Source organism: Mesorhizobium sp. YM1C-6-2 (assembly GCF_003666685.1).
GTDB lineage: Bacteria > Pseudomonadota > Alphaproteobacteria > Rhizobiales > Rhizobiaceae > Mesorhizobium_K.
Genome location: NZ_RCIZ01000009.1, coordinates 109,894 through 167,379, shown reverse-complemented (window position 1 = coordinate 167,379; position 57,486 = coordinate 109,894). Strand labels below are relative to the sequence as shown.

Annotated in this window: 51 protein-coding genes (2 of these 51 cut by a window edge); 13 read left to right on the top strand and 38 right to left on the bottom strand. The window is 65.4% G+C overall.

Annotation, left to right across the window (positions count from 1 at the left end):
- From D8676_RS20705 to dusB, 5 genes are all read right to left on the bottom strand, one after another.
- Positions 1–1,336 carry the 5' portion of a sigma-54 dependent transcriptional regulator gene (locus tag D8676_RS20705; protein ID WP_121582985.1) on the bottom strand. Its footprint begins 26 nt before the window's first position, so the window shows 1,336 of its 1,362 coding nt (coding positions 1–1,336); the start codon lies at positions 1,334–1,336; the stop codon falls past the left edge of the window.
- Positions 1,326–3,596: a PAS domain-containing sensor histidine kinase gene (locus tag D8676_RS20700; RefSeq protein WP_121582984.1), complete on the bottom strand. Its 2,271-nt coding sequence runs from the start codon at positions 3,594–3,596 to the stop codon at positions 1,326–1,328. Before D8676_RS20700 ends, D8676_RS20705 begins: the two co-directional genes overlap by 11 nt.
- Positions 3,597–3,741: 145 nt before the next feature.
- Entirely contained in the window at positions 3,742–5,202 is a 1,461-nt protein-coding gene (gene ntrC, locus D8676_RS20695) for a nitrogen regulation protein NR(I) (RefSeq protein ID WP_121582983.1), read from the bottom strand.
- Positions 5,199–6,341 (bottom strand): nitrogen regulation protein NR(II), encoded by a 1,143-nt coding sequence (locus D8676_RS20690; protein WP_121582982.1) that lies wholly within the window; start codon positions 6,339–6,341, stop codon positions 5,199–5,201. The genes ntrC and D8676_RS20690 overlap by 4 nt, the downstream gene beginning before the upstream one ends.
- Positions 6,338–7,366 carry a tRNA dihydrouridine synthase DusB gene (gene dusB, locus D8676_RS20685; RefSeq protein ID WP_121582981.1) on the bottom strand — a complete coding sequence of 343 codons (1,029 nt, stop codon included), beginning with the start codon at positions 7,364–7,366 and terminating at the stop codon, positions 6,338–6,340. The genes D8676_RS20690 and dusB overlap by 4 nt, the downstream gene beginning before the upstream one ends.
- 141 nt (positions 7,367–7,507) lie before the next feature.
- Between dusB and D8676_RS20680 the strand changes: the two genes are divergently transcribed.
- Both D8676_RS20680 and D8676_RS20675 read left to right on the top strand, forming a co-directional pair.
- The gene (locus D8676_RS20680) at positions 7,508–8,728 is read left to right on the top strand and encodes a bifunctional 2-C-methyl-D-erythritol 4-phosphate cytidylyltransferase/2-C-methyl-D-erythritol 2,4-cyclodiphosphate synthase (RefSeq protein WP_121582980.1); all 1,221 of its coding nucleotides are present in this window, start codon (positions 7,508–7,510) and stop codon (positions 8,726–8,728) included.
- A complete protein-coding gene (locus D8676_RS20675; RefSeq protein WP_121582979.1) occupies positions 8,725–9,234 on the top strand; it encodes a CinA family protein in 510 nt (169 codons plus the stop codon). Before D8676_RS20680 ends, D8676_RS20675 begins: the two co-directional genes overlap by 4 nt.
- Here D8676_RS20675 and D8676_RS20670 read toward each other — a convergent pair.
- The 13 genes from D8676_RS20670 to kdsA all read right to left on the bottom strand — a co-directional run bounded on the left by D8676_RS20670 (position 9,210) and on the right by kdsA (position 21,145).
- Entirely contained in the window at positions 9,210–9,671 is a 462-nt protein-coding gene (locus D8676_RS20670) for a type II toxin-antitoxin system RatA family toxin (RefSeq protein WP_121582978.1), read from the bottom strand. The two genes, D8676_RS20675 and D8676_RS20670, sit on opposite strands and share 25 nt — an antisense overlap.
- A 3-nt stretch (positions 9,672–9,674) precedes the next feature.
- Complete coding sequence (locus D8676_RS20665) at positions 9,675–10,190, bottom strand: AAA family ATPase (RefSeq protein ID WP_245426981.1); 516 nt, start codon at positions 10,188–10,190, stop codon at positions 9,675–9,677.
- 44 nt (positions 10,191–10,234) lie between these two features.
- The gene (gene lipA, locus D8676_RS20660; protein ID WP_121582976.1) at positions 10,235–11,200 is read right to left on the bottom strand and encodes a lipoyl synthase; all 966 of its coding nucleotides are present in this window, start codon (positions 11,198–11,200) and stop codon (positions 10,235–10,237) included.
- Between the two features lie 5 nt (positions 11,201–11,205).
- Positions 11,206–11,490, bottom strand: coding sequence for a GlsB/YeaQ/YmgE family stress response membrane protein (locus tag D8676_RS20655; protein ID WP_121582975.1), 285 nt, complete (start codon positions 11,488–11,490; stop codon positions 11,206–11,208).
- An 85-nt stretch (positions 11,491–11,575) separates the two neighbouring features.
- On the bottom strand, positions 11,576–13,021 hold the full coding sequence (lpdA, locus tag D8676_RS20650; RefSeq protein ID WP_121582974.1) for a dihydrolipoyl dehydrogenase: 1,446 nt from the start codon (positions 13,019–13,021) through the stop codon (positions 11,576–11,578).
- A gap of 11 nt (positions 13,022–13,032) precedes the next feature.
- Positions 13,033–13,674: an SGNH/GDSL hydrolase family protein gene (locus tag D8676_RS20645; RefSeq protein WP_121582973.1), complete on the bottom strand. Its 642-nt coding sequence runs from the start codon at positions 13,672–13,674 to the stop codon at positions 13,033–13,035.
- A gap of 1 nt (position 13,675) precedes the next feature.
- Positions 13,676–15,031, bottom strand: coding sequence for a pyruvate dehydrogenase complex dihydrolipoamide acetyltransferase (locus D8676_RS20640; RefSeq protein WP_121582972.1), 1,356 nt, complete (start codon positions 15,029–15,031; stop codon positions 13,676–13,678).
- An 18-nt stretch (positions 15,032–15,049) separates the two neighbouring features.
- Positions 15,050–16,492, bottom strand: a complete 1,443-nt coding sequence (locus D8676_RS20635; protein ID WP_121582971.1) for a pyruvate dehydrogenase complex E1 component subunit beta — start codon at positions 16,490–16,492, stop codon at positions 15,050–15,052.
- 12 nt (positions 16,493–16,504) lie between these two features.
- Positions 16,505–17,548 (bottom strand): pyruvate dehydrogenase (acetyl-transferring) E1 component subunit alpha, encoded by a 1,044-nt coding sequence (gene pdhA / locus D8676_RS20630; RefSeq protein WP_121582970.1) that lies wholly within the window; start codon positions 17,546–17,548, stop codon positions 16,505–16,507.
- A gap of 169 nt (positions 17,549–17,717) precedes the next feature.
- Positions 17,718–18,044, bottom strand: a complete 327-nt coding sequence (locus D8676_RS20625; RefSeq protein ID WP_121583038.1) for a septum formation initiator family protein — start codon at positions 18,042–18,044, stop codon at positions 17,718–17,720.
- Positions 18,045–18,126: 82 nt separating this feature from the next.
- Positions 18,127–19,401, bottom strand: coding sequence for a phosphopyruvate hydratase (gene eno, locus D8676_RS20620; protein WP_121582969.1), 1,275 nt, complete (start codon positions 19,399–19,401; stop codon positions 18,127–18,129).
- A gap of 426 nt (positions 19,402–19,827) precedes the next feature.
- Positions 19,828–20,205, bottom strand: coding sequence for a PRC-barrel domain-containing protein (locus D8676_RS20615; RefSeq protein WP_121582968.1), 378 nt, complete (start codon positions 20,203–20,205; stop codon positions 19,828–19,830).
- 88 nt (positions 20,206–20,293) lie between these two features.
- Positions 20,294–21,145 carry a 3-deoxy-8-phosphooctulonate synthase gene (gene kdsA, locus D8676_RS20610; RefSeq protein ID WP_121582967.1) on the bottom strand — a complete coding sequence of 284 codons (852 nt, stop codon included), beginning with the start codon at positions 21,143–21,145 and terminating at the stop codon, positions 20,294–20,296.
- Between the two features lie 269 nt (positions 21,146–21,414).
- On the opposite strand from kdsA, the gene D8676_RS20605 reads away from it, so the two are divergent.
- Both D8676_RS20605 and D8676_RS20600 read left to right on the top strand, forming a co-directional pair.
- The gene (locus D8676_RS20605; protein WP_121582966.1) at positions 21,415–22,065 is read left to right on the top strand and encodes a glutathione S-transferase family protein; all 651 of its coding nucleotides are present in this window, start codon (positions 21,415–21,417) and stop codon (positions 22,063–22,065) included.
- Positions 22,066–22,162: 97 nt separating this feature from the next.
- Positions 22,163–23,917, top strand: a complete 1,755-nt coding sequence (locus D8676_RS20600) for a radical SAM protein (RefSeq protein WP_121582965.1) — start codon at positions 22,163–22,165, stop codon at positions 23,915–23,917.
- A 27-nt stretch (positions 23,918–23,944) separates the two neighbouring features.
- Here the strand turns inward: D8676_RS20600 and D8676_RS20595 are convergent, their stop codons facing one another.
- The 7 genes from D8676_RS20595 to secG form a co-directional block, all read right to left on the bottom strand.
- Positions 23,945–26,002 carry an adenylate/guanylate cyclase domain-containing protein gene (locus D8676_RS20595; protein ID WP_245426978.1) on the bottom strand — a complete coding sequence of 686 codons (2,058 nt, stop codon included), beginning with the start codon at positions 26,000–26,002 and terminating at the stop codon, positions 23,945–23,947.
- A 79-nt stretch (positions 26,003–26,081) separates the two neighbouring features.
- Entirely contained in the window at positions 26,082–26,948 is an 867-nt protein-coding gene (locus D8676_RS20590; RefSeq protein WP_348629028.1) for a VOC family protein, read from the bottom strand.
- Complete coding sequence (locus tag D8676_RS20585; protein ID WP_121582962.1) at positions 26,948–28,066, bottom strand: glycosyltransferase family 2 protein; 1,119 nt, start codon at positions 28,064–28,066, stop codon at positions 26,948–26,950. The genes D8676_RS20590 and D8676_RS20585 overlap by 1 nt, the downstream gene beginning before the upstream one ends.
- Positions 28,060–28,629, bottom strand: coding sequence for a dTDP-4-dehydrorhamnose 3,5-epimerase family protein (locus tag D8676_RS20580; RefSeq protein WP_121582961.1), 570 nt, complete (start codon positions 28,627–28,629; stop codon positions 28,060–28,062). Before D8676_RS20580 ends, D8676_RS20585 begins: the two co-directional genes overlap by 7 nt.
- A gap of 49 nt (positions 28,630–28,678) precedes the next feature.
- Complete coding sequence (locus D8676_RS20575) at positions 28,679–30,307, bottom strand: CTP synthase (protein WP_121582960.1); 1,629 nt, start codon at positions 30,305–30,307, stop codon at positions 28,679–28,681.
- Between the two features lie 153 nt (positions 30,308–30,460).
- Positions 30,461–31,825 (bottom strand): L,D-transpeptidase, encoded by a 1,365-nt coding sequence (locus D8676_RS20570; RefSeq protein ID WP_245426972.1) that lies wholly within the window; start codon positions 31,823–31,825, stop codon positions 30,461–30,463.
- Positions 31,826–32,086: 261 nt separating this feature from the next.
- Positions 32,087–32,605 carry a preprotein translocase subunit SecG gene (gene secG, locus D8676_RS20565; protein ID WP_121582958.1) on the bottom strand — a complete coding sequence of 173 codons (519 nt, stop codon included), beginning with the start codon at positions 32,603–32,605 and terminating at the stop codon, positions 32,087–32,089.
- Positions 32,606–32,847: 242 nt separating this feature from the next.
- Between secG and D8676_RS20560 the strand changes: the two genes are divergently transcribed.
- Positions 32,848–33,735: a DMT family transporter gene (locus tag D8676_RS20560; protein ID WP_121582957.1), complete on the top strand. Its 888-nt coding sequence runs from the start codon at positions 32,848–32,850 to the stop codon at positions 33,733–33,735.
- Positions 33,736–33,744: 9 nt separating this feature from the next.
- Here D8676_RS20560 and arsC read toward each other — a convergent pair whose 3' ends face one another.
- Together arsC and tpiA are read right to left on the bottom strand one after the other, a co-directional pair.
- Complete coding sequence (gene arsC / locus D8676_RS20555; RefSeq protein ID WP_121582956.1) at positions 33,745–34,155, bottom strand: arsenate reductase (glutaredoxin); 411 nt, start codon at positions 34,153–34,155, stop codon at positions 33,745–33,747.
- 48 nt (positions 34,156–34,203) lie between these two features.
- Positions 34,204–34,968, bottom strand: coding sequence for a triose-phosphate isomerase (tpiA, locus tag D8676_RS20550; RefSeq protein ID WP_121582955.1), 765 nt, complete (start codon positions 34,966–34,968; stop codon positions 34,204–34,206).
- Between the two features lie 163 nt (positions 34,969–35,131).
- Here tpiA and D8676_RS20545 point away from each other — a divergent pair, with 163 nt between their 5' ends.
- The 6 genes from D8676_RS20545 (at position 35,132) to lexA (ending at position 41,396) form a co-directional block, all read left to right on the top strand.
- Complete coding sequence (locus D8676_RS20545; RefSeq protein WP_121582954.1) at positions 35,132–37,021, top strand: peptidylprolyl isomerase; 1,890 nt, start codon at positions 35,132–35,134, stop codon at positions 37,019–37,021.
- A 19-nt stretch (positions 37,022–37,040) separates the two neighbouring features.
- On the top strand, positions 37,041–38,051 hold the full coding sequence (trpD, locus tag D8676_RS20540) for an anthranilate phosphoribosyltransferase (RefSeq protein WP_121582953.1): 1,011 nt from the start codon (positions 37,041–37,043) through the stop codon (positions 38,049–38,051).
- A gap of 3 nt (positions 38,052–38,054) precedes the next feature.
- Entirely contained in the window at positions 38,055–38,867 is an 813-nt protein-coding gene (trpC, locus tag D8676_RS20535) for an indole-3-glycerol phosphate synthase TrpC (protein ID WP_121582952.1), read from the top strand.
- A gap of 5 nt (positions 38,868–38,872) precedes the next feature.
- A complete protein-coding gene (gene moaC / locus D8676_RS20530) occupies positions 38,873–39,364 on the top strand; it encodes a cyclic pyranopterin monophosphate synthase MoaC (protein WP_121582951.1) in 492 nt (163 codons plus the stop codon).
- 5 nt (positions 39,365–39,369) lie between these two features.
- The gene (gene glp, locus D8676_RS20525; protein ID WP_121583037.1) at positions 39,370–40,569 is read left to right on the top strand and encodes a gephyrin-like molybdotransferase Glp; all 1,200 of its coding nucleotides are present in this window, start codon (positions 39,370–39,372) and stop codon (positions 40,567–40,569) included.
- 107 nt (positions 40,570–40,676) lie between these two features.
- Entirely contained in the window at positions 40,677–41,396 is a 720-nt protein-coding gene (gene lexA / locus D8676_RS20520) for a transcriptional repressor LexA (protein WP_121582950.1), read from the top strand.
- Here the strand turns inward: lexA and D8676_RS20515 are convergent.
- Positions 41,390–44,095 carry a ComEC/Rec2 family competence protein gene (locus D8676_RS20515; protein WP_245426969.1) on the bottom strand — a complete coding sequence of 902 codons (2,706 nt, stop codon included), beginning with the start codon at positions 44,093–44,095 and terminating at the stop codon, positions 41,390–41,392. The genes lexA and D8676_RS20515 overlap by 7 nt on opposite strands.
- A 137-nt stretch (positions 44,096–44,232) precedes the next feature.
- On the opposite strand from D8676_RS20515, the gene gltX reads away from it, so the two are divergent.
- The gene (gene gltX, locus D8676_RS20510) at positions 44,233–45,654 is read left to right on the top strand and encodes a glutamate--tRNA ligase (protein ID WP_121582949.1); all 1,422 of its coding nucleotides are present in this window, start codon (positions 44,233–44,235) and stop codon (positions 45,652–45,654) included.
- A gap of 168 nt (positions 45,655–45,822) precedes the next feature.
- Positions 45,823–47,106, top strand: coding sequence for a citrate synthase (gene gltA, locus D8676_RS20505; RefSeq protein WP_245426966.1), 1,284 nt, complete (start codon positions 45,823–45,825; stop codon positions 47,104–47,106).
- A gap of 47 nt (positions 47,107–47,153) precedes the next feature.
- Here the strand turns inward: gltA and lpxB are convergent, their stop codons facing one another.
- The 10 genes from lpxB to frr all read right to left on the bottom strand — a co-directional run.
- Positions 47,154–48,326: a lipid-A-disaccharide synthase gene (gene lpxB, locus D8676_RS20500; protein WP_210210739.1), complete on the bottom strand. Its 1,173-nt coding sequence runs from the start codon at positions 48,324–48,326 to the stop codon at positions 47,154–47,156.
- On the bottom strand, positions 48,323–49,210 hold the full coding sequence (gene lpxI, locus D8676_RS20495) for a UDP-2,3-diacylglucosamine diphosphatase LpxI (RefSeq protein ID WP_121582947.1): 888 nt from the start codon (positions 49,208–49,210) through the stop codon (positions 48,323–48,325). Before lpxI ends, lpxB begins: the two co-directional genes overlap by 4 nt.
- Positions 49,197–50,024, bottom strand: a complete 828-nt coding sequence (lpxA, locus tag D8676_RS20490; RefSeq protein ID WP_121582946.1) for an acyl-ACP--UDP-N-acetylglucosamine O-acyltransferase — start codon at positions 50,022–50,024, stop codon at positions 49,197–49,199. The genes lpxI and lpxA overlap by 14 nt, the downstream gene beginning before the upstream one ends.
- Before the next feature lie 12 nt (positions 50,025–50,036).
- Positions 50,037–50,498 (bottom strand): 3-hydroxyacyl-ACP dehydratase FabZ, encoded by a 462-nt coding sequence (fabZ, locus tag D8676_RS20485; protein WP_121582945.1) that lies wholly within the window; start codon positions 50,496–50,498, stop codon positions 50,037–50,039.
- On the bottom strand, positions 50,491–51,549 hold the full coding sequence (gene lpxD / locus D8676_RS20480; RefSeq protein WP_121582944.1) for a UDP-3-O-(3-hydroxymyristoyl)glucosamine N-acyltransferase: 1,059 nt from the start codon (positions 51,547–51,549) through the stop codon (positions 50,491–50,493). Before lpxD ends, fabZ begins: the two co-directional genes overlap by 8 nt.
- A gap of 60 nt (positions 51,550–51,609) precedes the next feature.
- Entirely contained in the window at positions 51,610–53,985 is a 2,376-nt protein-coding gene (gene bamA, locus D8676_RS20475; protein WP_121582943.1) for an outer membrane protein assembly factor BamA, read from the bottom strand.
- A gap of 222 nt (positions 53,986–54,207) precedes the next feature.
- Positions 54,208–55,347 carry an RIP metalloprotease RseP gene (gene rseP / locus D8676_RS20470; RefSeq protein WP_121582942.1) on the bottom strand — a complete coding sequence of 380 codons (1,140 nt, stop codon included), beginning with the start codon at positions 55,345–55,347 and terminating at the stop codon, positions 54,208–54,210.
- Between the two features lie 78 nt (positions 55,348–55,425).
- Positions 55,426–56,241 carry a phosphatidate cytidylyltransferase gene (locus D8676_RS20465; protein WP_121583035.1) on the bottom strand — a complete coding sequence of 272 codons (816 nt, stop codon included), beginning with the start codon at positions 56,239–56,241 and terminating at the stop codon, positions 55,426–55,428.
- 26 nt (positions 56,242–56,267) lie between these two features.
- Complete coding sequence (locus tag D8676_RS20460) at positions 56,268–57,035, bottom strand: isoprenyl transferase (RefSeq protein ID WP_281034291.1); 768 nt, start codon at positions 57,033–57,035, stop codon at positions 56,268–56,270.
- 11 nt (positions 57,036–57,046) lie between these two features.
- Positions 57,047–57,486, bottom strand: the 3' portion of a protein-coding gene (frr, locus tag D8676_RS20455) for a ribosome recycling factor (RefSeq protein ID WP_121582940.1). 118 nt of this gene lie beyond the right edge of the window; only the last 440 of its 558 coding nucleotides appear in the window; its start codon lies beyond the right edge, outside the window; its stop codon occupies positions 57,047–57,049.

The following is a 57,486-nucleotide window of genomic DNA, read 5'->3' as shown; positions in this document are numbered from 1 at the left end:
GGTGCAGCGCCGAGCGCTCCATGCCGATGAACTCGGCCGTGCGCGAGATGTTGCCGCCGAAACGGTTGATCTGCGCGATCAGATATTCCTTCTCGAACATTTCGCGTGCCTCGCGCAGCGGCAGCGCCATGATGTGCTGGTCGGACTGGCTGGGCGCCCGCGGCATCACGTCGCCGATTTCGGCCGGCAGCAGGTCGGCGGTGATCGGCGCCTCGACATCGTCGCCGCGGACGAGGATCATCAGCCGCTCGATGTTGTTGCGGAGCTGTCGGACGTTGCCCGGCCAGTTGTGTGCCTGCAGCACGGCTAGCGCATCGTCGCCTATGCGGCGCGGCCTGATGCCGGCCTGGCGCGCCACCTGCTTCATGAAATGGTCGACCAGATAGGGAATGTCCTCGCGGCGTTCGGCCAACCCCGGCACCATGACGGGAACGACGGCAAGCCTGTGATAGAGGTCTTCCCTGAAGCGGCCCTCGGCGATCATGCCCTCGAGATTCTGCGCCGTGGAGGAGATGATGCGGACGTCGACCTTGACCCGCTTGGTGCCTCCTACCCGCTCGAACTGCTGATCGACCAGAACGCGCAGGATCTTGCTCTGCGTCTCGCGCGGCATGTCGGCCACCTCGTCGAGATAGAGGATGCCGCGATGCGCCTCCTCAAGCGCGCCGACCTTGCGTTCGCCGCCGTTCGATTCGGTGCCGAAGAGCTCAATCTCCATGCGCTCCGGCGTGATCGTCGCCGCGTTGACCGTGACGAACGGGCCACCCTTGCGCGACGACAGCGCATGGATCGCCCGCGCCGCCAGTTCCTTGCCCGACCCGGAAGGACCGACGATCATGATGCGGCTGTTGGTCGGCGCAACGCGCTCGATGGTCTGCCTGAGCTGGCTCATCGCCGACGACATGCCGATCAGGTCGAAGGTCTCGCCGCTCCTCAGCTTGAGATCGGAAACCTCGCGCTTGAGCTTCGAGGTCTCCAGCGCGCGTTCGGCGATCAGGATCAGGCGGTCGGCCTTGAACGGCTTCTCGATGAAGTCGTAGGCGCCGCGCCGGATCGCGGAGACGGCCGTCTCTATATTGCCGTGACCCGAGATCATCACCACCGGCAGGTTGGGATGCATGGTCTTGATCTGGTCGAGCAGGGCAAGCCCGTCGAGGCGCGATCCCTGCAGCCAGATGTCCAGGAAGACCAGCCGCGGAACGCGGTCGGCGATCGCCGCCAGCGCGCTATCGGCATCGTGCGCGGTGCGCGTCTCATGGCCCTCGTCGCTCAGAATGCCCGCGACGAGTTCGCGGATGTCCTCTTCGTCGTCGACGATAAGAATGTCAGATGCCATCACTTACCTTCTCGATTTCTCTATCGTTTCCCGCCGAGGCGCCCGCTGCGGCAGCGGGCAGGAACATGGTGACCATTGCGCCGCGCCCGCCATGGAAATCCGGCGGAGCGTCATGCAGTTCCAGCCGGCCGCCATGGTCCTCGACGATCTTCTTGACGATTGCGAGGCCGAGTCCGGTGCCCTTCTCGCGCGTCGTCATGTAAGGTTCGAGCAGCCTTTGCCGGTTCTCCCGAGGCAGGCCCTTTCCGTTGTCGATGACGTCGACACGGATCATGCCGTCGGCCATGTCCGCGCGGATGCGGATTGCGCCCGTATCGCCGATTTCCTTGTTGACCGCCTCGATCGCCTCCGCGGCGTTCTTGATGACGTTGCCGAATGCTTGCGCCATCAGGCGGCTGTCGAAGGTGCCCTTCAGCGGCTCGTTGCCGAACTCGCGCTCGAACTTGATGTCGGTGCGGCTGACCTCGATGAGGAACGACGCCTCCCGCAGCGCTTCGCGGATGTCGATCACCTTCATCTCCGGCTTCGGCATGCGCGCAAAAGCCGAGAACTCGTCCACCATGCGGCCGATATCTTCGACCTGGCGGATGATAGTGTCGGTGCACTGGTCGAAGACCTCGCGATCCTCGGTGATGACCTTACCGTAGCGGCGGCGGATGCGTTCCGCCGAGAGCTGAATCGGCGTCAGCGGGTTCTTGATCTCGTGGGCGATGCGCCGCGCGACGTCGGCCCAGGCCGACGACCGCTGCGCCTGCACGAGATCGGTGATGTCGTCGACGGTGACGACATAGGACATGTCGCCTTGCGGGTCGTCGCCGCCCTCGATCGTCACCTGGACGTTGAAGGTCCGCTCGGCCCCAGCACGGTAGAACGTCACCTGTTCGCGATAGACCGGCCGCCCCGACTTGCGGCCGATCTCGAAGACGCGGCCGACATGCGGCAGCAGCGTCGACAGATTCTGTCCGAGGGACTCCTCGGCCGGCAGCGCGAGCATCGTCTCGGCCGAACGGTTGACGATGGTGATCGTGCCATCGGGATCGACGCCAATGACGCCCGCTGTCACGCCGGCGAGCACCGCCTCGGAGAACCGTCGGCGTTCATCGACGAGATCCTTCGCGCGCAGGATTTCGTCGCGTTGCGACTTCAGTTGCAGAAGCATCTTATTGAAAGTATCGCCGAGCGAGGCGACGTCTCCGTCCGACGGGCGTACCGGCACGGATACGTCGAGATTGCCCGTCGCCACCTCGTCGGCTGCGCCGATCAGCTGGCGGATCGGCCGGACCAGCCGGTCGGCGACCGCGATGCCGGTCCAGATCGCCGACAGGACGATGATCAGCGTCAGGCCGAGATAGAGCAGTCCGAAGGCGATCTGCGTGGTCCGGCGGTTGGCCTCGAGCCCGCGATATTCGTTGGTGTTGGCGGTGACGATCTGGCGCGCCCGGATCACCTCGGGGTCTACAAGGCGGATCGTGTAGAGGTAGGCGTCCTCGATCTGGCGCAGCTTGATGATCGCGCCGACGATGTTGCTGGTGCGCGGCTCGATCAGCACGGGCTGGCCGTCAGCGGCTTCGGCGACGGCCTCGGCGGGCGGCTCCGGCATATCGAAGTCCGACCGCGTCTGCGCGTTCATGATGAAGGAGCCGTCGACGCGGATGAGCGCCGCATGCGCAAGCGCCCTACCGACGGCCTGCTTGCTCAGGAATTCGCGAAAACCGGTGCGATCGAGGCCGTAAAGCGAACGCGCATTGTCGAGGTCGTTCGCCATCGACAGCGTCGTGCCCTGCAGGTTACGCGCATTCTCGCGCACATAGGCTTCGGCGATGGACAGCGACGAGTTGATGATCGTCTTGGTGCGGATCTCGAACCAGCGGTCGAGGCCGATGTCGAGCGTGATCGATGCGATTATCGCCACCAGCAGCGCCGGCAGCACTGCGATCAACGAGAACATGGCGACGATGCGCACATGCAGGCGCGAGGCGGCCTTGCCGCGCCGCCGCGCCATGGCGATGCGATGGACCTCCCGGCCGATGAGCGCGATCAGGACGACGACGAAGAGCGCATTGATGATGATGAGCGCGATCGTCGTGGCTTCGTCCGGGGCGATCGGCGTGGCGCCGACGAGGATCGCAAAGGAGATCGCCGCGGTGACCAGCGCTCCGATGACCGCGACAACGCCCGGCAGCGCCAACAGCCGCCGGCCATCGGCAGTTGCAGCGCTGTCGAAATACCTGTCTGGAATCGCCGGTGCCTGGACTGACATTGCCCGCTTCGGTTGCACGTGAATTGTGGCGATCTATGCAGCGCATTGTGGCGATTCTGCAACAAGCGTGGCATCAGAGACACTATCAACGTGTTTTTAGGGCAACACCTAGGGCTGGCAACCGCAGGATTGCTTCAAAGCGGCCTCAATCCGACGATTTCGAAGCCCGATAGACGTTCACGCCAAGGTCGCGGATCTTCTTTCTCAGCGTGTTCCGGTTGAGGCCGAGCAGCTCCGCGGCCTTGATCTGGTTGCCGCGCGTCGCCGTCATGGAGGCAAGGACCAGCGGATATTCGACCTCGGTCAGGATGCGCTGATAAAGGCCGGGCGGCGGCAGCCTCCCGCCAAAACTCGCGAAATAACGCTGGAGATAGTGCTCGGCCGCCTGCCCGATCGTCATGTCCTCCGGAACCATGGCGGCCCCGGCAGCCGCCGGCTGCTCTCCGGTCTTGAGTTCCGATTCGATGATTTCGGACGAAATCTCGTCCTGCGGGTAGAGCGCGGCAAGCCGGCGGATCAGGTTTTCGAGCTCGCGGACATTGCCCGGCCAGGGATAACGCTTCATCAGCTCGACGCCGCCGCTCGATATGCGTTTGGTGCGCAGCCCCTCGCTTTCGCCCTGCTTGAAGAAATGCCTGACCAGGTCGGGCACGTCCTCGGCCCGCTCGCGCAAGGGCGGCAATCGCAGCGGCACGACGTTGAGGCGATAAAAAAGATCCTCGCGGAACAGCCCCTGGCTGATCAGTGTGCGCAGGTCCTTGTTGGTCGCGGCGACGATGCGCACATCGGTCTTGATCGGAGTCCGGCCGCCGACGGTCGTGTATTCGCCCTGCTGCAACACGCGCAGCAGACGCGTCTGCGCCTCCATCGGCATGTCGCCGATCTCGTCGAGGAAGAGCGTGCCTCCTTCCGCCTGCTCGAAGCGTCCGGTCGAGCGGTTCTGCGCGCCGGTGAAGGCGCCCTTCTCATGGCCGAAGAGTTCCGACTCGATCAGGTCGCGCGGGATCGCCGCCATGTTGATGGCCACGAACGGACCGCTGCGGCGGCGGCCGTATTCATGCAGCGCACGCGCCACCAGCTCCTTGCCGGTGCCGGACTCGCCCGAGATCATGACGGTCAGGTCGGTCTGCATCATGCGGGCGAGCATGCGGTAGATGTCCTGCATGGCCGCCGAACGGCCGACCAGCGGCATCGCCTCGGCCTGGTCTTCCGTCCGGTTGTCGAATTTCGGCCGCCGCGGCTCCGACAGGGCACGGTTGACGATGCTCAGGAGTTCGTTGAGGTCGAACGGCTTCGGCAGGTATTCATAGGCGCCCGTTTCCGACGCGCGGATCGCGGTCATGAACGTGTTCTGCGCGCTCATCACGACGACCGGCAGCTCCGGTCGCGCCTTCTTGATGCGCGGCAGCATGTCGAAGGCGTTCTCGTCGGGCATCACGACATCGGTGATGACCAGATCGCCCTCGCCCGCCGCGACCCAGCGCCAGAGTGTCGCCGCGTTGGAGGTCACCCGGACCTCGTGGCCGACGCGGGAGAGCGCCTGGTTGAGCACGGTGCGGATCGCCGCGTCGTCGTCGGCGACCAGGATATTGCCTTGAACGGTCACTCGCTGTCTCCTTCGGTCTCGCCTCCAGGGGCAGCCGAAACCTCTTTCCAGGCCGGCATCAGCACGCGGAAGGTCGTGCCGCGCGGTGTCGCGTCGCACTCGATGATGCCGCCGTGGTCGCCGACGATTTTCGCGACAAGGGCAAGCCCCAGCCCGGAACCGTTCGGCTTGGTGGTGATGAAGGGATCGAAGAGGATAGGTAGGATGTCCTCCGACACGCCCGGGCCGTTGTCGCGCACGCAGAATTCGAGCGGCAGCGAAACGCGGTCCTGCGTGCCCGGAAAAGAAACGCGAATGCCCGGACGAAACGCCGTCGACAGCGTGATCTCGCCTTCCGGATTGTTGCCGACCGCCTCGGCAGCGTTCTTCACGAGGTTGAGGAACACCTGGATGAGCTGGTCGCGATTGGCATAGACCGGCGGAAGCGACGGATCGTAATCCTCGACGATCCTGATCTGGCTGGCAAAACCGTTCCCGGCGATCGCCTTCACATGGTCGAGGACGACGTGGATGTTGACCGGATAGCGGTCGATCGGCCGCTCGTCGGAAAAGATCTCCATGCGGTCGACCAGCGACACGATGCGGTCCGTCTCGTCGGTGATGAGGCGCGTCAGCGCCCTGTCCTCATCGGAGACCGCTGTTTCCAGGAGCTGCGCGGCGCCGCGGATGCCCGACAGCGGATTCTTGATCTCATGCGCCAGCATCGCCGCCAGGCCGGTCACCGAGCGGGCGGCGCTGCGGTGCGTCATCTGACGGTCGATCTTGTCGGCCATCGACCGTTCCTGGAACATCACGACAACCGAGCCCGGAAACTCCGGCACGGGAGCAACGTAGAGGTCGACGATCTTCTCGATGCCGACGCGCGGCGAGGAAACGTCGACACGGTATTCGTTCACCGGCGCCTTTCGCGCCCGCACCTGATCGACCAGCGCCAGGATCGGGCTACCGAAGGGCATGAAGTGAGCGAGCGTCTTGCGGGAAAGAGCCGCGGCGCTCGACCGGAAAAAATCCTCGGCGTCGGCATTGGCGAAGGTGATGTTGCCTTCCGGCCCGATCATGATCACCGGCCGGCGGATCGTATTGAGCACGATCTGGGCGGCGTCGGCTTCGGCCGCCGCGGGATATGCCTGCGCGCTCATGCTGCCGTCCTGGCTGGCTCGATGTCCGATGACGCCAGGAATGCAGCACGCAGGCCGCGGATCACCTCGGCCGGGTCGAACGATGTCATGATGGCGCTGCGCAAGGCACCAAGGCCCGGAGCATGCCGGTCAAGATACCAGCCGAGATGTTTTCGCGCCTGCCGCAGGCCGCTTTCGACGCCGTAAAGGGCGAGCATGTCTTCGTAGTGCCCGGCGACGTAGTCTGCCATCGCCTGCCCGCCCGCGGGGGCGTTGCTGGCGGCATCATTGCTGCCGGCCGCATGCGCGATCTGCCCGACGATCCAGGGCGCGCCGTAGCTGGCGCGGCCGACCATAACCGCGTCGGCACCGGACTGTTCGAGCACGGACATGGCCTCGGCAGGCGAACCGACATCGCCGTTCGCGACGACGGGGATCGAAACCGTGGCCTTGACGCGGGCGATCGCCCGCCAGTCGGCCTTGCCCTGATAGAACTGGCAGCGCGTGCGCCCATGGACGGTGACCATCTTCACCCCCGCCTCCTCGGCGCGCCGCGCCAGTACGGGCGCATTGAGGGCCGTCTCGTCCCAGCCGAGCCGCATCTTCACCGTCACCGGAACCTTCACCGCTCCGACGGTCGCATCGATCAGCGTGAGCGCATGATCGAGATCGCGCATCAGCGCGGAGCCGGAATAGCCGCCGGTCACCTTCTTCGCCGGACATCCCATGTTGATGTCGATGATGTCGGCGCCTTCCGCCTCGGCGATCGTTGCGGCCTCCGCCATGTGGTGCGCTTCCCGGCCGGCGAGTTGCACCATATGGACCGGCAGGCCGGAATGCCGCACGCGGCGGCCGGTATCGAGGCGGCCCTTGGCGAGTTCGCCCGAAGCGATCATCTCCGACACGACGAGCCCGGCGCCATGACCATAGGCACGGCGGCGGAAGGCTTCGTCGGTGACGCCCGACATCGGCGCCAGGAAAACCCGGTTACGTATCGACGTGCCGCCTATCTCGATGGGCTCGGCGAGCTTTTCGAATTCAGCCATGCATAAAAACCAAGCACTTTCTCTATATGCCTAAGCGATAGACAGTTTCTTTTGGGCGCGCAACCGTCAACGGGCGCGAAATTGCGTCGCGGGCCGGAATCCTCTGGTCTTCCGGATGCGGCCCGACTATGCGTCTGCCCCATGCAGGATGGATCGGAAACGCAGCCGGGTCAGGCGGCCGTGGTCATTGTCGCCGCCGGACGTGGTGAACGGGCCGGCAAGGCCGACGGGCCCAAACAGTATCGCCATATCGGCGGGCGGCCCGTCGTTTCCCATACGATACAGGCTTTTCTCAGTCATCCCAGGATCGGGCGGATCGTCGTCGCCATCCATCCTGATGACGACGAGCTGTTCCGGACGTCCACTTCGGAGTTCGCCGACGGGCGAGTCACCGCCATCCATGGCGGCGCCACCAGGCAGGAATCGACGCGGCTTGCGCTGCGCGCGCTTCGCGACGACGCGCCCAACATGGTGCTCATCCACGACGGCGTGCGTCCCTTCGTCGATCCCGGCCTCATCGATCGCACGATAGACGCGATCGACGAAAGGCAGGGCGCGCTGCCGGCGATGCAGGTGGCCGACACGCTGAAACGTATGAACGGCGACGGCAATGTCGGCGAGACGGTGCCGCGCGCCGGCCTGCACGCCGCCCAGACCCCGCAGGGCTTTCCGTTCTGGCCGATCCTCGCGGCGCATGAAAAGGCGTTCCAGCTCGGCAAGCAGGATTTTACCGACGACGCGGCCGTCGCCGAATGGGCCAAGATCCCCGTCCGTATCGTCACCGGCTCGCCGGACAACATGAAACTCACCTGGGCAAGGGACATGGTGGTGGCCGACCAGCGCCTCGGAAACCGCAGGCAGGCTTTTCCGGATGTGCGCACCGGCAACGGCTATGACGTGCATTCCTTCACATCGGGCGACCACGTCACGCTCTGCGGTGTGAAGATCCCACACGACAAGAAGCTGTCTGGCCACTCCGATGCCGATGTCGGCCTGCATGCGCTGACCGATGCGCTGCTCGCCACCTGCGGCGCCGGCGACATAGGCACGCATTTTCCGCCGTCCGACCCGCAATGGAAGGACGCGGCGTCGCACATCTTCGCGGAACACGCCGCGGCGATCGTGCGTTCCCGGGGGGGCCGCATCGCCAATGCCGACATCACGCTGATCTGCGAGGCGCCACGCATCGGCCCGCACCGCGAGGCCATGGTCGAGGCGATCGCCTCCATGCTGAACATTTCGGCCGGTCGCATCTCGATCAAGGCAACCACAAACGAGCGTCTGGGTTTCATAGGCCGTGAAGAAGGGATAGCGGCGATTGCCACGGCCAGCGTGATTTTCCCGGGAGAGGTTCCGGAATGAATGATTGGGGCGACCTGGCGGACAGCTTCCTGAAGGCCTGCGCGCATCGCAAGATACTGGTGGCGACGGCCGAATCCTGCACCGGCGGCATGATCATCTCGCTGCTCACCGACATCCCCGGATCGTCGTCGATGGTCGACCGCGGCTTCGTCACCTATTCCAACGAGGCCAAGACCGAGATGATCGGCGTTTCGCCCGAAACGCTGGAGAAGCATGGCGCGGTCTCCTCCGAAACGGCCCATGAAATGGCGGCCGGCGCCCTGGAGAACTCACGCGCCGGCATAACCCTTGCGGTGACGGGTATCGCCGGCCCCGACGGCGGCTCGGCGGAGAAGCCGGTCGGGCTGGTCTGGTTTGGGCTTGCGCTTTCGGGCAAGCCGGTGATCACGGAAAAGCGCATCTTCGAGAACCGCGGCCGCGATTTCATCCGCCGCGAGACGGTCAAGCACGCCCTCGGCATGGGTCTCAGGGCAATGGCGGATCAGGCCGCGCCCGTCGATCCGTAAACCGCGTCTGCCCGTTTTTCGAAGGCGCTCGTGAACATGCGGAAGGCGCGGTCGAACATCGCACCCATCATGGCGCCGAGGATACGGCTCTTGAATTCATAGTCGATGAAGAAGTGGATGTCGGTGCCACCGTCCGCCGCCGTGTCGAAACGCCAGATGTTGCTCAGATAGCGAAACGGGCCGTCGAGATATTTGACGTCGATGGCGTTCTCGTCGGGCTTCAGATGCACCTGGCTGGTGAACGTCTCGCGGATCGCCTTGTAGCCCACGGTCATGTCGGCGACCAGAACCGTGCGGCCTTCGCGCTCCTTGCGCGAGCGCACCGTCAGCGCCTCGCAAAGCGGCAGGAATTCGGGATACTTCTCCACGTCGGCGACCAGCGCGAACATCTCGTGCGGCGGATGGGTGACGTGCTTGATCGTTTCGAACTGCGGCATGGATCAGTCCGTATCACGCCTTTCGAGCAGAGCAAGCAGCGCGCCGGCATCACGACGCGAATCGAGAACGAAAACCGGCACGTCGGGGCCGTGCTTCACGATGCCTTCGAGAACCTCCGGCACCTCATCCTTTTCGAAATTCCAGATGTAGCGCAGGAATTCGAGGTCGATCTTTTCCGGGCAGTCGTCGGCCATCTCGGGCCGCGACCTTCCCGCATAGCGGATGCGCCTCAGGACCACCCGTGCGATGCAAAGCAGCCGTGGCAGGCGCAGCCACAGCACCAAGTCGGCGCGCGGCAGGCGCAGATCCATCGTGCCGGGGCTGGTGCCATCCATGATCCACCGTTCCTGGGCAACGGCCCGCGCAATCATCGCGCGGATTTCTCCACGCTCCCGCGACCTCCATCCCGGAAGCCAGAAGAAGGCGCGGTCCATCGAAACGTATGGCAGGCCGAGCCGGGCGGAAAGTCTCTGCGCAAGCGTCGACTTGCCGCTGCCAGAGCAGCCGATGACCAGCACGCGACCGGCCGAGCCAAGACGATCGGCGCAGGCTGAGAGATCATTCAGGCCGTATGCGAAAGCAGCTTCTCCCGCGCCGCGCGCAACCTGGCGAAGTCCTCGCCGGCGTGGTGCGACGAGCGCGTCAGCGGGCTCGCCGCGACGAGCAGGAAGCCCTTGGTCTTGCCGACCGTCTCGTAGGACTTGAACTCGTCGGGCGTGACGAAGCGCTTCACCGGGTGGTGCTTCTTCGTCGGCTGCAGATACTGGCCGATCGTCATGAAGTCGACATTGGCCGATCTGAGATCGTCCATTAGCTGCAGGATCTCGTTCCGCTCCTCGCCGAGGCCGACCATGATACCGGACTTGGTGAAGATCGACGGATCGAGTTCCTTCACCCGCTGCAGAAGTCGGATCGAATGGAAGTAGCGGGCGCCCGGACGAACGGTCAGATAGTTCGAGGGCACGGTTTCCAGATTGTGGTTGAACACGTCGGGCCTGGCCGCGACGACGACCTCCAGCGCGCCATCCTTGCGCAGGAAGTCCGGCGTCAGGATTTCGATCGTGGTGCTAGGCGTGCGCGCGCGGATTGCATGGATCACCTCGGCGAAATGCTGGGCGCCACCGTCGTCAAGATCGTCGCGATCGACCGAGGTGATGACGACATGGGTCAGCCCCATCTGGTGGACGGCATCAGCCACCCGCGCCGGCTCTTCCGGGTCGAGCGCGGTCGGTATGCCGGTGGCGACGTTGCAGAAGGCGCATGCCCGCGTACAGATCTCACCCATGATCATGAAGGTGGCGTGCTTCTTGTCCCAGCACTCGCCGATGTTCGGGCAGCCGGCCTCCTCGCACACCGTGACCAGCTTGTTCGCCTTCACGATCGCGCGCGTATCAGCGTAGCCCTTCGAGGTCGGAGCCTTGACCCTGATCCAGTCGGGCTTGCGCAGCACTTCCTGGTCGGGCCGGTGGGCCTTCTCGGGATGCCTGGCGCGCGGCGCGTCGGTAATACGATCGAGGACGGTGACCATGTTTCTCAGTTCACTCCGCTTTGCCTGACACGCCCGAAGATCCACAGGATGACCACTGCGCCGGCAACCGCCACGATCAGGTTGCCGAGGAAGCCCTGGTAGTTCAGGCCGAGAACGCCGGCCAGCGTGCCGCCGACGAAGGAGCCGGCAATGCCGACCAGAATGTTGGTGAACAGGCCGTGCTCGCGGTTCATCGCCTTCTCGGCGACGTAGCCGGCGATGAAGCCGATGACGAGCATGCCGAAAAAGCCGACGCCCGGCATTCCCATGATTCCGACGCTCTGTTCCATCCCCGAGTCTCCTCTCAGAGGCTAGTTGCAAACCGTCATATAGGCCGCAACGCCGCGCGCCAACAGATGCGGGACGACACGGCTCCTATGCGTTGAGCACGCGGCCATAGGCGTCGAGCACGCTTTCCTTCATGGTTTCCGACAGGGTCGGGTGCGGGAAGATCGTGTGGAAGAGCTCTTCCTCGGTGGTCTCCAGATTCATGGCCACGACAAAACCCTGGATGAGCTCGGTGACTTCCGCCCCGACCATGTGCGCGCCGAGCAGCTGGCCGGTCTTCTTGTCGAAGATCGTCTTGACCATGCCCTGGTCCTCGCCGAGCGCGATGGCCTTGCCGTTGGCGACGAAGGGGAAGCGGCCGACGCGGATGTCGTAGCCTGCTTCCTTGGCCTTGGCTTCCGTAAGGCCGACCGACGCAACCTGCGGACTGCAATAGGTGCAGCCGGGGATCTTCAGCTTGTCCATCGGGTGCACATTGGGCAGGCCGGCGATCTTCTCGACGCAGATCACCGCCTCGTGCTCCGCCTTGTGGGCGAGCATCGGCGGTCCCGCGACATCGCCGATCGCGTAGACGCCCGGCACGTTGGTCCGGCCGTAGCCGTCGATGACGATGGTGCCACGCTCCGTCTTCACGCCGAGCGCCTCCAGGCCGATGTTCTCGACATTGCCCTGCACGCCGACCGCCGAGATCATCCGGTCGGCGGTGAGCTTCTCGACCTTGCCGCCCTTCGTCTCGACATGGGCGGTGACAGAATCCTTGCCCTTCTCGACCTTGGCCACCTTGGCCTCGAGCAGGATCTTCATGCCCTGCTTCTCGAACTGCTTCTTCGCGAAGGTCGCGATCTCGGTGTCCTCGACCGGCATCACCTGCGGCATGATCTCGACCACGGTCACGTCTACGCCCATGGTGCGGTAGAAGGAGGCGAATTCGATGCCGATCGCGCCCGACCCCATGACCAGCAGCGACTTCGGCATCTCCTTGGGCACCATCGCCTCGAAATAGGTCCAGATCAGCTTGCCGTCGGGCTCGATGCCGGGCAGCGCGCGCGGCCTAGCGCCGGTGGCGATGATGATGTGCTTGGCGGTGTAGGTGCCCTCGCCCAGCGTGTTCTTCGGCACCGGGCCCATCGGCTCCATCGGCTTCTTGGACGTCTTGGCGACGACGATCTCATTGGGTTTGGTGAGCTTCGCCTCGCCCCAGATGACGTCGACCTTGTTCTTCTTCATCAGGAAGCCGACGCCGTTGTTCATGCGCTGCGCGATGCCGCGCGAACGCTCGACGATCGCCTTCACGTCGGGCGTCACCTTGCCTTCGATCGTGAAGCCGTAGTTCTTGGCGTGCTCGGCATAATGAAACACCTCGGCCGTGCGCAGCAGCGCCTTGGTCGGGATGCAGCCCCAGTTGGAGCAGATGCCGGCGAGATGCTCGCGCTCGACGACCGCCGTCTTCAGCCCGAGCTGCGCGGCGCGGATCGCCGCGATGTAGCCGCCGGGGCCCGAGCCGATGATGATCACGTCGTAAGCGTTGGCCACGGCATCTCTCCTCAGAGTTCGAGCATCTTGCGCACCACGGGCGCAATCCCGCGCCCGATCGCGCGCGTGTTTTCGGCGTCGAGATGGATGCCGTCGAGCGGCGAGGTCTTTGCGACGCTGCCTGCATCGAAAAAGCTGCAGCCTGTCATCTCGGCAAGCTCGGCATAGAGCCGCGGCAGATGCTGCGAGGCGGCCTCGCCGCCGGCGAAGAATTCCTTGAACTCGACATGATCCGTGCGGGTGATCGGCGGTGGCGAAACGAGCAGGATTTTCGGGGCTGCCCAGCCGAAGCCGTAGTCGGTGCCTCGCACGATCTCGACCAGCCTGAGCAGGCCGTACTTGGCCGTGAACGGGCTGCCGTGGATCCACGGCTTCATGTCGTTGGCGCCGAGCAGAATGATGACGAGGTCTAGCGGCGCATGCGTCAGCAGCGCCGTCGCCAGGGTCTTGGCGGCGTTGCGTTCGGCGGCCGAGAGATGGTCGTCGAAGGCCGTGGTGCGTCCGTTGAGGCCATCGGGGATGACGCGAGCAGCGCCGGCCAATTCGGCCTCCAGCACGCTCGGCCAGCGGTCTTCATAGGCATGCCGCCCGGTACCCTCTGCGCTGTAGCCCCAGGTCAGCGAGTCGCCATAGGCAAGAATGGTTTTCGTCATGCTACACCAGCATCCCGATCGGGTTCTCGATATGGCGCTTGAAGGCGACGAGAAGCTCGGCGCCTAGCGCGCCGTCCACGGCGCGGTGGTCGGTCGACAGCGTCACCGACATGATGGTGGCGACCTTGATCTCGCCGTTCTTCACCACCGCCCGCTCGTCGCCGGCCCCGACCGCCAGGATCGTCGCGTGCGGCGGGTTGATGACCGCCGAAAAATCCTTGATGCCGAACATGCCGAGGTTGGACACCGCCGTGGTGCCGCCCTGGTATTCCTCCGGCTTCAGCTTCTTGGTCCTGGCCCGCGCGGCAAGATCCTTCATCTCGTTGGCGATCACCGACAGCGTCTTTTCGTCGGCGCGCCGGATGATCGGCGTGATCAGCCCGCCAGGGATGGAGACGGCGACGCCGACATCGGCATGCTTGTGCTGCACCATGGCGGTTTCGGTCCACGACACGTTGGCGGTGGGCACATCGCGCAGCGCCAGCGCCATCGCCTTGATGACCATGTCGTTGACCGAGACCTTGTAGGCCGGCGTCTCGCCCTTGTCGGTCTTCTTCACCGGGGCGGCCGCGTTGATCTGGGTCCGCAGCGCCAGGAGCGCGTCAATCTCGCAGTCGAGCGTGAGATAAAAGTGCGGGATGGTCGACTTCGCCTCGACCAGCCGCCTTGCGATGGTCTTGCGCATGTTGTCGTGCGGGACGAGCTCGTAGGAGCCTTCCTCGAAGAGCTTCAGTACCGCGTCGTCCGACATCGGCTTGCCGGCCGGCGCGGGAGTTCCTGCCTTGGCGGCAGGCGCAGCCTTCGTGCCGCCGCCGGCGACCGCGGCGTCGACGTCCGCCCGCACGATGCGCCCATGCGGGCCGGTACCTTTGACGGCGGCGATGTCGATGCCGGCATCCTTGGCGATGCGCCGCGCCAGCGGCGAGGCGAAGACGCGATCGCCGGCCGCATGGCCGTTCGCCGCGGGAGCGGCTGCCGGCGCCTTTTCCGCCTTGGCAGGCTCGGCTTTCGGCGCTTCGGCCTTCACCTCCGCTTTCGGCGCTTCGGCGGCCTTGGGGGCTTCGGCCTTCTTCTCGGGAGCGCCGCCGGACTTGGCAGCCGCGCCCGCATCCTCGCCTTCGCCGGCGAGCACCGCGATTAGCGCATTGACCTTCACGCCCTCGGTGCCTTCAGGCACGACGATCTTGGCGACGGTGCCCTCGTCGACCGCCTCGACTTCCATCGTCGCCTTGTCGGTCTCGATCTCGGCGATCACGTCGCCCGGCGAAACCTTGTCGCCCTCCTTGACCAGCCACTTGGCGAGATTGCCCTCTTCCATCGTGGGCGAGAGGGCCGGCATTGTGATGTTGATCGGCATCGTGTCCTCCCAACCGGCTCAGCGATAGGTGACGGCTTTCACCGCCTCGACGACCTCGCCGACATTCGGCAGCGCCAGCTTCTCGAGATTGGCCGCGTAAGGCATCGGCACGTCCTTGCCGGCGATGGTGATGACCGGCGCGTCGAGATGATCGAAGGCGCGCTGCGACACCTGGTTGGCGATGAAGTCTCCGACCGACGATTGCGGGAAGCCTTCTTCGACCACCACCAGCCGGTTGGTCTTGCGGACCGATGCGATCACCGTGTCGAGGTCCATCGGCCGGATCGTCCTGAGGTCGATGATCTCGGTATCGATGCCGAGGCTACGCAGCTCGGCTTCGGCCTTCACGACATAGGTCATGCCGATGCCCCAGGAGACGATGGTCACGTCCTTGCCGGATTTGTGCACGCGGGCCTTGCCGATCGGCAGCACGAAATCGTCGAGCTTCGGCACGTCGAAATGCTGGCCGTAGAGGATCTCGTTCTCGAGGAAGATCACCGGATTCGGATCGCGGATAGCCGCCTTGAGCAGGCCCTTCGCGTCCGCAGCCGTGTAGGGCTGAATGACCCTCAGGCCGGGGATGTGGCTGTACCAGGCGGCATAGTCCTGGCTGTGCTGGGCGGCGACGCGCGCCGCCGCACCGTTCGGTCCGCGGAAGACGATCGGCGCGCCCATCTGGCCGCCCGACATGTAGAGCGTCTTCGCCGCCGAGTTGACGATCTGGTCGATCGCCTGCATGGCGAAATTGAAGGTCATGAACTCGACGATCGGCTTCAGGCCGGCCATCGCGGCGCCGACGCCGACGCCGGCAAAGCCGTGCTCGGTGATCGGTGTGTCGACCACGCGGCGCGGGCCGAACTCCTGCAGCAGCCCTTGCGTGATCTTGTAGGCGCCCTGGTACTCGGCGACCTCCTCGCCCATGACGAAGACGTCCTCGTCGCGGCGCATCTCTTCCGCCATTGCGTCGCGCAGCGCCTCGCGCACCGTCATCGACACCATCTCGGTGCCGGCGGGAATGTCGGGGTCGGCTGCGATCTCGATCTTGGGTGCAGCGGGAGCCTTGGCGGCCTTCTTCTGGGCGCCCGGCTCGGCGGACGCTTCACGCGCCTTGCCGCCGGCATCCTCGGCAGGCGCTTCCGCCGTCTTCTCGGCTTCGGCGGATTTGGCCGGCTTGGCTTCCTCCTCGCCGACGCCCTCGCCTGCCTTGTCGATGTCTTCGCCTTCGACGGCCAGGATAGCGATCGGCGTGTTGACCTTCACGCCCTCGGTGCCTTCCGGCACGACGATCTTGGCGAGCGTGCCTTCATCGACCGCCTCTACTTCCATCGTCGCTTTGTCGGTCTCGATCTCGGCGATCACGTCGCCGGCGCTTATCTTGTCGCCTTCCTTCTTCAGCCATTTGGAGACGTTGCCTTCCTCCATCGTCGGGGAAAGCGCGGGCATCAGGATTTCGATCGGCATTGTCGCGCTCCCTCAGTGAACGATGTCGGTCCAGAGCTCGGAAGCATCCGGCTCGGGATCGGTCTGCGCGAATTCGGCGGCGTCGGCGACGATGTCGCGGACTTCCTTGTCGATGGCCTTGAGCTCGTCCTCGCCAGCCCATTTCTTGGCCGTCAGGCGTGCTTTCACCTGCTCGATGGGATCGTGCTCCGAGCGCATCTTCTGCACTTCGTCCTTCGAGCGGTATTTGGCCGGGTCGGACATGGAGTGGCCGCGGTAGCGGTAGGTCTGCATCTCCAGGATGATCGGACCCTTGCCGGAGCGGCACCAGTCGACGGCGAGATCGCTCGCCGACTTCACCGCGCGCACGTCCATGCCGTCGACCTGCAGGCCAGGGATGCGGAAGGAAAGGCCGCGCTGCGAGAAATCGGTCTCGGCCGAGGAGCGCGACACCGACGTGCCCATGGCGTAGCGGTTGTTCTCGATCACGTAGACGACCGGCAGCTTCCACAGCGAGGCCATGTTGAAGCTCTCGTAGACCTGGCCCTGGTTGGCGGCGCCGTCTCCGAAATAGGTCAGGCAGACGTTCTTGTTGCCGCGGTAGCGGTTGGCAAAGGCAAGCCCGGTGCCGAGCGATACCTGCGCGCCGACGATGCCGTGGCCGCCGTAGAAATTCTTCTCCTTGGAGAACATGTGCATCGAGCCGCCCTTGCCCTTGGAGTATCCTCCGCGGCGGCCCGTCAGCTCGGCCATCACGCCGCGCGGGCTCATGTCCATCGCCAGCATGTGGCCATGGTCGCGATAGGCGGTGATCATCTGGTCACCGTCCTTGAGCGACATCTTCATGCCGGTGACGACGGCCTCCTGGCCGATGTAGAGATGGCAGAAACCGCCGATGAAACCCATGCCGTAGAGTTGGCCCGCCTTTTCCTCGAAGCGGCGGATCAACAGCATGTCGCGATATGCCGAAAGGTCCTGTTCCTTGGTGAAGTTCGCCGGCTTGGGGGCTACTGGTCCGGCTTGGGCTTTCGCATCCGCTTTCGATTTCGCGGATGCCTTCTTGGCGGCAACGGCCATTCATCACTCCCTGTGCTGTCTCTTTGCGGACATACCGGGGATGGAAATCCCCGAGTTTCCCCGACGCTAGCACGGTCGTTCCCGTCGAGCCATGCGGAAAAATGCATGGCAGGCATGCGGGTTAAACGCCTAAAATCGTTGAAAAACTCGACGAATAACCAAATACCGGTTAATTCACTGACAGAGACTTGCGCATGATGACGATCTCATCGGCCTGCGAGAGATTGAGGGCGCGGCGGGCCTGCTCGTCGAGCATGTCCTTTTCCAGCGTGCCGTCATGCAAGAGCTGGACCCGGCGCTCCAGCTCGATACGTTTTGCCTGGATGGTGTCGAGCTCGGTCTGCAGTTCGGCAGCTGCCGTCTCGTAGCGGTACTTGGACCAGATGCCGAACTCGCCGTGATAGGCGTGGAAGCCGAAATAGGCGAGGAACAAGGCTGAGATCCCCGGCACGATCAGGCGGCCGGTATTTCTCTGCTTGTGCTGACGCGTCCACATGGTCGGCTCCCGTTCCATCCGCCTATCTCGCCCGATTGTGCTTAATGGACGGTTAGCGAAGGACGCGGGAGCCGCCTGGAGTTCAGGCCTTGAGTATCGACTTGCCCGCGTAGAGCGCCTGCTTGCCGAGCTCTTCCTCGATGCGGATGAGCTGGTTGTACTTCGCCATGCGGTCGGATCGCGACAGCGAACCCGTCTTGATCTGCCCGCAATTGGTCGCGACCGCCAGGTCGGCGATGGTGGAGTCTTCCGTCTCGCCCGAACGATGCGACATCACCGCCGTGTAGGCCGCCTTGTGGGCCGTGCCGACCGCGTCCAGCGTCTCGGTGAGCGAGCCGATCTGGTTGACCTTGACGAGAATGGAGTTGGCGACGCCCATCTTGATGCCGTCCCGCAGGCGGGCCGTGTTGGTGACGAACAGGTCGTCGCCGACGAGCTGCGTCTTGGCGCCGATCAGGTCGGTCAGGTACTTCCAGCCTTCCCAGTCGTCCTCGGCCATGCCGTCTTCGATGGAGATGATCGGATAGTCGGCGGCGAGCTTCGCCAGGTACTTGGCCTGCGCCTTGGGATCGCGGCTCTTCTTCTCGCCCTCGTAGACGTAGTTGCCGTCCTTGAAGAACTCGGTCGCGGCGCAGTCGAGAGCCAGCGCGACCTCCTCGCCCGGCTTGTAGCCGGCCTTCTCGATCGAGGCCATGACGAAGTCCAGCGCCATCGGCGCGCTCTTCAGGTTCGGCGCGAAGCCGCCCTCGTCGCCGACATTGGTGTTGTGGCCGGCGTCTTTCAGGCCCTTCTTCAGCGTATGGAATATCTCGGCGCCCCAGCGCACGGCGTCGCGCAGCGTCGGCGCGCCGACCGGCATGATCATGAATTCCTGGAAGTCGATCGGGTTGTCGGCATGGGCGCCGCCGTTGATGATGTTCATCATCGGCACCGGAAGCACATGCGCGCCGGCGCCGCCGACATAGCGGTAGAGCGGCAGGCCGGAGGCTTCGGCGGCAGCCTTCGCCACTGCGAGCGACACGCCGAGGATGGCGTTGGCGCCGAGCCGCGACTTGTTGGGCGTTCCGTCGAGTTCGATCATCGTGCGGTCGATATGGATCTGGCTCTCGGCATCCATGCCGCCGATCGCTTCGAACAGTTCGCCGTTGACGGCCTCGACCGCCCGCTCGACGCCCTTGCCCAGATAGCGCGGCCCGCCGTCGCGGAGTTCGACCGCCTCATGCGCGCCGGTGGAGGCGCCGGAGGGAACGGCCGCGCGGCCCATCGAGCCGTCCTCCAGCACGACGTCGACCTCGACGGTCGGATTGCCGCGGCTGTCCAATATCTCGCGGCCGATGATGTCGATGATGGCGGTCATGCGAAAATCCTCGAAAAGGTGGGTTTGAAATTCGCGCCCGTCTTAGTCGAAGCCGGGCAAAATTCAATCCGAAGGGCCGATTTATCGGTTTAATGCGACAGCTTCACGAAATCCGACAGGCTGTTACGAATTGTCAAAACTCGAGAGGAGTCGAGAGCCGGGATTTGGGATAAATCTGCTCATGCGCGGGGCGAAACAGAGGGAGTTTCGCCATGTCCGAGTTCCCCGGTATCCTGAGTTTGGTTCTTATCGTCGCAGCGTTCATGACGTCGTGCAATCCGCAGCCGACGCAGGGCGACATGGCGCCGGTCGCGCCCCTTTTCTCGAAGTAACGGCAAATCAAAGCCCCACCGGCCAGGCCGGCGGGGCTTTGGTCCGGCAAGAGGCCCGAATGAACAGGTTCTTGCCAGCGCTACGCTGAAGGCCTCACCAGTACGGGTCGACCTTGTAGTATTCGTAGGAGGCGTCACGGGCCATCGTGCCGTCGCCCTTGGTCAGGTCGTTGATCGAATAGGAGGGCGCCGCCTCGAGCTGCTCCTTGGTGAAGGGCACGACATAGCCGTCCTGGTCCTCGTCGTAGTCGAGCGCCGACCACGGAACGGCATGGTACTTCTCGCCGATGCCCAGGAAGCCGCCAAAGCCTATGACGGCGAACATGATGCCGTTCGACATCTTCTCCAGCATGACGTCCTCGATCGAGCCGATGCGGTCCCCTGCTGTGTTGTAGACGGCGGTGCCGATGACGCGCGACGCGGTGATGGCGTTGGTGTGCCCGCTGGGGGTAGTACCGGTATGGGTTTGCATGGCCAAATTCTCCTCGCAGATCGTTTTGGAAGTACGAGGAAAATGGCTCTCAAGCGCGAAGGTTCCGACCCCTGCGGAGATTTGTTGGTCAGCCCGATTTGGCGACGCGGTCGAGCGCGATGAGCTTCTCGAGCAACGCCGGCATATCCTTGAAGGGCACCATGTTGGGGCCGTCAGAGGAGGTCGAGTTGTCAGGATCTTCATGCGTCTCGATGAACACACCGGCGACGCCGACCGCCACCGCCGCCCGCGCCAGCGTGGCGACGAAGCGCCGCTCGCCGCCGGAGGTCGCGCCCTGCCCGCCGGGCTGCTGGACCGAGTGCGTGGCGTCGAAGATCACCGGCGCGCCGATCTCTTCCATGATCGGCAAAGCGCGCATGTCGGAGACCAGCGTGTTGTAGCCGAACGAGGCGCCGCGCTCGGTGACCAGCACGTTGGCATTGCCCGAGCCCGTCACCTTGGCGACGACGTTCTTCATGTCCCAGGGCGCGAGGAACTGGCCCTTCTTCACGTTGACGACCTTGCCGGTCTTCGCGGCGGCGATGAGGAGATCGGTCTGGCGCGAGAGGAAGGCCGGGATCTGCAGAACGTCGACGACTTCCGCGACGATGGCGCATTGCTCCTCGGTATGGACATCGGTCAGCACCGGCACCCCGAGTTCCTTGCGAAGATCCGCGAAGACCGGCAGCGCCGCTTCCAGCCCAGCGCCGCGGGTCGATCCGAGCGAAGAGCGGTTCGCCTTGTCGAAGCTCGACTTGTAGACGAAGCCGAGGCCGAGTTTCTGCGTCAATTCCTTGAGCCGGCCGGCCATGTCGAAGGCATGGTCGCGCGATTCGAGCTGGCAGGGACCGGCGATCAGCGCCAGCGGCGCATCGTTGGCGAACACGGCCTCGCCTATAGTGACGGTCGAATTGGGAGCGGTCTTGCTGGAAGCGGACATGAGTTTCTCACGGTTGCTGGCGGGCCATGTGCCTCAATTCCGGGAAGCGTTCAAGCCGCAGCGCCCTGTGGGTCGGACGGCCGCCCTGCTCCGAGGCGTCCCGGCATCATCGGAATCGAGCACCAGCCAGGCAGAGAACCGGGTAAGGTGTCGGCAGCCGGGCCGCCCGTTCGTCCTAGGAATGGAACCCGCAAGAACCCGGCGCGACCGATGCGAAAGATCGCGCCTCTCGCTCTCGACGGCGTTCCGCAATCACCCGGAGCCTGCCAATGATCCCCATCATCACCGCCTTCGAACAGTCGCCCGACCGCGGCAAGGGCCAGGCGCGCGACATGCGCGTTCGCTGGGCGCTTGAAGAAGTGGGGCAGCCCTACGACGTCCGTCTCGTTTCGTTCCGCGAGATGAAGGAGCCCGCGCATCGCGCGGTTCAGCCGTTTGGACAGATCCCGACCTATGAGGAAGGCGACCTCGCTCTGTTCGAGTCGGGCGCGATCGTGTTCCATATCGCGGAAAGCCATGCCGGCCTGTTGCCGGACGATCCGCATGCGCGGGCGCGCGCGACCGCCTGGATGTTCGCCGCGGTCAGCACGATCGAGCCGCCGATCGTGGAGCGCGAGCAGGTCCGGTATGCGGAGGGCGACAAGCCCTGGTACGCAGATCGCCTGCCGATCCTGGAGGATCGCATCCGCGTCAGGCTGGACGACCTTTCCGCTCGCCTGGGCGACGCCGAATGGCTCGATGGCGCCTTCAGCGCCGGCGACCTCTTGATGGTGATGGTGCTTCGCAGGCTGGAGGGGATCGGGATGCTGGAGGAATATCCCAGCCTCTCCGCCTACGTGGCCCGCGGCAAAGCGCGGCCTGCCTATCAGCGTGCCTTCGCCGCTCAATTGGCGGTTTTCACCGCCGCATCGACCGGCTGAGGATTGGAAACCGGCACAGATACGCGCCGGGCGACAAAGTCTTGCTCAGATGCTAGGCTCACCGGCGCCAGGGGCTGACGGCCGTGCAAGGGGAGCCATGAAAGCTTTTCAACTGGTCCTGATCAAACCGTCCCACTACGACGACGACGGCTACGTGATCCGGTGGTGGCGCGCCATGACGCCCTCGAATTCGCTCGCTGCCGTCTACGGCATCGCAACCGACTGCGCCGAGCGGCGGGTTCTCGGTGCGGACGTGGCGATCGAGATCCAGGTGATCGACGAGACCAACACACGCGTCGACGTCCCTGCCCTGCTCGCCCGCTTCAGGCGTCACGGCAACTTCGGATGCGTCGCGCTGGTCGGCGTCCAGTCGAACCAGTATCCGCGCGCATTGGACATCGCGCGTCCGTTCCGGGCGGCCGGGATCGCCGTGGCGATCGGCGGCTTCCATGTCTCGGGGTGCCTGTCGATGCTCGATGGCCACGCGGTCGATCTCGACGCCTGCCGGGACATGGGCGTGACGATCTTTGCCGGCGAAGCCGAGGGGCGGCTCGATTCGTTTATCGCCGAGGTGGCTGCCGGACGCGCCCAGCCGGTCTACAACTACATGAAGGATCTGCCCGGCATGGAGGGCACGCCGGTCCCCTTCCTGCCAAAGAAACATGTCGAGCGCACGCTGGGCGCCAGCTCGAGTTTCGATGCCGGCCGCGGCTGCCCGTACCAGTGCTCGTTCTGCACGATCATCAACGTGCAGGGCCGCAAGTCCCGCTACCGCTCCGCCGACGACGTCGAGCGGATCGTCCGCCTCAACTGGGCGCAGGGCATCCGGAAATTCTTCATCACCGACGACAATTTCGCCCGCAACCGGGAGTGGGAATCGACCTTCGACCGGCTGATCGAGCTGCGCGAAAAGGAAGGCATTCCGCTCGGCCTGATGATCCAGGTCGACACGCTCTGCCACAAGATCCCGAACTTCATGGAGAAGGCGAAGCGAGCCGGCGTCAACAAGGTCTTCATCGGGCTGGAGAACATCAACCCAGACAATCTGGCGGCGGCGAAGAAGCGGCAGAACAAGATCACCGAATACCGCAAGATGCTGCTCGCCTGGAAGGAACAGGGCATCCTGACGATTGCGGGATACATACTCGGTTTTCCGGCGGATACGCCGGAGACGATCAGGCGCGACATCGAGATCATCAAGGAGGAACTGCCGATCGACCTCCTGGAATTCTTCTGCCTGACGCCGCTGCCCGGTTCCGAGGATCACCAGTCACTCTGGAGGAGCGGCGTACCGATGGACGCCGATCTCAACAAATACGACGTCGAACACGCCTGCACCGCCCACCCGAGGATGAGCCTGGCCGAATGGCAGGCGATCTACCACGAGGCGTGGCTGCTCTATTACACGCCGGCGCACATGAAGACGCTGCTGCGGCGCGCCGTGGCGACCGGCGTGCCGGTCGGCAATCTGGCAAAATACCTGCTTACCTTCTCGACGACGGACCGCCTCGAGAAGGTCCACCCCCTGCAGGGCGGGATATTCCGCCTCAAGCATCCGTCGGAGCGCAGGCCCGGCCTGTCGCCCGAAAATCCCTGGCTCTTCTGGCCGCGCTTCGGCTGGGAGACATTTTCCAAGCACATGGTGCTGGCCGGCGCGATCCTGAGGATGCTGGCCTGGCAGACCGCCATCAGGTACAGCCCCGATGCGCGCAGCTACATGGATCAGGCGCTGACGCCCGTCGGCGACGACGAGGACGAGACGCTCGACCTTCTGACCAAGACATCAGGCGCCCGCGAGGCGGTTTCCCACATCAGGAAGGTCGCGGAACTGACCCACGCCCGGGCGGTGTGATCCCGCTGCACGCTCGACTCGGCCGCTTCAGACCTGCGGCCCCTCCACCAGTTCGTAGATCTGGATCTGCTCGTGGCGGCCCTTGGCGCTGGCTGCACCCAGCGGGCGGAAACTGACGCCGGGCAGGTTTCCGGCGCGCTCCCTGACGGCCTCGCTCGCCAGGATGGTCGTGCCGAACTGCTTGTTGATGCCTTCGAGCCTCGAAGCGACGTTTACCGTGTCGCCCATGGCGGTGTATTGTCGCCGCTCTTCCGCCCCGACGCTGCCGACCACCGCGATGCCGGTGTGGAGCCCGAAGCGGGTGACCAGTTCCGGCCGTCCTGCCTTGATGTTCTCGGCGTTCAGTCTGTCGATCTCGGCCTTCAGCGCCAGCGTGCAGCGGCAACCGTCGCCGACATGATCGGGATTCTCGGCCGGCGCATTCCACATCGCATAGATGGAATCGCCGAGATACTGGACGATGACGCCGTTGTGGCGCTCGACGACGGCGTTCATAGCCTGGAAATAGATGGAAAGCATCTCGACCACGGCTTCCGGAGAATGCTCTTCGGAAATGGTAGTGAAGTCGCGTATGTCAGTGAACAGCACCGTCACCTCGCGACGGATGGCGGCGCCGGCTTCGTCCTGGCCGGAGGCCACGATCTTGCGCACCAGTTCGCGCGGCACGTAGACGGCGAAGGTCCTGATCGCCCCACGCGCCGAAGAGAGCGCGCGGGCCAGCATGTTGATCTCGCTGATCAGCGAATGGGTGATCTTCCAGCTGTTGAAATCGAGATTGCCGATCTGATTGGCGTCGACGGCGAGCGCGACGAGCGCGCGGCTGATGCGCCGCGAGATGAGCAGCGCGATGAGCACGCCGATCAGCAGCAGAACGCCGGCAATCATCAATTTCTGCCGCAGCAGCGCTTCGTTCGCAGCGGTGAAATCGCTTATCGGGGCCGCAATGACGATCGTGTCGCCCTCGAGCAGGCTCGACGCCCCGGTGCCCACCGAGGCCATCCTTGCAAGCCAGGGTTCCTTGCCAACACGGAACTCGACCAGCCCGTCATCCTTTGCGTCGCGGCCGCTGGCGAGCAGCCCCTGGACGGCAAGAAACAGCGGATCGTTGGCGACAGGCGTGCCCTCGTCCCGACCGCGCGCGACGATCTCGGCGACGAGCGCCGGGTCATTCGCGGCGAGCGCCCTGTTGCTGACCGAGCGGGTCGAAAGACTGTCGACGATGCTGGCCATGACGACCGGATCGGAATGCACTATCAGCTTGCCGTCGTCGTCGAACACATAGCCCACCGAATGCTCCGACACGGCCTGGTCCATGAGCATGCGGCTGATGGTCTCCAGCATGACGTCGGCGCCGATCGCCGCACGCGGTTCGGTGGCCATGGTATGGGCAAGCGTCAGCGTCAGCGTCTCGGTGCTTGCGGAAACGTAGGGGCCAGTGGTGGCGACGCTCCCGGTCTGCGCGACCGCGTCGCGGTACCACGGACGGCGTCGCGGATCGAACTGCACCTCGCGCTCGGGTCCGGCGCCGATGATCATCCCGTCGGCGTCGAGGAAATGCCATCTGGCCAGTGCGGGACCCTCGGGCGCCCGCGTCACGACCCGCATGGCGAACACCGCCTCGTCGGGCGCCGATACGGCCGCATGCCAGCGCGGGCTGTGCGTGGCGCGCATGACCTGGAAGAAGGCGCCGCTGGGATAGCCGACATAGACGGCGTCGAGGTGGGGCGAACTCTTCAGCACGCGAATGAAATATTCGCGCTTGGCGTCGAGATAGGCCGGCGGCTCGGCCGTCAGCGAGGGCAGCACGGAGCCCATGGCGACGACGGCGTTGCCGTCGTGAAAGACGCTTGCGTAGAGGTCTATCGTGTTGCGCGAGAGCAGCCGCATCTGCTGCTCGGCCGACGCCAGCGCCGCCTGCCGGCCCTCCTGGTAGGTCAGCCAGATGAGAGGCACCGAGATCGCCACGAGCAGCATCACGATGATGACGCTGAGATGCACGCGCAACGGCTTCGCCCAGCGTGGCTGCGGCCGCGCAGCGGCATCCGGCCGCCGGCCGGATTTTTCGGCATCAAGTTCGGAACTCAACGTTATCGACCCCTCGCAACGGTTCCCGGTGCTGCATAGCATGGAAGTGCCGCTTTGGCGCGAGCGTTAAGACTGCCATTCAACCGCGGGAGGAAAGCGCCTCGAAGGCGAAGGCGGCGCCCTGCCCGGCAGCCGGCGCGACCGTCAGGCGGCCGGGCTGCGCCTCGCGGCGGATGGCGGCGGCGGCGAAGGCCGACCGGACTTTGGCAAGCGATTCGACGCCGAAGACGATTTCGGCGAGCCGCAGGCCGGGTCTGGGCAAACCGCGCGGCTTTGCCGACCGGCGAACGAGCACATTGCCATTGGCCGCGCCGAAACGCAGCCCGTCCGGCGTCTGCTCAGGCATTGCGCGCACGACATGCCGCAGGAAAGCGGCGAAATCCTCGGGCTCGGGCGCTTCGAGCACGATCGCCTTGATGCGCCTGGCGCCATTGGCGTGCCGCTGCAGCGCCGAGCGGTCGACGGCCGGTGCGTTGACGCGCTGGCAGGTGAAGAAGAAGGCATCGGGCGCCCTGAGGTCGGCCGCAAAGGCGAGCTTGAAGGAAGCCGTGTCGCTGCGGCCGGCGGCATCGACGAAGGGCCGCGAGAAATTCAGGATCCGCCCTGCGGAGATGCCGGCGCGGCTGAAGTCGCGGTGGTCGCCGGCTGCATCCTCTGTGCCGAGCACCAGGGCGGAAAAGCCTTCATCGCCGAGGCGATAGCGAAAGGCGGCGTCGCGGGCGGTGAACATGTTGCCGCGCATCGAGGCGATGCCTGCCTTGACCTGGTCGGCGACGGCGAGCGGCTCGAGGAACGTGCCGTCCGCGAAATAGACGCAGCAGTTCTCCGTGCCGAACGGATGCAGCCCTCGCGGCGCGACGGTGAAGCCAAGCGCGGTCAGCCGCTTGCGCGCGACATCGAGACCGGCGGTCGGCAGCACGCAATGGTCGATTTGGCGTCCTGGCATCATCGACTTCCTCCTACGCGCCTCAGCGCAGTGACCGCCGAGCGTAGCGGATGGGTGATCCGCCAGCTTGTCGATTTCCGTATCGCCTCGGCCTCTTTTCGGCTTGCGTCACGCTCCAGCCGCATCGCGTCGAGGTCTTGGGCCTGCCGGGCCGCCATTTCGCTTGCGGCTCGTTCGGTCTCGGCCATCCGTGCAGTCGGCGCTTCGATCTCGTGCCTGGCGGCAGCCAACTCGCGGTCGATCTGTTTGCAGGAGGGATGCACCGTCTTGACGAAATCCCAGGCCAGCCGCGCGGTCAGGTCGGCAGAGGCCAGGCGAGCGGCGTGCGTCCAGCCGGGCGGGTCGGCCCGCATCATGCCGGCGACGACGGACTGCTCCGTCGCGCCAGCCGGGATCGAGGCGCGCAACGCAGCCGGCCACCAGCCGCCATTGTCTGCGATCTCAAGCATGGTGGCGAAATAGGGCATGTTCGCGTAGCGCGACTGCATCCTGCGCGCACTGAAGTGCAGCACGGTCGGCGTGCGGCAATAAGCGAACGGGCGGTCCTCATTCTCGTTCATGATCCGCTGCCAGAGCTTCCAGTCGCCGCCGGCAGGCACTTCTTCAGGCCAGGCATCGAGATGCGGCAAGGCATCCGCCCGGTAGACGACGCAGTCGGCGCAAAGCGTGTTCTGGTAGGAGAAGAAAACCTGCCGCTCGTCGTCGAATTCGAGATTGGTCAGGAACGGCGCGAGGACACCGTCGGAGGAGACCCATAGCGCCTGGCTGTAGGCAAGCGCGGCGCCGCCGGACAGTGCCTGTCCCAGCCTCTCCAGATGATCGGGAAACCAAAGGTCGTCGTCAGCCGCGAAGGCGATCAGTTCACCCCTCGCCTCGCGCAGCGCCGTGTTACGGTTGGCGTAGCCGAAATGCGGTGCCTTCGGCAGGTCGAAGAAGCGGATGCGAGGGTCGCGGAAGCCGGCCACGACATCCGCTGTGCCGGATACGCAGCCATCGCCCACGACAAGCAATTCGAAGTCGGTTTCACTCTGGTCGAGCACCGACTGAATGGCATGGCCGATGACATCCACACGGCTATGCGTAGGCATCAGGATGGAGAAACGAGGGCCGGCTACCATCCTCGCACGGGCCCGAAATCGTACGGGATCAGGTCCGTATCGATAGGAAGCCGGTATTTGTCTGGGCTCGAGTGGTCGTACTGGATGGTGGGAAGATTGACGACTATCACGTCTTCAACGCCGATGTTGTGGTCGGCGTGCCAGACGTTGCGCGGCACGTTCACGAGGCGTGGCTGCGCCGCGGAAAGATAGACCTTGCAGATCTTGCCGTATGTGGAGGATTCCGAGCGTGGATCGTAGGTTACGAGTTCCATTTCGCCCCGGACCACGAAATAGCGGTCCTCGTGAAGCTTGTGCAGGCCCCAGCCCTTCACGATGCCGGGACGGATCGTGAAGATGTAGGAAAAGACGAGCGGATCGGGATGCCAGCCCCAGCGCGGATCGTAGATCTCAGTGACGCTTCCCCGGTCATCGTTATGGCGGATGCTGTCGTAGAACGACATCCCGTCGAGCAATGGGGCGGTGCTCCGGCGCTGCTCGTCGACTGTCCTCTGGTCCTGGACGGCAGCGGCGAGCGTCTCCTCAAGAATCGACGGTCGGGCAGTTTGGGCTGCACCCTTCATGGCAAACCCTTCGGCAACGTCGTGGATGCCCCAACCGCTCCGGACAGTATCACACCAGCCGGCTCTGCTCCACCGCAGCGCCGATGAAGGAGGCGAAGAGCGGGTGCGGGTCGAGCGGGCGGCTTTTCAGCTCGGGGTGATACTGCACGCCGATGAACCAGGGATGGTCGGCATATTCGACCGTCTCGGGCAGCACGCCGTCGGGCGACATGCCGGCGAAGACCAGCCCGCACTCCTCCAGCCGCTCCTTGTAGTCGATATTGACCTCGTAGCGGTGGCGATGGCGCTCGGAAATATCGGTATCGCCATAGATGTCGGCGATCTTGGAACCGGGCGCCAGACGCGCCTCGTAGGCGCCGAGACGCATGGTGCCGCCGAGGTCGCCGGTCTCGCGGCGTTTCTCCAGCATGTTGCCCTTCAGCCATTCGGTCATCAGGCCGACCACCGGCTGCTCGGTCTTGCCGAACTCGGTGGAGGATGCGTTCTCAATGCCAGCAAGCGACCGCGCCGCCTCGATGCAGGCCATCTGCATGCCGAAGCAGATGCCGAAATAAGGCACCTTGCGCTCCCTGGCGAATTTCGCGGCGAGAATCTTGCCTTCCGAGCCGCGCTCGCCAAAACCGCCGGGAACCAGGATGCCATGCACCTTTTCGAGGAAGGGCGACGGGTCCTCCTTCTCGAATATCTCGCTCTCGATCCAGTCGAGCTTGACCTTCACGCGGTTGGCCATGCCGCCATGGGACAGCGCCTCGATCAGCGATTTGTAGGCGTCCTTGAGGCCGGTGTACTTGCCGACGACGGCGATGGTCACCTCGCCTTCCGGATTGTGGATGAGCGACGAGACGTTCTGCCAGGCCTCCATGCGCGGCTTGGGCGCCGGCTCGATGCCGAAGGCGGCGAGCACTTCCGAATCCAGCCCTTCCTTGTGGTAGGCGAGCGGCACGTCGTAGATGTGCGCCACGTCCAGCGCCTGGATGACGGCGCTTTCGCGCACGTTGCAGAACAGCGAAAGTTTCCGGCGCTCTTCCTTCGGGATGGCGCGGTCGGCGCGCACCAGCAGGATGTCAGGCGCGATGCCGATCGAGCGCAGTTCCTTGACCGAATGCTGCGTCGGCTTGGTCTTGAGCTCGCCCGCCGCCGGGATCCACGGCATCAGCGTCAGATGCACGTAGACGGCGTTGTTGCGCGGCAGATCGTTGCCGAGCTGGCGGATCGCCTCGAGGAAGGGCATCGCCTCGATGTCACCGACGGTGCCGCCGATCTCGCAGAGCACGAAGTCGAAATCGTCATTGCCGTCGAGGATGAAATTCTTGATCTCGTCGGTGACGTGCGGGATGACCTGCACGGTTGCGCCGAGATAGTCGCCGCGCCGCTCTCGCTCGATGATGTTCTTGTAGATGCGGCCGGTGGTGATGTTGTCCGCCTGGTTGGCCGAACGATTGGTGAACCGCTCGTAGTGGCCGAGGTCGAGGTCGGTCTCCGCCCCGTCGTCGGTGACGAACACTTCGCCGTGCTGATACGGGCTCATCGTGCCCGGATCGACGTTGAGATAGGGGTCGAGTTTCTTTATCCGCGCGCGGTAGCCGCGCGCCTGCAGCAGAGCTCCGAGAGCCGCTGCAGCTATGCCTTTGCCAAGGGAAGAAACCACGCCGCCGGTGATGAAAACATATCGCGCCATGGGAGTCGGTGCTTAGCGCCGCCAGTTTGATTCCGCCAGAGAAAACTTCGCCGGCCTTCGCTTTTCCACGCCGCCGGAGGCAACGCAGGGGGAAGCCGCAACAGAAAAGGCCGGCGCGTGGCCGGCCTTCTTGGTTTTCCTGGAGGAGTTTTCCTAGAGGACGATGACCTCGGCGCCGACCGGTACGCGGCGGTAGAGGTCGATGACGTGCTCGTTGATCATGCGGAAGCAGCCGTTCGACGAATTGGTGCCGATGGTCTCCGGTGCGACCGTCCCGTGGATGCGCAGATGCGTGTCGCGGCCGTTCTGGTAGAGGTAGATGGCGCGGGCGCCGAGCGGATTGGCGCCGCCGCCGGGCATGCCGTCGGCATAACGGGCATACTTGGCCGGCTCGCGCGCCTGCATCTCCTTTGTCGGAATCCAGCGCGGCCATTCCTGCTTGTCGCCGACCCTGACGGTGCCCTTGTACTGCAGGCCGTCCTTGCCGACGGCGATCGCATAGCGGCGCGCCTTGTTCGTGCCTTCCACCAGATAGAGGTAATGGGCTGCGGTATCGATCACGATCGTGCCGCGCGGATAGCCGGGGAACTGGACCACGACGGGCTCGAATTCCGGCCGGACCTTGAACGGCTTCTTCGCGGCCCGCTGCTGCATGGCCGCATCGAGCGCGCGCGTCTCCGGCAGCATCGACTGCTTCTGCACCTGTTGGCCGCCGAACAGGCCGGCGAAGAGGCCGGTTTGCTGCGGCGCCACCTGCACGGCCGCCTCGCTGCGCAGTTCGCTGTTGTTGCCCGACTGGACGACGTCCATGGAGACGAGCCTGGAAATCTCGGCCTGGCGTGCGGCTTCGGCCGCCGCGGCGATCTGCGTCTGGCGTTCCTGCTCGGCGCGGATCTTGGCGAGACGCTTTTCCTCGGTGGCCTTGACCCGGGCCTCCTGCATGAGCCGGCGCTCCTCGGCAGCCTTGGCCCTTGCCATCTGGCGCTCCTCGGCGGCCTTCTCGCGGGCGACCTTGCGGATCTCCGCTTCCTTGGCGAGCCGTATCTTGCGCTCCTCGGCGGCCTTCGCCTTCTCGGCCAACATCTTCTCGCGCTCGGCCTTGGCCCTGGCAGCCTGCTTCTCTTTTTCGGCCTTGGCGGCGGCGAGTTGCTTTTCCCGCGCGGCCTGGGCCTTTGCGAGTTCCTTCTCCTTGGCGGCCTTGGCCTTGGCCAGCTTGTCCTTCTCCGCCTTGGCCTGCGCCAGCTTTTCCTTGTCAGCCTTCGCCTTGGCGGCAGCCTGCTTGGCCTTGTCGGCCTTCGCGTTGGCAGCGGATTTCGACGTCGCCTTTTCCTTTTCGGCAGCCGCCTTGGCCTGCGCGGCAGCCTTCTTTTTCTTGAGCTCTTCCGCCTTCGTGGCGACGTTGACGACCGGGGTTTCCACCACGGCCGGAGCTGCCGGAACAGGCGGCGCGGCATATGCCGATACGCTCATGGCAAGGCTTGCGCCGAAGCCCAGAAGGAGAAGGCTACGAAACTGCATGTCGACGATCCCGAAAAATGTGTACCCAAACCGGCCCGCAGCGGGCGGAGGCTGTGCCTCACGTGTGCCGAGAGTGCCGCCGGCCGCTTTATAAGGCATTAATGTCGCGCCTCTCAAGCTGGGCCGGACAGAGCCGCCAGTCGAATCTTCGTGATGAGTGCAGCATTTGCCGCCACTGTGTTCAAACGAACACAGATCGCGGCGGCGCAAAGACAAAGGGCCGGACGAAGCCGGCCCTTGACCTTACGGAAACCTGGACTGCTACTGGTTCGGAACCTGCGGCTCGGCCGGCTGGGCAGGCGCCTCGGGTGCAACGGGCGCATCCGTCGCCGGCGCGGCGGACGGAGCCGCAGGCGGGCTGGCCGGAGCAGCGTCGGGCGCTGCAGGCGCTGCGGTGTCGGCCGGAGGCGTCGCCGCACCGTCGGCCGGAGGCGTTGCGGCGCCATCGGCGGACGGCGCTGCCGGAACGTCGGAGCCGCCGAGCTGGTCGAGCACGCCGCCCTGCCCTTGTCCCTGAGTCTGTCCGGCCGGCACGCGGTCGAGGATGTCGATCGGCTGCGCGCCATAGCGGGCAAGCAGGGAAAGGCCGAGCGAGGTGATGAAGAACGCGGCCGCGAGGATCGCGGTGGCGCGGGTCAGCGCATTGGCCGCACCGCGCGCGGTCATGAAGCCGGAACCGCCGCCGATACCGAGCCCGCCGCCCTCGGAGCGCTGCAGAAGCACTACGCCGACGAGCGCAAGCACGACCATCAGATGAATGACGATGATAACGGTTTCCATGAAGACTTCACCAGACGGTCATACGGGCGGACATGGGCGCGCTCCACGCGGGCGCTGCCCCTGAAGGAAGGCGGCTCAATACAATGCTTTCGTGGCATTTCCAAGCCCGTGCCGGAATATGGGGAACGCGGTGCGGCTTGCAATGCGCGGAAAGGAGAAAAAGCCTTTCCGCTTGCCAAAACCGCGCAATCTTCTACTCATTGCCGTCCTTTCCGGCGCCCGCCCTAGCGAATGCCCCTGCCATGCATTTCATTCCTGCCGCTGCCCGCGGCCCGTTCCTGATGCTTGCCGCCACCGGCGCCTACGTCGTCAACGACACGCTGATGAAGCTGGCGACCGCCGGCCTGCCGCCCTACGAAGTGCTGTTCCTGCGTGGCCTGGTGGCCTTGGCGTGGGGCATCCCGATGCTGCTCCTGCTCGGTTATCGCAGGGAAATGCCTCTGATGTTCGAGCCTCGGGTGCTGACCAGGAACCTGTTCGAGCTCTTCGCCATCCTTTCCTATGTGGTCGCGCTCGCCAACATGCCGATAGCCGACGTGGTGGCGCTCGGCCAGATCACGCCGCTCCTGATCCTACTCGGTGCCTCCATCCTCTTCCGCGAGAGAATCGGCGGAGTACGCATGGCGCTGATCTCGCTCGGTTTCGCCGGCGCGCTGTTGGTGGCGCAGCCGACCATGGAGGGCATCTCGGTCTATGCGGTCCTGGCGCTCGCCAACGCCGTCTTCTCGGCCGCGCGCGACGTCGCCGGACGGCGGGTTGCCGGCCACGTCCCCGGCATGATCGTAGCGATTTCGGCGGTGATCGTGGTGCTTGTCGGCGCAGGTGTCGCGCATGTGCTGGTGGAGGAATGGGTGACGCCGGACCCGCGCCACCTGGCGCTGCTGGCCGGTGCCGGGCTTTTCCTGATCTTCGGCCATTTCTTCATCTTCATGGCCTACCGTGTCGGCCCGACCGGCGTCGTCGCGCCCTTCTACTACAGCTTCACCGTGTGGGCCGTGATCTCGGGACTGCTCGTGTTCGCCGAACTGCCGAACATGCTGGCGCTGGCCGGCAGTGCGCTGGTGGTGGCGAGCGGGCTGGCGATCGTGATGCTCGACGAGCGCCGGAGACGGCTGACCATAGTGGCCTAGAAGGGCCGGCTATACCCTGCCCTTGTAGACCACGACCTCGCCATCTTCCTTGGTGAAGCTCGCGACCGGGCGGTCAAGCAGATCGAGCACCAGTTCGGACGGACGGCAAAGCCGCGTACCCCCAGGCGTTTCGACGATCGGCCTGTTGATCAGGATCGGATGCGCCATCATGAAGTCGACCAGGTCGGAATCGCTCCACGAAACATCGTCGAGGGCGAGTTCCTCGTAGGGCGTCCCCTTCTGCCTGAGCAGGTCGCGCGCGGAAATGCCCATCGCCTCGATCAGCGATTCGAGTTTCTCACGGCTCGGCGGATTCTTCAGATATTCGACGACCACCGGCTCCTCTCCGCTTGCCCGGATTATCGCAAGCGTGTTGCGCGACGTGCCGCAGGCGGGATTGTGGTAGATCGTGATCGTCATGATCTTGCGTCCTGACGTGGAGGAAAACGGTCTGCCGGACCGCCCGCCTCAGATCGAACGATAGGCCTCGGCGATGCCCAGGAAGTCGGCTGCCTTGAGGCTGGCGCCGCCGACCAGCGCCCCGTCGACATTGTCCACGGAAAGAAGCTCGACGGCGTTGGCGGGTTTCACGGAGCCGCCATAGAGGATACGCGTCCGCGCCGATTCCGCGCTCAGCAGCTGCTTGAGCTCGGCGCGGATATGGGCGTGTGCCTCGGCAACGTCGCCGACCGTCGGCGTCAGCCCGGTGCCGATCGCCCAGACCGGCTCATAGGCGATCACCGTATTGTGAGAGGTCGCGGTCGACGGCACCGAGCCGATGATCTGGCGCGACAGTATGTCGAGGGTCGCGCCGAGTTCGCGCTCGGCCTTGGTCTCGCCGATGCAGATGATGGCCACGATGCCGGCGCGCCAGGCGGCCTCGGCCTTGGCGCGGACGATCGCGTCGGTCTCGCCATGATCGGTGCGGCGTTCGGAATGGCCGACAATCACGTGCGAGGCGCCTGCGTCCTTCAGCATCTCGGCCGAGATGTCGCCCGTATGCGCGCCGCTTTCCTTGGCATGGCAGTCCTGGCCGCCGACTTTGACCGGCGTCGAGTTCAGCACATCCACCGCGCGGGTGATCAGCGTCGCGGGCGGGCAGATCAGCGCCTCGGTTTCGGCGTCGAGCCCAGCCATGAAGCCATGGCCGATGGCGCGCAGTTCGCCGAGCGAGGCGGCGGTGCCGTTCATCTTCCAGTTGCCGGCGACCAGAGGGCGGATTCCTGGGGTCATCGATCGAACTCCTGCTAGAACGCCTCGACCGACTGCCGGCCATCGAGCGCTTTCCCTACCAAAATCAGGTCACAAAGCAATCGACACTGTGGCGGAAGGACGCTATTGCGCTTCGTTGCGACTGAATGCGCTTCCTGACGAAGCGCCAAAACCGGGACTATTCATGCTTTCTGCGCTCCGAAACGCCGCCGGGACCTGGGTGGCCAAGCTGCTTCTCCTGCTGCTCGTCGTGAGCTTCGCGGTCTGGGGCATCTCCGGCCAGGTGGCGACCGGCTTTGGCGGCAATTCGGTGGTGGCGGCCGGCGGCACCTCGGTGACGCCGATCGAGTATCGCCTCGCCTACGACCGGCAGATCGCGGTGCTGTCGCAGCAGTTCGGCACAAGGCTGACGCGCGAACAGGCCCGGGGCCTGGGCGTCGAGGACCAGGTGCTGGCGCAGCTCGTCGCCGGCGCCGTGCTCGACGAGCAGGCGAGCGAACTCGGCCTCGGGCTCTCGCAGGACAAGCTGGCGCAGCTCACCATGTCTGATCCGGCCTTCCAGGGCCCGGACGGGCGCTTCAGCCGCCAGCAGTTCGAATATGTGCTTCGCCAGATCGGCATGCGGCCGGAAGACTATCTGCAGAACCGCGGCCAGGTCGCGATCCGCCAGCAGATCGTCGAGGCGGTGTCGGACGGGATGAAGGCGCCGGACACCTTCCTGCGCGCCGTGGCGCTCTATCGCGGCGAAGACCGTACCGCCGAATACATCGTGCTGCCGAAATCGCTGGTCGAGCCGATCGAGGAGCCGTCGGACGCAGTGCTCTCGACCTATTTCGACGAGAACAAGCAGATCTACGCCGCGCCTGAATACCGCAAGATCGCCTACGTCACGCTGGTGCCCGAAAACATCACCGACGAATCGGCAGTCAGCGACGAGCAGGTGAAGGAAGACTACGAAAAGAACATCGATCGCTTCACGACGCCGGAGACGCGCACCATCGAGCAGCTCGTCTTCCCGAGCAAGGACGCGGCGCAGACGGCGCTTGATTCCATCAGGGCTGGCGCCACTTTCGATTCCATCGTGACGGCGCAGGGCAAGACGGCGGCCGACACGCTGCTCGGCACCTTCGCCAAGGACAAGGTTCCGGACCCGGCGGTCGCCGAAGCCGCCTTCGCGCTGCAGGCAAACGAGGTGAGCCAGATCGTCGACGGCGCCTTCGGGCCGGTGCTGGTGCGGGTGACGTCGATCGCGCCGGCCGTGGTCAAATCGCTCGCCGAAGCGACGCCGGAGATCCGCAAGGATCTGGCGCTGGCTGAAGCGAACCGCATCCTGCTCGACGTACACGACAATTACGAGGACAGCCGCGCCGCCGGCGAATCGCTGCGCGAGGCCGCCGGCAAGCTCGGCCTCAAGGTGATGACCGTCGACGCGATCGACCGCGCGGCGCAGCGGCCGGACGGCACCGTGGTCAACGACCTGCCGCAGTCGAAGGAACTGCTCGCCGCGGCCTTCGAGACCGAAGCCGGCATCGAGAACCCGGCGGTGAATGTCGGCAGCACGGGCTACGTGTTCTTCGAGGTCGAGGACATCGTCCCCGCCCGCGAGCGCACGCTGGACGAGGTGAAGGACAAGGTCGTCGCCGACTGGAAGGAAGCCGAGGCCGAGAACCGCTTGACCGCCAAGGCCGGCGAAATCGAGAAGCGCCTGAAGGACGGCACGTCGCTCGACACTCTGGCGACTGAGCTGAGCCTGGAAAAGCACATTAAGCGCGGCCTGAAGCGCGAGGCGGACGATGCCGATTTCGGCCGCGCCGGCGTCGCGGCGATCTTCGGCGGCGCCGAGGGCAGCAGCGGGCTGGTCGCCGCGCCGACCGGCGACGCGCAGATCGTCTTCAAGGTGACAGAAGTGTTCGAGCCGGCAGGCGCCGACGCCAACTCCGTTCCCGAGGATGCCCAGGCATCCTTCGCGTCCGGCATGGCCGACGACCTGCTCGACCAGCTCGTGGCAAAGCTGCAGAGCGAATACGGCGTGACGGTCAACCGGTCGGCGATCGAGCAGGCGCTGGCGTTCTGAGGCGAGTGGATCGGGGGCCATGGCAACGCTGAAGGAACACATCGCGAAAGTCGCGGCGGGCAAGCCGCTCTCCTTCGAGGAGGCCCGCGAGGCGTTCGAAATCATCATGTCCGGCGAGGCGACGCCCGGCCAGATCGGCGGCTTCCTGATGGCGCTGCGCGTGCGCGGCGAGACGGTCGACGAGATTTCCGGCGCGGTGGCGACGATGCGCGGCAAGATGCTGCGCGTCGAGGCGCCGGCCGATGCTGTCGACATCGTCGGCACCGGCGGCGACGGCTCGCACAGCCTGAACATCTCGACCGCCTCGGCCTTCGTCATCGCCGGCGCCGGCGTTCCGGTCGCCAAGCACGGCAACCGCGGACTGTCTTCGCAGACCGGCGCGGCCGACGTGCTCACCGCGCTCGGCGTCAAGATCGACCTCCCCCCGGAGGAAATCGGGCACTGCGTGGCGGAAGCCGGCGTCGGCTTCATGTTCGCGCCGGCGCACCATCCCGCGATGCGCCATGTCGGGCCTACACGCGCCGAACTGGGTACCCGCACCATCTTCAACCTGCTGGGGCCGCTTTCCAACCCGGCTGGCGTCAGGCGACAGATGGTCGGCGTGTTCGCACCCGAATGGGTGGAGCCGGTGGCCGAAACGCTGAAGGCGCTCGGCGCCGAACGCGCCTGGGTGGCGCATGGCGACGGCCTCGACGAGATCACGACGACAGGCGAGACGCGCATCGCGGAGCTGCTCGACGGGAAGGTCGGCACCTTCACGCTGACGCCGGAAGCGGTCGGCCTGAAGCGCTACCGCAAGGAGGACCTGCGCGGCGGCGATTCGGCCTACAACGCCGCGGCGCTGAGGATGCTGCTCGACGGCGCCCCCGGCGCCTATCGCGACACGGTGCTGATGAACGCCGGCGCGGGACTGGTCGTGGCCGGCAGGGCAGCCTCCATCGAGGATGGCGTGGCCAAGGCAGCCGAGGCGATCGACAGCGGCAAGGCCGCAAAGACCCTCGACCGGCTTGTCACCATATCGAACGGGTGAGCCGTGGCCGACATTCTCAAGAAGATCGAGACCTATAAGCGCGAGGAGATCGCCGCAGCCAAGGTGCGCGTGCCGCTCGCCGAGATCAAGGCCAGGGCGCGTGACGCGGACCGTCCGCGTGGCTTCCTTGCGGCGCTGGAAGCAAAGCGCAAGGCAGGCGATTTCGCGCTGATCGCCGAAGTCAAGAAGGCCAGCCCCTCCAAGGGACTGATCCGCGCCGATTTCGATCCGCCGGCGCTGGCGCGTGCCTATGAGAAAGGCGGCGCCGCCTGCCTGTCGGTGCTGACCGACAGCCCCTCCTTCCAGGGCGCGCCGGAATTCCTGACCAAAGCACGGGCGGCGACGAAGCTGCCGGCGCTGCGCAAGGATTTCATGTTCGAGGCCTATCAGGTGCATGAGGCGCGCGCCTGGGGCGCCGACGCCATCCTGATCATCATGGCGAGTGTCGACGACGACACGGCGAAGGCGCTGGAGAACACCGCGCACGAACTCTGTATGGACGCGCTGATCGAGGTGCATGACGAAGAAGAGACCGAGCGCGCGCTGAAACTCTCCTCGCGCCTGATCGGCATCAACAATCGCAATCTCAGGACCTTCGAGACGACGCTCGAAACATCGGAGCGGCTGGCGAATCTGGTGCCCGACGACCGGCTGCTGGTCGGCGAGAGCGGCATCTTCACGCATGACGACTGCCTGCGGCTGGAGCGGGCGGGCATCGGCACCTTCCTGGTCGGCGAGAGCCTGATGCGGCAGGCCGACGTGACTGCCGCCACCAGGACGCTGCTCCAGGGCGCGTTGGCCGCGCAGCAGGCTTGAAACGTATGGCTCGTCTCACCCATCTGGGCGCCGACGGCAAGGCCGACATGGTCGATGTCGGAACCAAGGCCGAGACGGAACGCACGGCGATCGCCGAGGGATCGGTGACCATGCAGCCGGAAACCTTGCGCATCATTCTCGACGGCAACGCCAAGAAGGGCGACGTGCTGGGCGCGGCGCGCATCGCCGGCATCATGGCGGCCAAGAAGACGCATGATCTCATCCCGCTCTGCCACCCGCTGCTGCTGACCAAAGTCGCCGTCGACATCGAGCCCGACGAAACCCTGCCCGGCCTGCGCGTCACCGCACTCGCCCGCGTGACGGGAAAGACCGGCGTCGAGATGGAGGCGCTGACGGCCGCCTCCGTCGCCTGCCTCACCATCTACGACATGGCGAAGGCGGTCGACCGGGGCATGGTCATTTCCGGGATCAGGCTGGTCGAGAAGACCGGCGGCAAGTCCGGCGACTACAAGGCCAAGCCCGGAGCCGCCGGGTGAGCGGCCTGCTGCCGGTCGACGAGGCGATTGCGCGCCTGCTCGCCGGCGCGGAGCCGGTCGGAACCGAAACCGTGCCGCTGGCCGAGGCCGCCGGCCGCGTGCTGGCCGAACCGCTGGTAGCGCTGCGCACGCAGCCGCCCTTCCCGGCTTCGGCCATGGACGGCTATGCGGTGCGGGCCGACGACGTGGCCGAGGTTCCGGCGCGACTGACCGTCACCGGCATTGCCGCGGCGGGAAGGCTGTTTCCGGGCGCGGTCGGCCGCGGCGAGGCGGTGCGCATCTTCACAGGCGCGCCGGTGCCTGACGGCGCCGATACGATCGCCATCCAGGAGAACGTGAAGGAGCTTGCCGGCGACACGATCGAGGTGCTCGAGACGGTCGCGGCAGGCCGGCACATACGCGCCGTCGGGCTCGACTTCGCCGAGGGCCAGCCGCTGCTGGAAAAAGGCCGCGTGCTCGATGCCGCCGCCCTTTCGCTGGCGGCCGCGGCCAACCACCCTGCCCTGCCCGTGATCGGCAAGCCTCTGGTCGCGATCATCGCCACCGGCGACGAGCTGCTGCCGCCCGGCAGCACGCCCGGCCCCGACCAGATCATCGCCTCGAACGCATACGGCGTCGCGGCGATCGCCAGGGAGGCCGGCGCGCGCGTGCTCGATCTCGGCATCGCGCCCGACAGGGTGGAAGCAATCTCGGCGCTGGTGGAGAAGGCGCTCGCCGCCGATGCCGATGTGATCGTCACGCTTGGCGGCGCATCGGTCGGCGACCACGACGTCGTGCGCCAGACGCTGGCCTCGCTCGGCATGGAACTGGATTTCTGGAAGATCGCCATGCGGCCGGGCAAGCCGCTGATGTCGGGACGGCTGGGCGCGACGCGCTGCATCGGCCTGCCCGGCAATCCGGTGGCGAGCCTTGTCTGCTCGCACCTCTTCATCAAGCCGCTGCTTGCGCGACTTGGTGGACGGCCGCACGACAGCCATGTCGTCGATGCCGTGCTCGGCGCGCCGATGACCGAAAATGACGTGCGCCGGGATTATGTGCGCAGCACCGTCTCGCGCACCGCCGGCGGCCTTGTGGCCACCCCCTTCGGCGTCCAGGATTCGTCCATGCTGAAACTGTTTGCGGACGCGGATGGACTCATCATACGCGAACCTCACGCGCCGACCGCCAAGGCGGGCGATCCGTGCCGCGTCGTTCTGTTACGCTGAACAAATCATCAACGAATTCATTAAAATTTAAACAGTTGCGGAACACAACTGGAACAGATAGTGTTTGTTCTGGTTTTGTTTGGCATGTGATTCCGGGGAGATCCAGGATGCTGACCCGCAAGCAACACGAACTTCTCCTCTTCATCCATGAGAGGCTGAAGGAGTCCGGCATCCCGCCTTCCTTCGACGAAATGAAGGAGGCGCTGGACCTTGCGTCGAAGTCCGGCATCCATCGGCTGATCACCGCGCTCGAGGAGCGCGGCTTCATTCGCCGCCTGCCCAACCGGGCGCGCGCGCTGGAGGTTCTGCGGCTGCCGGATTCGATCGCTCCCGGCCTGAACGCAGCGCGAAAATTCTCGCCGAGCGTCATCCAGGGCGGGCATGGGCGCCCCCAGGTGGAAGCGCCACGATCCCGGGCAGCGAGCAATGACGACGACGCGGGCGCGTCGGTTTCCATTCCGGTCATGGGCCGCATCGCGGCGGGTGTGCCGATCGACGCCATCCAGCACAAGACCCATTCGATCGCCGTGCCGCCGGAGATGCTGTCGGGCGGCGAGCACTATGCGCTCGAGGTGAAGGGCGATTCGATGATCGAGGCCGGGATTTTCGACGGCGATACGGTCATCATCAAAAACGCGTCATCGGCCAATCCCGGCGAGATCGTCGTGGCCCTGGTCGACGAGGAGGAAGCGACGTTGAAGCGCTTCCGCCGCAAGGGCGCATCCATCGCGCTCGAAGCCGCGAACCCCGCCTACGAGACACGCATCTTCGGACCCGACCGGGTCAAGGTCCAGGGTAAGCTGGTCGGGCTCATAAGGCGCTACTGAGCGGTTTCCCGATCATCGGCGGATGCATTCTGCCGGCTGCTTGAGCCGGCAGCCTCCGATGCCGGCTGCGCGTCCGGAGCGTCCCGCGGTGGTTCGGTTTTCGGCTTGCGCCGATAGGCTGGCAAGCCACGCGCCTCGCGTGAGAAACGTCGCTGTTCGTGCCACGGGCGGAAAGGACGGCTGATCGCGTATTCGGCCGTTGCCATTGCGGCTGACGCGCCTTCCCGATCATTGCTCGGCAGTTCGATCGCAGCACTTCCATTGAGCGCCAGATCGCGTTTGGTGACGACGAGCACGTCCTTCCAGCGGCAGACATTCCTGGCGGTCGCATCGTCGATGACGATGACGCTCGCAACCGCGCAGGCGTCGAGCGCTGCCTGTGCGTCGAGCGCATGGGCCACGACAGCGCCCGAGGAACGGCGCGCCAGGCAGAGCCCTTCGGCGCAGACGAAGCCGGCCGAAGATGGCTTGTGGGCACGTTGCTGCGGCTGGTTATCCCAGGACGCACCGCCCTGCGTCGGGTTCAATCCCACAGCGCTCGCACCGTCCCCCACCTGCCTGCCGGCTTCGGCACCAGCCTCGACCGGCTCGGCAGTTGTTCGCTGCTGCTTTCCTTCCGGCCGCACCATCTCGTCCGCGCGAATGGCGCGTTTCCAGTTGTCGATGGTGAATTCGTTCGGCCGCGCCCGGTTGACGGCGATGCGCCCGTCGCCCAGGGCGAGCCCGACGAGGCGGCCGTCTTCTGAGACGAACAGATCGGGCCGCGGGCGGTCGACCAGGAGCATGAGGCCGGCAAGCGCAACGGGGACCGCGGCGATGCGCAGCCAGGTCGAGCAGATCGTGGCTATGAGCAGCGCGACGGTCAGCACCGCGACAGCGGCCGGCGGAATGAGACCGACAATGTCGGCCGGCGAGCGCTCGGAGAACCATTTTGCGACTGCGATGGTGGCGGAAAGGCCAAGCCCCATGACATGGAAGAACGGCCCGTCGAGGCCGAACGGCATGGCCAGCGCGCCGAACACGGCAAACGGCATGACGACCGCCGAGACAACAGGCATGGCAGTGAGATTGGTGAAGAGGCCGAGCGACGGCATCTGCTGGAAATGCCAGGCCGCGTAGATGGTCGTCGCGCCGCCGGCGACGATGGATGTCATGGCGAGGCCTGCTGCCGCCAGGAGCAGATAGCGCAACCCCCTGCCCGCCAGCGAGCGGTCCACCGGCGGTGAGCCGGGCCGATCGGCGCGCCAGTCCGACCAGGCGGCGTAGGCGCCGACGAGAGCGGCCGTCGCGGCAAACGACATCTGGAAGCTCGGCCCGACCACCTCGTGCGGCGAGACCGCGATGACGATGATCGCCGAGATGGCGAGGTTGCGAAGCGTCAGCGCCGCACGGTCGAAGAGCACGGCAGCCAGCATCACGGCGAGCATGATGAAGCTGCGTTGCGCGGCGACCTCCGCGCCAGAGATGAAGAGGTAGCCGGCAAGCCCGGCGATGGCGAGCGCCGCCGCATATTTCTTGACCGGATGGCGCGAGGAGAAATCCGGGAACAGCGCGAAGCCCGAGCGCAGCAGGACCATGATGGTGCCCGCGACCAGCGCCATGTGCAGGCCCGAGATGGAAATGACGTGGTAGATGCCGGAGCGCCGCAGCGCCTCGTTGATATCCTCCGGGATACCGGCCCGCACGCCCACCACCAGCGCTGCCGCGATCTCGCCTTCCGGCCCGCCGATCCGGCTGCGGATGCGGTCGGCGATCGCCTGGCGGGCGCGTTCCACCGCTGCATCGAACCGCGCGGCCAATGGCGGCGGCCCCGGCGAAGCTGCGAGTTCCGGCCCGCGCAGGAAAAACCCGCTGGCGCCAATGCCGTCGAAATAGCTTTCGAAGGAAAAGTCGTAGCTGTCCGGCCGGACGGGGCCTGACGGCGGCATGAGCCGGACGAGACCCGTGACGACCGCACCTGCCTCGACGCCTTCCGGAACGCGGCGCGCCGAAACGCGCACACGATCGGGCGTGTAGCGCAGCACCGGGCGTTCTGTGCCGGTGACATCGATGGTGAGCCGCACCCGGCCGTCCGCAAGCCGTTCGACCTCGGCGACCCGGCCGGACAATTGCGTCGTCACCTCGCCGCCGAGCATTTTCGTTGCCGCGCGCCAGGTTTCGGCCTTGGCGAGCAGAGCCCCGAGGACGCAGAGCAATCCGGCTGCGATTGCCATGCTCAGCAGCGGCCGTGCGCCGGCGGCGAAGGCACACAGGGCCAGTCCCGCCACGCCTGCCACAAGCGGGACAAAACCCGGTTCCTGACGAAGCGCGAAATAGACGAGCGCGCCTGCGGCCAGGAACACCGGCGCCAAGAGAAAGGCAATTCCGCGGTCCAGTTCGGTCGCCATGGCGACGTTGAAGGCTTTGGCCGCAACGGCTCGCGACGGAATGCGGTCGTTCGCGATATGCGAACGGATCGGCGGCGCCTGTCGAGCACGCGCGAGCGACCGCGCCAATAGCCCCCCGGCATCGCGAAGCCGCCAGGGAGCCGGCAGATCGTCCGGCCCGCTGGCGTCCTGCGCCGGAACAGGCGGCGCATCCGCTCGCGCTTCCAGGGGCGGTGCAGCGGGTAGGCTTGCAGCCGGCAATGCGAAGGGCGCGGCGTCGCGCACGAACATCGCGCGTTCGCCGGCGCTTTCAGGCGATCGTTCCTTCGCCATCTCCGCCCCCCGCAGAGCCCGACACTTGCACGACGGGCGACCTATGCTACATGAACGCCGACTTTTATCCATCGGCCCCGGTTTCAGGCCCGGGTCCCCATTGCGGTCGTCTTTCCGCGCCGCCACCCGAGATCAGAATGTCCGAAACCGTCGTCACACGCTTTGCCCCTTCGCCCACGGGCTACCTGCACATAGGCGGGGCGCGCACCGCGCTCTTCAACTGGCTCTACGCCCGCCACACCAAGGGCACGATGCTGCTCCGCATCGAGGACACCGACCGCGAGCGTTCAACCGATGCGGCGACCGAAGCGATACTCGACGGCCTGTCCTGGCTAGGCCTGCATTGGGAGGGCGAGCCGATCTCGCAGTTCGAGCGCGCCGGACGTCACCGCGAGGTGGCCGAGGAACTGGTGCGCATGGGCAAGGCCTATTACGCCTACGAGACCCCGGCGGAGCTCGACGCCATGCGCGAGAAGGCGCGCGCCGAGGGCCGCCCGCCGCGCTATGACGGAAGCTGGCGCGACCGCGATCCGTCAGAGGCGCCGGTCGGCGTAAAGCCCGTCATCCGTATCAAGGCGCCGAGGGACGGCGAGACCATCGTGCGCGACCGCGTGCAGGGCGACGTCAAGTTTCCTAACAAGGATCTCGACGATTTCATCATCCTGCGCTCGGACGGCGTGCCGACCTACATGCACGCGGTGGTCGTCGACGACCACGACATGGGCGTTACCCACATCATCCGCGGCGACGACCACCTGACCAACGCCGCGCGCCAGCAGGTCATCTATGACGCCATGGGTTGGGACATCCCCGTCATGGCGCATATCCCGCTGATCCACGGCGCTGACGGAGCGAAGCTGTCGAAGCGCCACGGCGCGCTCGGCGTCGATGCCTATCGCGCCATGGGCTACCTCCCGGCGGCGCTGCGCAACTATCTGGCGCGCCTCGGCTGGAGCCATGGCGACGACGAGGTGATGAGCCTCGACGACATGATCCGCTGGTTCGAGATCGAGGACGTCAACAGGGGCGCGGCGCGCTTCGACTTCGCCAAGCTCGAGGCGCTGAATGGTATTCACATGCGCAAGATGGACGACGCCGAGCTGCTCGACGACTTCATCCGCACCCTGCCCTATCTGGAGAACGGCAAGGCGATCGCCGACCGCCTGGACGAGAAGACCAAGGCACAGCTCCTCGCCGCCATGCCCGGCCTGAAGGAGCGCGCCAAGACGCTGGTGGAGCTCGCCGACGGAGCGGCGTTCCTGTTCGCCGAGCGGCCGCTGCCGGTCGAAGAGAAGGCGAAGGCGCTGCTGATGGGAAATCAGGACGTGCTGAGGGACGCGCTCGACGTGCTGAAGGCGGTCGAGGGCGAGTGGAACGCCGCTTCGGCGGAGGCCGGAATTAGAAGCTTTGCCGAGGCAAAGGGGCTGAAGCTCGGTGCTGTCGCGCAGCCGTTGCGTGCGGCGCTTACCGGGAGAACGACGTCGCCCGGCGTGTTCGACGTGCTCGCGGTACTGGGCCGCGACGAGAGCCTGGCCCGCATCGCGGATCAAATCGATTAGGACAACGACACTGACATTTTTAGCATTGAATCCCGGCTGTTGCGGTGCAACATTGTCGCCAACGACAAGGGGTTGGGACTCTGTCTGCGCTGTCCGAGGCAAGATCGGCTGGCCTGCATCGGACAAGCATTCCAATAACAACAAATGGGTAGGCTGAAGGAGGTTGCGATGACCACTGCGAAACTGGAATTTGCCGACAAAACCCATGAGTACAAGGTCCGAAGCGGCACCATCGGCCCTGACGTCATTGACATTTCCTCGCTCTACGCCACCACCGGCGCCTTCACCTACGACCCCGGCTTCACCTCCACCGCCAGCTGCGAATCGGGCATCACCTTCATCGACGGCGACAACGGCATCCTGCTGCACCGCGGCTATCCGATCGACCAGCTCGCCGAGCACGGCGACTTCCTCGAGGTCTGCTACCTGCTGCTCTATGGCGAGCTCCCGACGAAGGCGCAGAAGGACGATTTCGACTACCGCATCACGCGCCACACGATGGTGCACGAGCAGATGTCGAAGTTCTTCTCCGGCTTCCGCCGCGACGCCCATCCGATGGCGGTGATGTGCGGCGTGGTCGGCGCGCTGTCGGCCTTCTACCACGACTCGACCGACATCTCCGACCCGCACCAGCGCATGATCGCGTCGATGCGCCTGATCGCCAAGATGCCGACGATCGCCGCCATGGCCTACAAGTACCACGTCGGCCAGCCCTTCGTTTACCCGAAGAACGATCTCGGCTACGCCGCCAACTTCCTGCATATGTGCTTCGCGGTGCCGTGCGAGGAATACAAGATCAACCCGGTGCTGGCGCGTGCGATGGAGCGCATCTTCATCCTCCACGCCGACCACGAGCAGAACGCATCGACCTCGACGGTCAGGCTTGCCGGCTCGTCTGGCGCCAACCCGTTCGCCTGCATCGCAGCCGGCATTGCCTCGCTCTGGGGTCCCGCGCATGGCGGCGCCAACGAGGCCGCGCTCAACATGCTGAGCGATATCGGCACGGTCGAGCACATTCCGGAATTCATCGCCCGCGCCAAGGACAAGAACGATCCGTTCCGCCTGATGGGCTTCGGCCACCGCGTCTACAAGAACTACGATCCGCGCGCCAAGATCATGCAGAAGACCGCGCATGAGGTTCTCGGCGAGCTCGGCATCAAGGACGATCCGATGCTCGACGTCGCGATGGAACTCGAGAAGATCGCGCTCACCGACGAATATTTCATCGAGAAGAAGCTCTACCCGAACGTCGACTTCTATTCCGGCATCACGCTGAAGGCGCTCGGCTTCCCCACCTCCATGTTCACCGTGCTGTTCGCGGTGGCGCGCACCGTCGGCTGGGTCGCGCAGTGGAAGGAGATGATCGAGGATCCGCAGCAGAAGATCGGCCGCCCACGCCAGCTCTACACCGGCGCTACGGAACGCGACTACGTGCCGATCGCGAAGCGGTAAGAAGAATAGGGAATAGCGAGTAGCGAATAGGACGATTGAACTATTCGCTATTCGCTATTCGCTATTCGCTTCAAAATAATTCCTGCCGCCATCTCCCCGGCCGGCCTTTCCGTCGCCAGGCGGCGCGAGACTTCCGCAAATCCGTCCTTCTGCCAGCGCCGCAGCGCCGTGTCCTCGAACAGGCCTTCGAGATGCCGGGCCAGCCATGCCGGGCGCACATACTGATTGTAGAACTCGTTGACGACGGTCCGGTCGGCGATCAGGTTGGGAAGCGACGCGCTCCAGGTCGTAATCAGCCGCTGCGCAACCCGGGCGATCGGGTCGAGCTTGTAGCAGGAAACGAGCGGCACCCCGGCAAGCGCAAGCTCCAGCGAGACCGTTCCGGACGCGGCAAGCGCCGCATCCGCTTCGCCGAACGCCTGCCATTTGCCGGCGGAGTCGCTGACGATCTCGGGTTTCTGCCCCCAGTTCGCGACCGACGATTCCACGAGCTTCGCCACATGCGGCACCGTCGGCAGGACGAGCCGCAGCCTGTGGCCCCGCGCCCTCAGGATCGAGACCGTCTCGCCGAACGGCTGGATCAGGCGACTGACCTCGCTCCTGCGCGAGCCGGGCAGCAGCAGCAGGGTCTTTTCGCGGCCGGCAGGAAAGTCGCGCGGCGCGGCCTGCGTGGCGGTGGCTGCACGCATGCCGGCGTCGCCGGTCAGCCTGTGCCCGACGAACGTGCCCGGCGGCCCGCCGAGGCGTTCGAGCTCCGCGGGCTCGAAGGGCAGGATGCAGAGTATGTGGTCGACATAGGGCTTCATCGCGGCTGCCCTGCCCGGCCGCCACGCCCACACGCTCGGGCAGATGTAGTGGATGATCGGGATATCGGGATTGGCCGCCCGCACCTTCCTGGCGACGCGCAGGGTGAAATCCGGGTTGTCGATGGTGATCAGGCAATCGGGCTTTGCGGCGACGATGGCGCGCGCGGTATCGCCGATGCGCTTCGCCAGCCGCGGCAGGTCGCGGAGCACGGCCGAAAATCCCATCAGCGCGATGTCGCCGGCATCGAATAGCGGCGTCAGGCCGAGCGCCTGCAGATGACGTCCGCCGACGCCCACCAGCGTTATGTCGCGGCCGGTCGCGGCCTTCAGCGCGGCGATGGCGTCGGCGCCGAGCAGGTCGCCGGATTCCTCGCCCGCGACGATGCCGATCTTCAGCGGCCGCGCCGCGCTCATGGCCGCTTTCCTTTGGGCAGGCCGACCACGAAGAGGCCGAGCCGGTCCGCTTCGGCGATCACACCGGCGAGGTCGAGCACGAGCGAGCGCTCCGCCTCGACGGCGATGCCGGCAAGCCCGGCCGCATGGGCCTCGACGACGGTTCTGGGGCCGATGGTCGGCAGGTCCATGCGCAGTTCCTGCCCCGGCTTGGCGCATTTGACCAGCACGCCGCGCGTCTTGCCGGCAAGCCGCCCGTGCGGGCGGAGGTCCCTCACCCGTTCGAGCAGCGCATCGGTGCCCTCGATGCCTTCGAGCGCGATGGCGCGGCCGCCGATCGCCACAGCCGCCTGGCCGATGTCCAGCGCGCCGATGGCTCGCGCCGCCGCTTCGGCGGCCTCGATGTCGCGCCAGTCCGACCTCTGCGGCGGCGCGCCTGCCATCTGGCCTTCGGTCGCCAGCAGGTCGGGTGCGATCTCATGCGCTCCGACCAACTTGATGCCGATCGATTCCAGGCCGCCGCCGAGCGCGCGCAACGCGCCGTCGTCGCCCTTGATCAGCCCGGCCAGCACCCGCGGCAGGAAGCGCATCAAGGCCAGCGACGGCTTGAGCGCGGTGAGCTTCGGCCGCCTGCCGATGCCGCCGGCAAGGACCGCATGGGTGATGCCCTGCCGCTTCAGAATAGCCCCAAGACCGGCGATGTTCTCGATCGCCAGTTCCTCGTGATCGAAGGCCGAGAGGCCGGCGGCATCCACCTCGCCCTTCATCATCACCACGAAGGGTTTGCGTCCGCGAGCAGCAAGCTCCTCGGCAACGTCGAGCGGCAGCCTGCCGCTGCCGGCGACGATGGCAACCCTGTCGCCAGGCTGGAGCTGGAGGCGGCCGGTACGCTCAGTCGCCGTCATCGTCGCTGTCTGCGCCGTCGCGCAGCGGCGGCACGGTGAAATGGCGCTTGCCGCGCGCCTGGATGAAGTCCAGCACGTCGCGCACGATGGCGGAGTCGCCGAACTGGCGCTCGACCTCGGGGATGTTCTCGGCGACCGATCGCGACGGGTCGAAGATCATCCGGTAGGCCTTGCGCAGTGCGAAGATGTCGGCGCGCGCGACGCCGGAACGCCTCATGCCGATGACGTTGAGGCCGCGCAGACGTGCGCGGTTGCCCATCACCATGCCGTAGGGAATGACGTCGCCGTCGATGATGGCGGCTCCGCCGGCGAAGGCATGATGACCGATGCGTGTCATCTGGTGGACGGCCACGAGGCCGCCCAGCGTGACGTTGTTGCCGACCTCGACATGGCCGCCGAGCGTCGCGACGTTGGCCATGGTGACGTTGTCGCCGACGACGCAGTCATGCGCGATATGCGAATAGGCGAGGAAATTGCCGTTGTCGCCGACCGTCGTCTCGCCGCGGCTGGTGTCGGTGCCGCGGTGCATGGTGACACCCTCGCGGATCGTGCAATTCCTGCCGATGACGAGCGTCGTCGGGCCGCCCTTGTGCTTGGTGTTCTGCGGCGGGCCGCCAAGGATCGCCATCGACGAGACCTTGCAGTCCTCGCCCACCGTCACGCCGCGATGCACGACGACATGGCTGGAGAGTTCGACGCGGTCGCCGACCGCAGCACCCGCCTCGATGTGGCAGAAGGGGCCAATCACGACGCCGGCGCCCAATTCGGCGCCCGGCTCGACCACAGCCATGGGATGGATCTTGGTGTCCGGCATGAACCCTGCCCTTTACGCCGCGCCAGCCGGCGCAAGCATGGCCTGTATCTCGGCCTCCGCGACCATCGCCCCGTCGACGAAGGCCTCGCAGGCGAAACGCACGATATTGCCGCGCTTCTTGATCTTCCGCACCTTGATCTCGAGCCGGTCGCCGGGAACCACGGGCTTTCGGAACTTGGCGTCGTCTATGGTGAGGAAATAGACGAGAGACGGCTTGTCGCTGCCCGCCGCCCTGAGCGAGATCGCGCCGGCGACCTGCGCCATCGCCTCGACGATGAGGACGCCCGGCATCACCGGCTGGCCGGGGAAATGCCCTTGGAACTGCGGCTCGTTGTAGGTGACGTTCTTGATGCCGGTGGCCGAATTGTCCCCATCCACATCGACGATCCGGTCGAGCATAAGGAACGGATAGCGGTGCGGCAGGAGCTTCATGAGCTCGAGGATGTCGATCGATTCGAGAGTATCCTCAGCCATTGCCTTTCCCCTGCTTCAACCGTCCGGAAGCGAGCCTTCTCAAGGCCACAACGGCGCGCATCATGCGCGCCATCGGCTCGGCCGGATAGCCCGCCCAGATCTCGCCTGCCGGCACGTTGTCCATGAATCCGCTGCCGGCCGCAAGCTGCGCGCCCGTGCCGATCGTCAGGTGATCGGCGATACCGACGCCGCCGCCCATCACCACATTGTCCTCGACCGTGACGGAACCGGAAATGCCGACGAGCCCGGCGATCAGGCAGTTGCGCCCGATGCGCACGTTGTGTGCGATCTGCACCAGATTGTCGATCTTGGTGTTTTCGCCGATCACGGTGTCGGCCAGCGCGCCACGGTCGACGGTCGCGTTGGCGCCGATCTCGACATTGTCCTGGATGACGACGCGGCCGATCTGCGGGATGCGCTCCGGCCCTGATGCGCCGGCGGTGAAGCCAAAACCGTCCTGGCCGATCCTGGCGCCTGCATGGATGATGACGCGGTTGCCGGCGAGCGTCGCCTGGAGGCTGGCGCCGGGGCCGACATAACAGTCGCGGCCGATCTGGCAGGACTTTCCGATAACGGCGTTCGGCGCGACGATCGTGCCGGAGCCGATCGCGACGCCGGGGCCGATCACCGCGCCGGCTTCCACGATGACGCCGGGCTCGATTCGCGCCGACGGGTCGACATGCGCGCCCGCCGAAATCCCGGTTTCGCCGGTCAGAGGTCCCGGCGAGGCGGCGGCGGGGAACATCAACCGACCGATCATTGCGAAGGCGGATTGCGGCTTCCTGGTCACCAGAACGGCGACGCCAGGCCTCACTTTTGGTGCAACGTCGGCGGTGCAGAAGATCGCCGCGGCCTCGACACTTTCGGCGAGCCGCGCATTGTTGCGGCCCTCGACATAGACGAGCATGCCCTCGCCGCCTTCGGAGGCGGACGCGATGCCTGAGATCTCGATGTCGGAATGCGCGGGGTCGACGAGTTCGGCTCCGGCCAGGTTCGCGACCTCGGCCGCCGTATACCGGCGCGTCGGCACGAAGAACACCGGTTCGGTCATTCGGAGCTTTTTCCAGGTGGACGCCCGGCCTGAGCGGCCGGGCCGATCAACCCGCCTCGGTCAGAAGCGGGTCGACATGCCGAAGTTGAATTCCTGCACTTCGTCGGTGTCTTCCTTGACGACCGGCACGGCATAATCGATGCGCAGCGGACCGAACGGCGACGCCCAGATCAGGCCCGCGCCGACCGAAGCGCGCCACTCCATGCCAGAGCCTTGCACGTCGACGCCCTGCAGGTTGATATCGTTTCCGTAGAGCGTCGCCGCGTCGGCGAATACTGCGCCCCTTATGCCGAAGCTCTCGGGCAGGACAGGCATCGGGAACTGCGCCTCGACCGAAGCATTGAAATAGGTCGTGCCGCCGAGCTTGTCGTTGTCGCCATTGGCATCATACGGGCCGATACCGCCATATTCGAAGCCGCGGATCATGCGGTCGTTGCTCTGGAAGTGGTCGAAGATACGCAGATCGTCAGAACCCCAGCCAACGACATGACCAGCGCCACCGCTGACGATACCTACGATGTCGAGCTCTTCGGACAGCGTGTGGTAGTAGGAAGCACGGGCGGTGAGCTTCACGAATTCGGCGTCGCCGCCAAGTCCGGCCACTTCCGTCGCTATGTTCGCGAAGATACCCGCATGCGGGCTCTTCATGTCGTCGATCGTGTTGTAGACGAGAGCACCCGAAATCGACGACTTAAGCCACGGGCTGTTTTCGACGGCGTCGATAATGGCGATCGAGACGTCACAGGGGCCGTTCGGCTGGCCGATCGGATCGGTCACCTCGCACCTGTCGTCCAGATTATATTCCTCGCTCACGATGTTGTAGGCGAGCTGGGTGGACAGCTTGTCGGTGATCGGCAGGCCAAAGCGGATCGTCGCGCCGGTGCTCTCGCTGTCATAGTCGTCGTAGCTGCGCGTGCGCCGGTAGATGTCGAAGCCGGCCGCGATGCGGCGCCCGAGGAAATACGGCTCGGTAAACGAGAACTGGTAGTCGCGCGAGTCCTTGCCGCCGCCGGCGGAGAACTTGATGAACTGGCCGCGGCCGAGGAAGTTGCGCTCGGTGATCGAGCCTTCGATCGACGGGCCGGGCGTGTCGCCGCCCGTCGTGTAGCCGGCGCCGATCGAGAATTCGCCGGTCGACTTGTCCACCACATCCACCACGAGGACGACCTGATCGGCCTCGGAACCGGGAGCGGTCGAAATCTCGACAGTCTCAAAGAAACCAAGGGCTTCCAGGCGGCGCTTCGCGCGCTGGATCAGAACCTGGTTGAAGGCGTCGCCCTCGCTGACGTCGAACTCGCGGCGGATGACGTAATCGCGCGTGCGCGTGTTGCCACGGATCTCGATGCGCTCGACATAGGTCTTGGCGCCCTGGTCGATCGTATAGGCGACCGAAATGGTGCGGTTCTCGAAATTGCGATCGCCGCGCGGCGTGACCTGCGCGAACGCGTAGCCCATGCCGGCAAGATGCTCGGTCAGCTTGATGATCGAATCTTCGATGTCCTTGGCGTTGTAGACGTCGCCAGGCTTCGTCTCGACCAGATACATCAGCGATTCGCCGGGCACGTCGGCCAGCGTGCTGTCGACGGTGATGTCGCTGAAGGTGTATTTTTGACCTTCCTCGATGGTGATGGTGATCGTGTATTCGTTGGTCGCCTCGTCGAGTTCGCCGAAGGACGAGACGACCTGGAAGTCGGCATAGCCGCGATTGAAATAGAAGCGACGCAGCGCCTCTTCGTCGGCGCGCAGCCGGTTCTCGTCATAGATGTCGTCACGCAGCACGAAGGACAGCATCGACGACTCCTTGGTCGCGATCACGTCCGACAGGCGGCGGTCGCCGAAAGCCTCGTTGCCGACGAAATTGATGGCCTTGATCTTGGTGCGGTCGCCTTCGTTGATCTCGTAGACCACGTTCACGCGGTTCTCGCCGAGATCCATCGTCTTGGCGCTGACTGTCGCGTCGTCGCGGCCGATGCGGGAATAGGACTGCCGGATCGCCTCGACGTCGGCTTGCATCTGGTCAGGCGAGAAAGTGCCGCGCGGCTTCAACTGCACAGTGTTGGAGAGCTGCGCGTCCTTGATCTTCTTGTTGCCCTGGAAAAGGACTTGGTTGACCACCTGGTACTCGGAAACCTGGACGACGAGCGTGCCGCCGACCTGGTTGACGCTGACGTCGGAGAACAGACCGGTGGCGAAGAGGCGCTTCACCGACTCATCGACGTCGACCGTCGAGAAGCTCTGACCGGGCTTGATGGTGAGGTAATTGCGAATCGTCTCGGCGTCGACGCGCTGGTTGCCCCGCACATCAATCGAGGAGACCGTGGCGGCCTGCGCCACGGACACTGCCGACAGCTGCAACACGAACGCGCTCGGCATTGTCAAAGCCGCAGACAATGCGACCGCCGAAGCGGCGCTCAAAAACCCGGATGCTGCCTTCATTAAAATTATGAACCCTTTTTCTCGAAGTCCCCACGGCGAGAAAACCGGACGTCGCTGTGCGTTTCCCCTGACCGTAATAACCGGATTTTCCCCACAAGCAAGGCTCCTGGTTAATTTGTGTTTACTTAACCAAGCCGCGTGGCTTTCGCGTCACGCATATCCCCCGTCATGGTAAACGGCCCCTCAACTTGCGTCCCAGCCAAGCCGAATTCGTTCATGATTTCAACACCCAAAGAGGTCGTTCCAGAAAACGAATCCCATGAAGGCGAGCACAAGAAGCAGGCCCACGCGGTAGACAGCTTCCATCGCTCTTTCCGACACCGGACGGCCCTTCACGGCCTCCAGCGCGTAGAACACGAGATGCCCTCCGTCGAGCGGTGGAATCGGCAGGAGGTTGAGGATTCCGATGCCGACCGAAAGCAGCGCGACGAGCTGGACCAGCCATTCGAAGCCGAGTTTGGCTGCCTGGCCCGAGATCTTGGCGATCTTGACCGGCCCGCCGAGCTGGCACTTGTCCTCGCGGCCCACGACAAAGCGTTTCAAAAATTGACCGGTTCTGACGATGATATGGCCGGTTTCGACGACCGCTTCGGTGACGGCGCCGGCCGGCGTGAAGGTGACCACCCGCGACTGCGCCGTCTCCTGCGTGCTGACCACCCCGATCACGCCGATCTTGACGATGTTTCCGAGCGCGTCGGTCTGCTCCATCAGTTCGGGCGTCGCCTTTACCGCCACTTCCTTGCCGTCGCGCGAAAGGACGAACTGGATCTCGTCCCCAGCGCGACCGGACACCAGCCGCTGCACGTCGGCGAATGATTCGACCTGGGTTCCGTCGACGCTGACGAAGCGGTCGCCCGGCTGGAAGCCGGCGGCGGCCGCCGGGCTCTCGGGGCGCACCTCGGAGACGACCGGCTCCGACACGAACTTGCCGTAGATCGCGAAGATGACGGCGAATACCGCGATGGTGAGCAGGAAATTGAAGGCCGGGCCGGCGAACACCGTCAGCGCCCGCTTCCACACCGGCTGCGTATGGAAAGCCACCTTCTTCTCGTCGTCGGAGAGCGCCTCTATCTCGCCGGCGTCGGGCGTGCTCGTCGCGTTCATGTCGCCGACGAACTTGACGTAGCCGCCGAGCGGGATCGCGGAAATCTTCCAGCGCGTACCGCGGCGGTCGTTGAAGCCGATCAGTTCCGGGCCGAAGCCTATAGAGAACGCCTTGACGCCGATTCCGCACCAGCGCCCGACGAGGTAATGGCCCATCTCGTGCACGAACACGACGACGGTGAGCACGAACAGGAACGGGACGATCGTGCCGATCAGCAGGCTTTCCGTGCCGAGCAGGGATGAAAATGTGTCGCTCAAGTCGCTCCCTCGAAACTCCGGCGGCCACGGCGCGGCAAGTGTGGCCTTAATGCAGGCAAATCCGTGGCGCGTTTGCGCCTAGCCCCCGAACAGCGCCTGTGCCGGCTTGTCGGCGCCGCCGAGCATGAAGCCGATGGCGTATAGGGCAAAGGCCGCGGCGACAAGCCCGTCTACCCGGTCCATCACGCCGCCGTGACCGGGGATGATATTGCCCGAATCCTTCACGCCGTGCCGCCGCTTGACCCAAGACTCGAAGAGGTCGCCGACTTGCGAGACGACCGAAAGCAGGAAGGCGACCAGCGCGAGCAGCGGCAGATTGCCGAGCCCGGCGAAGGCGGCGAGCGCCACGCCCGCCACGACCCCGCCCAGCGTGCCGCCGAGCGCGCCGCTCTGCGTCTTGCCGGGCGAAATGGACGGCGCGAGCTTCGGGCCGCCGAGCGAGCGGCCCACGAAATAGGCGAAGATATCGGTCGCCCACACCACCGCAAAGAGGAACAGAATCGCCAGAAGGCCGGCCTGGTCGCCGTCGCGCAGCCAGGCGAGCGACACGCCCGACAGTCCGGCGTAGGCAAGGCCCGCCGGGGCCCAGGCCCCCTGCCCTGCGATCTTGCTGTCGACCAGGCTGGCGAGCACCGACAGCGCAAGAAGGACGAGCACCCCCGCTGCCGAATAACCGAGCACCAGCGCCAGCAGCACCACGGCGAGCAGCGCCGCCGCGACAAGCTGGTGGCGCGCAGCCGTCGCGTTTCGCGAGATCGTGCACCATTCGTAGAACATGACAGCCGCGATCAGCGCCGAGAGCAGCCGGAACGCCACGCCGCCGATGAAGGTTACGGCGAGCACGGCGACGATCAGCACGACCGACGAAACGATGCGAAGCTGGAGGTTGCTCATCCGCCTGCCGGAGCCGGTTTCGTCGCTCACGAGGCGACGCCCTGCGCCACGCCCCGCGGCAGCACGCCACCGAAGCGCCGTTCGCGGGCAGCGTACTGGCGGAGCGCGTCGGCGAAATGCTCCTGCGTGAAGTCGGGCCAGTAGCAGGACAGGAAGACGAGTTCGCTGTAGGCCGACTGCCAGGGCAGGAAGTTCGACATGCGCTGCTCGCCGCTGGTGCGGATGACGAGATCCGGGTCCGGAATGCCCGCCGTGTCGAGGAAACCGGCAAAGACCTCCGCGGTGACGGCGCTGCTCTCGAGGCTGCCACGCGCCACGGCTTCCGCGATACGCCGCGACGCCCGCACGATCTCGTCACGGCCGCCATAGTTGAAGGCGATGACGAGGTTCAACGCGCGGTTTTCCGCCGTCAGCGATTCCGCTTCGTCGAGGAGCGACGCGATGTCTGGCGCAAGGCCGACGCGATCGCCGATCACCCTCACCCGGACGCCGCTCTGGTGGAGTTCTGCGAGGTCGCGACGAATGAACAGCTTCAGGAGCCCCATGAGGTCGCTGACCTCGGATTTCGGCCGCGACCAGTTCTCCGACGAGAAGGCGTAGACGGTCAGCCAGCCGACGCCCAGGTCGGAGGCGGCGCGCACGGTCTTGCGCAGCGCCTCGACGCCGGCGCGGTGGCCGGCAACGCGCGGCAGGCCGCGCGCCTTCGCCCAGCGGCCATTGCCATCCATGATGATCGCGACATGCTCGGGCGTCGTCATAGCGTCTCTTTCATCCCCGCAACGCGGCGGAGACAAGGCGGCAGGTCTCAAACCTGCATGATTTCGGCTTCCTTGCCGGCCAGCAGGCTGTCGACGGTGGAAATCGTCTCGTCGGTCAGCTTCTGGACGCGCTCCGCATCCCTGCGGTGATCGTCCTCGCTGATGTCGCCGTCCTTTTCGGCCTTTTTCAGGAAGTCCATGCCGTCGCGGCGCACATGGCGGATCGCCACGCGGGCGTTTTCCGCATAGCCGTGCGCCAGCTTGACCAGTTCCTTGCGACGCTGCTCGTTGAGTTCGGGCAGCGGAATGCGCAGATTGTTGCCGTCGACGATCGGGTTGAAGCCGAGATTGGCCTCGCGGATGGCGCGGTCGACCGCGCCGACCATCGACTTGTCCCAGACGGACACCGAGATCATGCGTGGCTCCGGCACCGAGATGGTGGCAACCTGGTTGAGCGGCATGTCGGAACCATAGGCCTTGACCTGGA

Excerpts from the sequence above, each read along its gene's own strand:
- D8676_RS20700 (WP_121582984.1), bottom strand. The coding sequence starts at position 3,596 with ATGTCAGTCCAGGCACCGGCGATTCCAGACAGGTATTTCGACAGCGCT.
- D8676_RS20690 (WP_121582982.1), bottom strand. The coding sequence starts at position 6,341 with ATGAGCGCGCAGGCATATCCCGCGGCGGCCGAAGCCGACGCCGCCCAG.
- dusB (WP_121582981.1), bottom strand. The coding sequence starts at position 7,366 with ATGGCTGAATTCGAAAAGCTCGCCGAGCCCATCGAGATAGGCGGCACG.
- D8676_RS20680 (WP_121582980.1), top strand. The coding sequence starts at position 7,508 with ATGCAGGATGGATCGGAAACGCAGCCGGGTCAGGCGGCCGTGGTCATT.
- D8676_RS20675 (WP_121582979.1), top strand. The coding sequence starts at position 8,725 with ATGAATGATTGGGGCGACCTGGCGGACAGCTTCCTGAAGGCCTGCGCG.
- D8676_RS20670 (WP_121582978.1), bottom strand. The coding sequence starts at position 9,671 with ATGCCGCAGTTCGAAACGATCAAGCACGTCACCCATCCGCCGCACGAG.
- lipA (WP_121582976.1), bottom strand. The coding sequence starts at position 11,200 with ATGGTCACCGTCCTCGATCGTATTACCGACGCGCCGCGCGCCAGGCAT.
- D8676_RS20655 (WP_121582975.1), bottom strand. The coding sequence starts at position 11,490 with ATGGAACAGAGCGTCGGAATCATGGGAATGCCGGGCGTCGGCTTTTTC.
- D8676_RS20645 (WP_121582973.1), bottom strand. The coding sequence starts at position 13,674 with ATGACGAAAACCATTCTTGCCTATGGCGACTCGCTGACCTGGGGCTAC.
- D8676_RS20640 (WP_121582972.1), bottom strand. The coding sequence starts at position 15,031 with ATGCCGATCAACATCACAATGCCGGCCCTCTCGCCCACGATGGAAGAG.
- D8676_RS20635 (WP_121582971.1), bottom strand. The coding sequence starts at position 16,492 with ATGCCGATCGAAATCCTGATGCCCGCGCTTTCCCCGACGATGGAGGAA.
- pdhA (WP_121582970.1), bottom strand. The coding sequence starts at position 17,548 with ATGGCCGTTGCCGCCAAGAAGGCATCCGCGAAATCGAAAGCGGATGCG.
- D8676_RS20625 (WP_121583038.1), bottom strand. The coding sequence starts at position 18,044 with ATGTGGACGCGTCAGCACAAGCAGAGAAATACCGGCCGCCTGATCGTG.
- eno (WP_121582969.1), bottom strand. The coding sequence starts at position 19,401 with ATGACCGCCATCATCGACATCATCGGCCGCGAGATATTGGACAGCCGC.
- D8676_RS20615 (WP_121582968.1), bottom strand. The coding sequence starts at position 20,205 with ATGCAAACCCATACCGGTACTACCCCCAGCGGGCACACCAACGCCATC.
- kdsA (WP_121582967.1), bottom strand. The coding sequence starts at position 21,145 with ATGTCCGCTTCCAGCAAGACCGCTCCCAATTCGACCGTCACTATAGGC.
- D8676_RS20605 (WP_121582966.1), top strand. The coding sequence starts at position 21,415 with ATGATCCCCATCATCACCGCCTTCGAACAGTCGCCCGACCGCGGCAAG.
- D8676_RS20600 (WP_121582965.1), top strand. The coding sequence starts at position 22,163 with ATGAAAGCTTTTCAACTGGTCCTGATCAAACCGTCCCACTACGACGAC.
- D8676_RS20590 (WP_348629028.1), bottom strand. The coding sequence starts at position 26,948 with ATGCCAGGACGCCAAATCGACCATTGCGTGCTGCCGACCGCCGGTCTC.
- D8676_RS20585 (WP_121582962.1), bottom strand. The coding sequence starts at position 28,066 with ATGGTAGCCGGCCCTCGTTTCTCCATCCTGATGCCTACGCATAGCCGT.
- D8676_RS20580 (WP_121582961.1), bottom strand. The coding sequence starts at position 28,629 with ATGAAGGGTGCAGCCCAAACTGCCCGACCGTCGATTCTTGAGGAGACG.
- D8676_RS20575 (WP_121582960.1), bottom strand. The coding sequence starts at position 30,307 with ATGGCGCGATATGTTTTCATCACCGGCGGCGTGGTTTCTTCCCTTGGC.
- D8676_RS20570 (WP_245426972.1), bottom strand. The coding sequence starts at position 31,825 with ATGCAGTTTCGTAGCCTTCTCCTTCTGGGCTTCGGCGCAAGCCTTGCC.
- secG (WP_121582958.1), bottom strand. The coding sequence starts at position 32,605 with ATGGAAACCGTTATCATCGTCATTCATCTGATGGTCGTGCTTGCGCTC.
- D8676_RS20560 (WP_121582957.1), top strand. The coding sequence starts at position 32,848 with ATGCATTTCATTCCTGCCGCTGCCCGCGGCCCGTTCCTGATGCTTGCC.
- arsC (WP_121582956.1), bottom strand. The coding sequence starts at position 34,155 with ATGACGATCACGATCTACCACAATCCCGCCTGCGGCACGTCGCGCAAC.
- tpiA (WP_121582955.1), bottom strand. The coding sequence starts at position 34,968 with ATGACCCCAGGAATCCGCCCTCTGGTCGCCGGCAACTGGAAGATGAAC.
- D8676_RS20545 (WP_121582954.1), top strand. The coding sequence starts at position 35,132 with ATGCTTTCTGCGCTCCGAAACGCCGCCGGGACCTGGGTGGCCAAGCTG.
- trpD (WP_121582953.1), top strand. The coding sequence starts at position 37,041 with ATGGCAACGCTGAAGGAACACATCGCGAAAGTCGCGGCGGGCAAGCCG.
- moaC (WP_121582951.1), top strand. The coding sequence starts at position 38,873 with ATGGCTCGTCTCACCCATCTGGGCGCCGACGGCAAGGCCGACATGGTC.
- lexA (WP_121582950.1), top strand. The coding sequence starts at position 40,677 with ATGCTGACCCGCAAGCAACACGAACTTCTCCTCTTCATCCATGAGAGG.
- D8676_RS20515 (WP_245426969.1), bottom strand. The coding sequence starts at position 44,095 with ATGGCGAAGGAACGATCGCCTGAAAGCGCCGGCGAACGCGCGATGTTC.
- gltX (WP_121582949.1), top strand. The coding sequence starts at position 44,233 with ATGTCCGAAACCGTCGTCACACGCTTTGCCCCTTCGCCCACGGGCTAC.
- gltA (WP_245426966.1), top strand. The coding sequence starts at position 45,823 with ATGACCACTGCGAAACTGGAATTTGCCGACAAAACCCATGAGTACAAG.
- lpxB (WP_210210739.1), bottom strand. The coding sequence starts at position 48,326 with ATGAGCGCGGCGCGGCCGCTGAAGATCGGCATCGTCGCGGGCGAGGAA.
- lpxI (WP_121582947.1), bottom strand. The coding sequence starts at position 49,210 with ATGACGGCGACTGAGCGTACCGGCCGCCTCCAGCTCCAGCCTGGCGAC.
- lpxA (WP_121582946.1), bottom strand. The coding sequence starts at position 50,024 with ATGCCGGACACCAAGATCCATCCCATGGCTGTGGTCGAGCCGGGCGCC.
- fabZ (WP_121582945.1), bottom strand. The coding sequence starts at position 50,498 with ATGGCTGAGGATACTCTCGAATCGATCGACATCCTCGAGCTCATGAAG.
- lpxD (WP_121582944.1), bottom strand. The coding sequence starts at position 51,549 with ATGACCGAACCGGTGTTCTTCGTGCCGACGCGCCGGTATACGGCGGCC.
- bamA (WP_121582943.1), bottom strand. The coding sequence starts at position 53,985 with ATGAAGGCAGCATCCGGGTTTTTGAGCGCCGCTTCGGCGGTCGCATTG.
- D8676_RS20465 (WP_121583035.1), bottom strand. The coding sequence starts at position 56,241 with ATGAGCAACCTCCAGCTTCGCATCGTTTCGTCGGTCGTGCTGATCGTC.